The organism is Marinobacter guineae, assembly GCF_002744735.1.
Classification (GTDB): Bacteria; Pseudomonadota; Gammaproteobacteria; order Pseudomonadales; family Oleiphilaceae; genus Marinobacter; species Marinobacter guineae.
In genome coordinates, this window is the sequence record NZ_KZ319339.1 from 1,668,984 (window position 1) to 1,720,445 (window position 51,462).

The following is a 51,462-nucleotide window of genomic DNA, read 5'->3' on the forward strand; positions in this document are numbered from 1 at the left end:
CCCACCCCCGTTTTCAACAGTGACGGACAGTTCGTTTTAGTTCGTACCCTGGGTTCCTGAGTTGCGGGCCTCAACCTCTTCGAAAATTGTCTCGATCAGGACCCGACTCCTGGATTGCAGGAAAAGGGATTCGCGGTCAGCACTGGGCTTGTAGTTCAACACCAGCGTCAGGTCTCCCGCCGTACGGTACGGGAAATACCAGTGCTCTTCTGAATCGACGGATAGGTTCTCGACCGTTATGACGATATCGTCAGAGGTCTGCATCTGCCCGTTCATTTCATAGAGCGGAACCGTCTTGAAGGTGGTGGTTGCGCTATCGGTATGGTTCAGCGCAGAAAGCACCAGATCCCCTGTGTTGAGTTCCTCCTCAGCACCACTCACGGTATATGCCTGGTCACCGGTCACAGTGAATTCCGATTGCATCAGGAAGTAATCAATGCTTCCGAAATCCGGATTGTCGTCCCTGAAAGAATAGGTGATGACGTCTTCTTCAACTCTGTAATCACCCGCATCCTTCAGCTCCGGATTGTTGTCTACCCAGAACAACTCACCGTTATCGGCGACCATTAGAAACATCGAATACCCGCCTTCGCTAAACCGGTGCAGCATAGTCAATTCGCGGGTGGCTGGGTTTCCGCTGTCATCCGTGAAATTCCAGACAAGGTTGCCATCAGAGTTGACATCAAAAGTGGTGTCAGAGCTGCAGGCTGAAGTGGGCGCCTCGATACCTACAGTTTTGCCCTGGAAGCCGAATGTCTCGTTATCAAGACAGAACGCGTCGGGGTTATTCGCAGAGCCAAAGCGGATGAAGTAGTGCTCATTATCTCCCACATCATCGAAACGAAACATTGACCAATTTGTGTCTTGCAGCGTGGTTTTTTCAAACTCGAGGGCTGTTGGGGGCACGTCGTCGCTGATCGAACCATCTTCCTGCAACTCGAGTTCGACCAGGTCGGGGTCAGCCCCCGCCTCAACTTCTGCCTCTACAGTCGCTTTTGCAGCAACCAGATTGCTGCTAACCAGGCTCTCAGTGGAGCCTTTTTTGGTCTCGCTCACAACGAATCGGGCAAGAGCATGGGCGATGCTTGCTTTTGCGGCCGCATCTACATCGCTGCTTGCCTTTTGGGCAATATAGTCACCAGCAATTACGGACTCATCCAGCCCCAGGTCTTCGGCGAGTTGGCCAACCGTCACTCCGGTGGTTTGGGCGATGTGAGTGAACGGCGTGATAAAAGCTGACCCCTTCGGTGCACCAAGCACATAGGTTTTATCGACAACGCCACTGTCAGAGTCAATTGTTTTGCCCGCTACGGCACGGACCACGAGATTGCCGTTGAAGTTAATGCCAGCCACACTGATCTTGCCCGAAGCATTCGTTGATCCGACCGGACCAAGCCCTTGCTCGGACACCTCAAGCCTGCCATTTGCATTGGCGTCGATGTAAACCTCAGCGTTTTGCAGGTAGCCGTCGATTGCCGTGATGGTTTGTGGTCCATTCGAGGGTGGTATCGATCCCGACTCCGATCCTGAACCTCCGCAACCGGTTAGAAGAGTGCTACCAGCAACGGCCAATGCCAGGATCGAGATTTTTTTGTCTTTCATTCATTGCTCCACATAATCGAGTTTGCCGGGTCAAACCTACCCTGACTATTTACCACCCCATCGAGTGGCCAGTACAGACTATCCCACCGCCAAATTTAATTATGTTAAATATTGAAAAATTAACTTATTTTTCAATATTTAAGATTGTATCTTGCAATCATGTTGTTTGTTTTTCGCAATTAAAACTTCGGCACAAAGCCTTCCGGCCGGGCCTTGTGAATGGCGTTGTGGCAGGGTCTGATCACCCACAGGGTTCGGGTGATCAGACCGCCTCTGGCAGATCAATCAATGCATGAGGGTATAGAGCTTACGCCGATAGGTCCGCACATCCGGGTTGTTGTTACCCAGCTTGTCGAACAGCTCGATCAGCGTGGTCTTGGCCACCTCGTCCTTGTATTTGCTGTCCACCTGCATCAGGCGAATCAGAAGATCCATGGCTTCGGCGTTGTTTTCCTGTAATACGTGGTGAAGCGCCAACTGGTGCAATGCGTTCGGGTCTTTCGGGTCCTGCTCCAGTGCCATCTCCAGATCCTTGATCGGCGGCAGCTCCGCTGACTGCTTCAGGAACTTCACGCGGGCCGCCAGCTGTTTGGCCTGATGCTGCATTTTCTCTTCCGGTGGCAGGCTCTCGAGTACTTGCTCGGCAGTCTCGAGATCGCCCATTTCCGCCTTTAGCTGGGCCAGATCAATCAGCACCTTCAGGTTTTCGGGGTCTTTCTGGTTCATTTCCGAGAGGATGGCCAGAGCACCTTCCACGTCCCCCTCTTCCCAGATCCGATGGGCCTTGTCGTAAGGGTCTTCCTTTGGGGCCTCAACGTGCTTGTCCAGTACCTTTCGGATCTCGCTTTCGGGTAAGGCGCCGTTGAAACCATCCACGGCCTGGCCATCCTTCACCAGTATTATCGTTGGCAAGCTGCGCACACCCAGGCTGGCGGTAAGCTGCTCCTGCTCATCGGCGTTGACCTTGGCCAGCATGAAGCCACCTTCGTAATCATTGGCCAGTTTCTCGAGCACAGGCGTCAGTTGCTTGCAGGGGGCACACCACTCGGCCCAGACATCCACCAGGACGGGCGTGGTGGCCGAGGCTTCCATGACCTTCTGCTGAAAGTTTTCCATGGTGGCTTCAAAGATGTAGGGAGAGTTGCTCATGCAGGGCACCTGAAAAAGTCGAATGAATCGTTAGGAACTGTCAGAGGACATGGGGCCGGGTGCCGGAAAATCAAGCGTGATCCGATAAAAGCCAACTCCTTGAAATAACCATATCTGCCGTTACATAAGCTATTACGCAACGCGTTGGGGAGAGGCTTTAATAATGTACCCCGGCGACTCACAACCTTTCCGGATGGATACTTCACGGCATGAATGACGACTCGCGCAAAGATTCACTCGAGGAATTCGAAGAGGACGTGACTGAGTACATCGGCAAGGATGAACACAGCAAGAGCCTTGCCCTGCCTCAGCAAATGATGCCCCGGCGAATGTATGTGCTGCCGGTTTCAAATCGCCCGTTCTTCCCTGCCCAGGTGCAGCCTGTTGTGGTGAACCAGAACCCGTGGCAGGAAACCCTGAAGCGGGTCGGCGAGACCGACCACAAGGTGTTGGGTATCTGTTTTGTGGAGGAGCAGGACGGGGAAGACGGCATACCCGCCAGTGAACAGCTGGAAACCATGGGCTGCGCCGTTCGCGTGCACCAGGCCCAGAGCGAAGGGGGCAAGTTACAGTTCATCGCCCAGGGTCTGCAGCGGTTCCGGATTGTTCAGTGGTTGCGCCGCAAGCCGCCGTACCTGGTGGAGGTGGAATACCCTTCCGAACCGGAAGAAGAGGCCGATGAACTCAAAGCCTACACCCTGGCCATTATCAGCTCGATCAAGGAATTGCTGCGCACCAACCCGTTATATGGTGAGGATGTAAAGCAGTATCTGTCCCGGTTCGGGCCTGATGATAGCTCGCCTCTGGCCGATTTCGGGGCCTCCATGACCAGCGCTCCGGGCCGCGAGCTGCAGGACGTACTGGACACCGTCCCCTTGCTTCACCGCATGGAACGGGTGTTACTGCTGATGCGCAAGGAACAGGAGGTGGCCCGCCTGCAGTCGGAAATCAGCGAAGAGGTCAATGCCAAGGTTCAGAGGCACCAGCGGGAGTTCTTCCTGAAAGAACAACTGAAGGTCATCCAGCGCGAGCTGGGCATGGCCAAGGACGACAAGACCGCAGATGTGGAGCGGTTCAAGGAACGGATGGCGGAACTGAATCCGCCCGAGGCCGTTCGCGAGCGCTTCAACGATGAAGTCCAGAAACTGCAGGTGCTGGAACAGGGCTCGCCGGAATACGGCGTTACCCGCAATTACCTCGACTGGCTGACCCAGGTGCCCTGGGGTGTGCATTCCGAGGATCATTTCGATCTGAACGAAGCGCGCCGGATTCTGGACCGGGACCACGATGGCCTGGACGACGTGAAAGACCGCATCATCGAGTTTCTGGCGGAAGGCACGTTCAAGGGCGAAGTCAGCGGCTCCATCTTGTTGCTGGTGGGCCCGCCGGGTGTGGGCAAGACTTCCATCGGTCATTCGGTGGCGGACGCCCTCGGCCGGAAGTTCTATCGCTTCAGCGTCGGTGGCATGCGTGATGAGGCCGAGATCAAGGGGCACCGCCGCACCTACATCGGCGCCATGCCGGGCAAGTTTGTCCAGGCGCTGAAGGATTCGAAAGTGGCGAACCCGGTGATCATGCTCGATGAAATCGACAAGATCGGTGCTTCCTACCAGGGCGACCCGGCCTCGGCGCTGCTGGAAACCCTGGATCCGGAACAGAACCGCGAGTTTCTCGACCACTACCTGGATGTCCGCATGGACCTGTCCAAGGTGTTGTTCATCTGCACCGCCAACCAGCTGGACACCATCCCTCGGCCCTTGCTGGACCGCATGGATGTCATTCGCCTGTCCGGTTACATTGGAGAAGAAAAACTGGCCATCGCCAAGCATCATTTACTGCCAAGATTGCTCAAGCGGGCCGGTCTGCTCAAAAAGCAGCTCAATATCACTGACGCCGCCATCAAACAGGTGATCGAAGGCTACGCCCGTGAAGCCGGCGTGCGAAATCTCGAAAAGCTGCTGCACAAGATCCTGCGCAAAGGCATTGTGAAATTGCTGGAAAATCCGGAGCAGCCTGTGAAGGTCGGTGTCGCGGACCTGCAAACGTACCTCGGCCAGCCGTCGTTCCGGAAGGAGAAATCCCTCAAGGGCACCGGCGTTGTCACCGGGCTGGCCTGGACCGCCATGGGCGGTGCCACCCTGAGCATTGAAGCATCCCGGATTCACAGCACCCAACGCGGCTTCAAACTGACCGGCCAGCTCGGAGACGTGATGAAGGAGTCCGCAGAAATCGCCTACAGCTACGTATCCTCAAACCTCAAACGCTTCAGGGGCGACCCGACCTTCTTCGACAAATCCTTCGTGCACCTGCACGTGCCGGAAGGTGCAACGCCAAAGGATGGCCCCAGCGCTGGCGTCACCATGGCCACCGCGCTACTGTCCATCGCCCGCAAAGAGGCCCCGCAGCAGAATCTCGCCATGACCGGGGAGCTGACGCTGACCGGGCAGGTGCTACCAGTGGGCGGTATCCGCGAGAAAGTGATCGCCGCGCGCCGGCAAAAAATTAATAACCTGATCCTGCCCGAGGCAAACCGCGGGGATTACGAGGAGCTACCGGATTATCTTAAAGAAGGCCTGACGGTGAATTTTGCCCGACACTACAATGATGTATTTCAGGTGTGCTTCGCCAACAAACCCCGGAGAGGATCCAGCGTCCATTGAAATAACTGGTCTAACCAGTGAGCAATTACATTGACGCTTTCCGGACCGTTGTCTTTACTCGATTTGACTTTGATCAAAAAGTAAACGATCGGTAGCCCCAAGGCTACCGGCATCCTACTCGTTGATAAAGAGAGTGGTAAAACAATGAAAAAGAAAGCCTCAATTCTCTGCGTGGCCGCTGGCCTCGCTATCGTTCCTTACGCTCATAGCCAATCCGACGACACCCTGAAAAAACTGGGCAATTTCCAGACCACCGGAAAAGCCGAGTTCACCGTCATCGACCAGAAAAGCGACAGCGCTGACGCCATCCGGAAAACGCTGGAAAAAATCCAGCTTCCCGATGGCTTTGAAATCAGCCTTTACGCCCTGGTCCCGGATGCCCGCCATATGGCGGTCGGTCCCCAGGGGGTGGTCACTTTTGTCGGTACCCGTAAAACCGAAGTCTGGGCGGTTACTGACCGCGACAAGGACCGGGTGGCCGACGAGGTCAAGAACTTCGCACCTTCCCTGGCCAAAGCCGTGCCCAATGGCCCCTGCTTCTCGCCCGACGGCGTGCTCTACATTGCTGAGCAGAACCGGGTACTGGCCTACCCTGCGGCTGAATTTTTCTACGAGGGCGGCGATGTGGTCGCATCGGAAGTTGTGCCCCAGGGCGAGCTGATTCCCGAGCAGTTTGTGAGCTACAACCACACCGCACGGGTCTGCGATATCGGTCCGGACGGCAAGCTCTATATCTCGCTGGGGCAGCCCTATAATGTGGCGCCCCGCGAGCATCTGGACACATTCAGCGAATGGGGTATCGGTGGCATGATCCGGATGAACCAGGATGGCACCGAGCGCGAAGTTTATACCCGCGGAATCCGCAATTCAGTCGGCCATGATTTCCACCCGACTACGGGAGAGCTCTGGTTCACCGACAACCAGGTGGACGGCATGGGGGATGACATCCCCCCGGGTGAAATCAATCGGCAAACAGCAATGGGCCAGCACTTCGGCCATCCGTGGTATGGCGGCGGAGATGTCCGTACCAATGAATATAAGGGCGAGGAAGTTCCCGAAGAGGTAGTCTTCCCGGTTTCCGAGACGGTGGCTCACGCAGCAGATCTGGGGATGGCTTTCTATACAGGCAGAATGTTCCCGAAAAAATACCAGGGCGGGATTTTCTCCGCGCAACACGGTTCCTGGAACCGGACCACGCCGATCGGTGCACGGGTGATGTTCACGCCCGTGGATGCGGAAGGCAACATTGCCGGGGAAACCGTGCCATTCGCGGAAGGCTGGCTGGATGAAAACGGCGAGTATCTGGGACGGCCAGTAGACGTCGCCCAGCTGAAAGATGGCTCACTACTGGTCTCCGACGACCTGGCAGGTGCTGTTTACCGGATCGCCTACACCGGTTCCGGCTCCTGAACCTGAATCAACATCCCTTTCAGTGCCGGGGAGTGACACTCTCCCCGGCGAACCGGAGACCCTGCATGCTGAGAAAGAGCAAGACCAGCGTAGCCGCTGCGATACTCCTCACATCTGCGCTGACACTGACTGCCTCGGCCTTTGCCGCAGACCCCGCCGAGGGTCGTAAACTGGCTTCCCAATGCAAGATCTGTCACGGTCTGGACGGGATAGCCAAAATCCCGATCGCGCCTAACCTTGCCGGCGAGAGCCAGATCTACATCCAGAATCAGTTGAAAGCCTTTCGCAGTGGCAAGCGGCAGCATGAAATGATGTCTGTAGTGGCCAAGAACCTGACCGATCAGCAAATAGCAGACCTGGCGGCCTGGTACCAATCCATTGAGATCACCGCCAGAATGCCCGAATAGGGCGGGTCAGATGAAGGCTTGCATCTGACCCCTTTCTCAGGCCTTTTCCTTCCAGCCATCGTCCTTCAACACCGAGCCAACCGTCAGAACCGGCGAAGCGTCAATATCGTCGGCATCCATCATATTGGCCACCCGCTGGAGTGAGGCGAGAATCATCGTCTGTTCCCACTCCGCCAGGTTCTGGAATTTCTGGATGAAATCCTCCTGCAGAGGATTCGGTGCCCGGGCAAGGAGCCCGGCACCTTCGTCCGTCAGGTGGGCGTGCACCTTGCGCTTGTCCTGGGTACTGCGCACCCGGTAAACCAGCTTGCGGTGCTCCAGGCGATCCAGAATCGTTGTCACCGTCGCCTGGCTGAGGCTCACCTTGTCGGCAATGGTTCCGATGGTGACTTCCCCGAGGTCCCGAATCGATCTCATGATCAGTAGCTGCGGGCCCGTAAGCCCGGCATGCTTGCTGAGGCGCTTGGAATGAAGATCCGTCGCCCGGATCACACGCCTCAGTGCCACCAGTACATCTTCATAACTGCTCACAGCATAACTCCGATTCGGAATTGAGAATTTATTTATACCACTAACTATTAGAGGTCTTTGCACTGCAAAATGCAAGCTGAGGCGGCTTGCCTGCATTTTTTCCGCCAGCCACTATGCTAAGGTCACCATCCCGATTCATTTCCGAGAGACGGACGGAGCCCGATGATCAAGTATTTGCTGCCTTTCCTTTTGATGATGGCATTCACCGGCACCCTCTACGGCCAGGATAATCTGGGCCCGGAGGAAGAGCTCACCGAAGAAGACCTTGAGGAGAGCATCAAAACTCTTGAAGAGCCTATGTACACCCCGTTCGTGGAGCTCTATCTGCTGGAGGAAACCAAGGCTTTGCGCAAGGAGATGATGAACACCCGCGCGGAACTGATCGAAAAGGTGGTAGACAAGGAGCTGTCCGTTGCCGACAAGACCATGTCTTACGCGACCGACACCGTGACCTACTTCTTTTACCTGATCGCTGGTGCGACTTCAATTCTGGTGGTTATCGGGTGGAACTCGATCAGGGACATGCGCAACCAGCTCACCACCCTGGCTGAAAAAAGGGTGAACGAACTGGTGGTGGAGTACGAGAATCGCCTGGAATTTATTGAGGATCAGCTCCGGCAGAAATCCGACATCATCCAGCAGAATCAGGCGGAGATTGAACGCACCAATGAAGTGCACTCCCTGTGGCTGAAAGCCAGCCAGGAAACCTCACAGCAGAACAAGATTTCCGCCTACGATACCATTCTGGATCTTCGCCCGGACGACGTGGAAGCCCTCAGCTACAAAGCCGATGCCGTTCTGGAAATGCAGGAGCCCCTGTGGGCCATCAGCCTGTGTCAACGGGCCCTGAAACTTGCACCGGATAATGGCCACGCGCACTATCAGCTGGCATGCGCCTACGCCGAAATCGGGCGCTGGGAGGACGCTGTCAGCACCCTGCAAAAAGCGATTGTTATTTCCGAGGCATACCGGGACGATGCCTCCGTGGACGTCAGTTTCCAACAGTTGCGCGATCACGAAAGCTTCCGCACACTGGTATACCCGGATCAGGACGACGGCGCGGAGACTTGACAACCAGCGATGTGTGGTGTTTGTTTAACTCGCTGAGAACACAAGAATAACCCTGAACAAAACAGGACGGACTCAATGAGAACTTCAGTAAAAAAACTCGTAACAGCTGTAAGCACTTCCGTAGCCCTGATGGGCGCAGGCCACGCCGCCGCTGAAATCCAGATCGGTATCGCCGGACCCATGACTGGCCCCGTCGCCCAATACGGTGACATGCAGTTTTCCGGTGCCCGCATGGCGATCGAACAGATCAACGCCAATGGTGGCGTGATGGGCGAGGAACTGGTCGCCGTTGAATATGATGACGTCTGCGACCCGAAGCAGGCAGTCAGCGTGGCCAACAGCCTGGTCAACGATGGCGTTCGATTTGTCGTCGGCCACCTGTGCTCCAGCTCCACCCAGCCCGCCTCGGACATCTACGAGGACGAAGGCATTCTGATGGTCACACCAGCCTCCACCAGCCCGGAAATTACCGAGCGTGGTTATGAGTTGGTGTTCCGTACCATCGGTCTGGACAGCATGCAGGGCCCCGTCGCCGGCAACTACCTCGCCAGCCTGAACCCCGAGCGCGTCGCCGTCATCCACGACAAACAGCAGTATGGTGAAGGCATTGCCACCGCCGTACGTGACACCCTCAAAGACAAGGGCGTGGAAATCGCCATGTTTGAAGGTATCACCGCTGGCAGTAAAGACTTTTCTTCCCTGGTGACCAAGCTGAAGCAGGCCGATGTGGATTACGTCTATTACGGCGGCTACCACCCTGAGCTGGGTCTGATTCTGCGCCAGGCTGACCAGGCTGGACTGGATACCATCTTCATGGGCCCGGAAGGCGTTGGCAACAAGGACATCAACACCATTGCCGGCGAAGCTGCCGAAGGCCTGCTGGTCACCCTGCCACCGGCCTTTGACCAGAAAGCTGCGAACCAGGAACTGGTCAAGGCCTTCGAAGCCAAGGGTGAGGACCCCTCCGGTCCGTTTGTGCTGACCTCCTACACCGCCGTACAGCTGATTGCCGATGGCATCGAGAAGGCGGAATCCACGGATCCGTTCGAAGTGGCTGAAGCCCTGCGAAGCGGCTCTTTCGAGACCCCAATCGGTACGGTTGAGTACGATAAAGCCGGCGATATGGAGTCATTCGAGTTTGTTGTCTACGAATGGCATTCAGATGGCAGTAAAACTCCGGTAAACTAAGCCAAATCGTTAAAAAACGGTAACACTGAGAGCACCTTCTCACCGAGATCCGGGGGAAGGTGTTTTTCTAGGCTCCTGTTGAACCTCCCCCGCCCGCGGCTCGGACATCCCTGGCCAGTGGTGTGGTAGCGGAGGGAGCAGGCTTTCGGAGTTCAAAAACAATGCAAGACCTCCTGTATTTTTCCCAGCAGCTCATCAATGGGCTGACGATCGGGAGCGCCTACGCCCTGATCGCCATCGGCTACACGATGGTTTACGGCATCATCGGCATGATCAACTTTGCCCATGGTGAAATCTATATGATCGGTGCCTATACGGCTCTGATCGCCATTACTGGACTTGCCACCCTTGGTATCGCCTGGCTTCCGGTGATCCTTATTGTTGCACTCGTTTGCGCCATGATTGTCTCAAGCGCGATGGGCTGGGCGGTAGAGCGGGTCGCCTATCGGCCGGTTCGCGGGCGTCACCGCCTGATTCCGCTCATCTCCGCCATTGGCATGTCGATCTTCCTCCAGAACTATGTCCACCTCGCCCAGGGTTCCCGCAACATCGGATTTCCCGCCCTGATTGAGGGCAGCTTCCAGTTCGGCTCGGAGGGCGCATTCGCGATGTCGCTTTCCTACATGCAGATCACGATCTTCGTCACCACTCTGATCTGTATGACCGCACTGTCCCTGTTTATCTCGCGGTCTCGTACCGGTCGCGCATGCCGGGCAGTTTCCCAGGATCTGGGCATGGCCAACCTGCTTGGCATCGACACCAACCGGATCATCTCTGCGACCTTCGTAATCGGTGCAGCCCTGGCTGCAGTTGCGGGTCTTCTCCTGGGCATGTACTACGGTTCTATTGATCCTCTGTTTGGATTTATCGCTGGGCTCAAGGCGTTCACCGCCGCTGTCCTTGGCGGTATCGGCAGCATTCCCGGCGCCATGCTGGGGGGGCTAATCCTGGGCGTATCCGAAAGCATGACCTCCGGCTACCTCAGCGGTGAATACAAGGACGTGGTCTCTTTTGGCCTGCTGATCCTCATTCTGCTGTTCAAACCCACCGGCCTGCTTGGCAAACCGGAGGTTGAAAAGATCTGATGGCTGCTCAAAACCTGAAACACGCGCTTTTCTGCGCCGTTATCACCCTGATTATTTCCTACCCGATTCTCGGCTTTAACCTGGAAGCAGAGGGCATCAATATCATCCTTAACGGGGCCGAGACCTCGACCATCGTGATGGTTTTCCTGGCTGCAGTGGTCGTTTTCCTTTTCCAGCTGTTCCGTGAAAACATCATGGCGACACTGAAAAGCATTCCAACACCACTGCCACAGGCCAATAAGGAGCCTATGGCTGAAAACAAGCGGGCAAGAATTGAATCCTGGGTACTCACCGCAATTGTTGTGTTAGCCCTGTTCTGGCCCTTCTTTGTATCCCGCGGCTCTGTGGATCTGGCGACTCTGGTGCTCATTTACATCATGCTGGCCCTCGGCCTGAACGTAGTGGTCGGCCTGGCAGGTCTGCTGGACCTGGGCTACGTCGCATTTTATGCCGTAGGTGCGTACACCTTTGCCCTGCTTTCCGAGTATTTCGGCATTTCCTTCTGGATGTCGTTGCCGCTCGGGGCGCTTCTCGCCGCCCTGTTCGGGCTGGTACTGGGTTTCCCGGTATTGCGGCTCCGAGGGGATTATCTGGCGATCGTCACTCTCGGTTTCGGCGAGATTATCCGCATTCTTCTCAACAACTGGACCAGCCTGACCGGTGGCCCCAACGGTATCGGCGGCATTCCCGAACCGACCCTCTTTGGCATGGAGTTCGGCCGGCGCGTCAAGGAAGAGGGCAACACCTCTTTCCACGAAACCTTCGGTATCGCCTATAGCGGTGAAGACAAGGTCATCTTCCTATACCTGATTTCCCTGGTGCTAGCCGTTTTCACTGCACTGGTTATTCGACGGTTCATGCGCATGCCGGTGGGCCGCGCCTGGGAAGCCCTGCGGGAGGATGAAATCGCGGCCCGGTCCCTCGGCCTCAATCGCACCGCAGTCAAGCTGACCGCTTTCACCATTGGCGCCTTCTTCGCCGGATTTGCCGGTACCGTGTTTGCGTCCAAACAGGGCTTTATCAGCCCGGAATCGTTCGTCTTCCTGGAATCGGCCATCATCCTGGCAATCGTTGTACTCGGGGGCATGGGCTCCCAGCTCGGTGTGATTCTGGCGGCGATTGCCGTCACCATCCTGCCCGAACTGGCCCGTGAATTTTCCGAATACCGCATGCTGATCTTCGGTGCCGCCATGGTACTGATGATGGTCTGGCGTCCGCAGGGCCTCATGCCCATGCGCCGAATCCATATTGAACTGAAAAAGCAGGAGTGACGGACGATGCTTGAAGTACAGAATCTGTCCATGCGCTTTGGCGGCCTGCTGGCGGTAGACCAGGTGTCTCTGGACGTTCAGGAACACGAAATTGTATCCATCATCGGCCCGAACGGGGCTGGAAAGACCACGGTATTCAACTGCATGAGCGGCTTCTACAAGCCGACCGGCGGCAAGATCCTGTTTGAGGGGGGAGAGGTCCAGGGAAAACCCGACCACAAGATTTCACGGCTGGGTATGGTTCGCACCTTCCAACACGTCCGCCTGTTCAGCCAGATGACGGTGGTTGAAAACCTGCTGGTGGCACAGCACCGGCACCTGAACACTAACCTGATTGCCGGCCTGCTGAAGACCCCGGATTACCGGAAAAGGGAACAGAAATCCCTGGATCGGGCCGCTTACTGGCTGGAGCGCGTGGGCCTGTTGGACCTGGCAAACCGGGAAGCCGGAAATCTGGCCTATGGCCAGCAGCGGCGCCTGGAAATCGCCCGATGCATGGTGACCGAGCCCAAGTTGCTGATGCTCGACGAGCCGGCGGCAGGCCTCAACCCGGCGGAAACCAAAGAACTCAACCGGCTGATTGTCAGCCTGAAAGAGGACTACAACGTTTCCGTAGTGCTGATTGAGCACGACATGAGCCTGGTTATGGATATTTCCGACCGTATCAATGTCATCAACCAGGGTAGACCCCTGGCTTGTGGTACGCCGGATGAAATCCGCCAGAACGACGACGTGATCAAAGCCTATCTGGGCGAGGCCTGAGGGAAAACCATGCTAGTACTAGAAGATGTCCATACCCACTACGGCAAAATCGAGGCACTGCACGGGGTTTCTGTCGAGGTCAAAAAGGGGGAGATTGTTTCTCTTATCGGCGCCAACGGCGCTGGCAAGACAACGCTACTGATGACGGTGTGCGGCCACCCCCAGGCCAGCTCGGGGCGGGTTATCCTGAACGACCGGGATATCACTCGCAAGCCGACGGCGCAGATCATGCGCTCCGGCATTGCCATTGTCCCAGAAGGCCGGCGAGTCTTCTCGGGCCTGACTGTCGAGGAAAACCTCCATATGGGCGGGTTCTTCAACACCAAGGCCGAAATCCGCAAAAGCCAGGACCATGTCTACGAGCTCTTCCCCCGGCTCAAGGAGCGTGAGCACCAGCGCGCCGGCACCATGTCTGGCGGTGAGCAGCAGATGCTCGCCATCGGCCGGGCGCTGATGAGCAGGCCGAACATGATCATCCTGGATGAGCCGTCGCTTGGCCTGGCTCCGCTGGTGATCAAACAAATCTTCGAGATCATCGGCCACCTGCGCGAAGAAGGCATTACGGTTTTCCTGGTTGAGCAAAATGCTCACCAGGCACTCAACCTGGCCGACCGTGGTTACGTGCTCGAAACCGGCAGGATTCGTTTGCACGATACCGGCAAGAATCTGCTGGCCAACCCGGATGTTCAGAACGCCTATCTGGGTGGGTGAAGGAGCCCTGACGTGAAAGCCAAAAACCGGAGCGTGACGTCACGCTCCGGTTTTTTTTGGGCCAAATCAAATACTCACCAATCTGTAAACTTGCGTTGGCAGGAATTGAACTATACTCAAGCCAACGGTCATCCTGTCTCCACAAGACCAGTCAGGGCCGTTTTCACAATGCTGCCCTCCGTCAGGGGCAGCATTGTGTATTGCGACGAGAGCTTAAAACCACATAAAGGAGTGGATAATGAAAAAACTGATCGCAGGTGCAATTCTTCTGGGCGCCTCCTCCATGGCCTTTGCGCAACCGGGCTGTGGTGTGGGTGCCATGATCTGGAAAGGACAGTCCGGTATTGCCCCCCACGTATTGGCTGCAACCACCAACGGGACGTTTGGTAACCAGACCTTTGGTATGACCACGGGCACACTCGGCTGCCAGACCAACGAGGCTGTTCAGTCCATGGCAATGTACATGGACAGCAATATCGACAAGGTGGCCCGGGACATGTCCCGCGGCGCTGGCGAAAACCTGGATACCCTGGCAGTCCTGCTGGGTGTAGACCAAGCTGATCGTGACACCTTCCGTAAGGTGTTGCAGGACAACTTCGCAACCATTTTCCCAAACTCTGAAACCACCTCCGGCGAAGCTGTCGATGCCATCGTCGCCTTGCTGGAAAAGAACGAGTCGCTCAGCAAGTACGTAGCGGCTTGATCCTGATTACTTGAAAGGACGTTCGTGCGCCAGGGACGGCGCACTGCTCCACCTTCTACCCTGTTCAACCCCGGATACAGCAAAACCCATGGGCAACATGCTTCGCATTGGGCCAGCTTTGATCTGGCTCGCAGTCAGCCTGCCAACCAAGGCGGAAATGCCCGCCGGCCAGCCCAACCTCCATCGCGATCCGGCCTGGCTCACTCTGGTTCACTACCAATCCGACGCATTCGGGGACGGTTACACCAGCCAGGCAGACGACCCGGCGTTTTTCCTCAGCGATAACGGCAAGCACTCGCCCCGGGCCGAACTGGCAGCAACCCTCGACGCCATCCGGCAGCCCGGGGAAGGCGATAACCATGCCCGCTGTCAGTTCCCGGCGCGGACAGCCTGGCTTCAGCAAAAGCTTGACCTATCGCTGCCGGACATTGATTGCCCCGGTTACCAGCAATGGTCCGAAACCCTGAATACCGAAACCGTCACCTTGGTGTTCGCCGCCTCCTACCTGAACAGTCCGTCCTCCATGTTCGGTCATACTTTCCTGCGGCTGGATCCGCCACAGGAGGACGAAGAGACCAACCTGCTGCTGGCCAACACCATTTCCTACGCTGCCGATGCCGCCGCCCATGACAGTGAGATTTCCTTTGCCTACAAGGGCATCTTCGGCGGCTATCCCGGAATTACCACGATTCAGCCCTACTATGAAAAAATCCGGCTGTACTCGGACATCGAACATCGCGACCTGTGGGAATACCGATTGAACCTCACCCAGGACGAAGTGGACATGATGATCGCCCATGCCTGGGAAATCCGGGACCGAAATTTCGATTACTATTTCTTTGATGAGAACTGTGCCTACCGTCTGCTGGCGCTAATAGACATCGCCCGCCCCGGCACCGACCTTCTGGGGGAAGTAAGCACTCACGCAATTCCCTCAGACACCGTTCGCTGGGTCGTGGACAAGGGTCTGGTCAACGAGGTGTATTACCGGCCTTCCGCAGCCACTTCCGTAGCATACAGCCTTTCGACGCTGCCCGACGACCACCAGACCCTCGCTGCAGCTATTGCCAACGGCTACCTTGCCGCCGATGCAGAGGAAGTCAGCAGCCTTCCAGCGGAACAGCGGGCCCACGTTCTGGACGCCACCTACGATTATGTCCGTTACAAGAGTGAAGCTGACGGCTGGCCCCGGGACATCGCTGCGCCTCTGTCCCACGACCTTTTAAGAGAACGAAGCGGTATCGACGAGGTGCCGCCTCCACCGACTCCCCCTGAGCCCATCGTAAGAGACGACCAGGGGCATGATACCTTTCGCATTAGCCTGGGTGCCGGCCAACAGGCGCACCGGGAGTTCACCCAACTGACGCTGAGGCCCGCGTACCATGATGTCCTGGATCCGCCCGCCGGCTATCGTTCCGGCGCGCAACTGCAGTTCCTGAGACTGGACGCACGCTTCTATACCGACAACAACGAGCTCCAACTGGAGCAGCTCACCGGCGTTGAAATCCGCTCACTGAGCCCCCGGAACGCGTTTTTCTCGCCACTGTCCTGGCAGGTAGGTTTTGGTGGCCGCCGAACTGAGACAGGTAACGACCGGGTTATGACACCGTACCTTGAGGGCGGCGCAGGTGGAAGCTGGCGCCTCGGCGACCAGACCCAGGCGTTTGCCATCGCCACTGCCGACCTGGAAATCGACGACGACCTGCGTCGCGGTTACGACGCCGCCCCAGGCGCCGACATCGGCCTGCTGCATCAGAACAACCGTTTCAGCCTGCTTGCGGGCGCAAAAACCAAAGCCTGGATCGTCAGCAGCCAGCACCGGCAGGACCAGCTGTACGCCAAAGCCAACTGGCACATTGGCCGTGAATTCAGCCTGTTTGCCGAGTTCACCCGTAAGGACCACTTCGACAGGTACCAGAGCACATGGCAAGCCGGACTCCACACCTACTTCTGAAAGCGGGCGCAGCCCGCCTGGCCGGTCTTGCGCTCATCCTCCTGCAGCTTTCGGGTTGCAGCGGCCTGTTCTTCTATCCGGACCGGGTCACCTACATCACCCCGGACCGCCTGAACCTCAGCTACGAAGACATCTATATCGACACCGCCGACGGAGAAACCCTCCACGGCTGGTGGCTGCCCGCAGAAGCGCCCGAGAATGACGCCAGGGGCACCGTCTACTTTCTCCATGGCAACGCCCAGAACATCAGCAGCCACATCCTCAACGTCGCCTGGCTGCCTGAGAAAGGCTATAACGTCTTCACCATCGACTACCGGGGCTACGGCAAATCCACCGGCGATCCGGATATCGAAGGTGCCCTGCACGACGTGGAAACCGGCCTGCGCTGGCTGGTGGCCAAGCCAGATGTGAACGATCAGCCACTCTACATTCTCGGGCAAAGCCTTGGGGGCGGCCTTGGCATTGCATTGGCGAGTGAGTGGACCCAACGGAAAGAGCAACCTCGTTTGGATGGCGTCATTCTGGACAGCACCTTTTCCGGATTCCGTAGAATCGCCCGGGAAAAACTTGATTCTTTCTGGTTAACCTGGCCATTCCAGATTGCGCTGAGCTGGACCATTCCTGAGGATTACGAAGGCGTGGATCATATTCCCGAAATCAGCCCGGTTCCCGTGATGGTCATTCATAGCGTTCGGGATGGAATTATCCCGTTTCATCATGGCGAGGCGCTGTTTGAGGCAGCACAGGAGCCCAAGGAGTTTTTGCAAACGGATACGCCTCATGGGGCGACGTTTGTTATTCCGGGGTATCGGAGGGAGGTGATTCGTTTTCTGGAGACTTCGAGATAGCTATGGGTGGCTGTTGGGCTTCCCTTTTCAAAAGTGTTGAGGGCCATGGACGGCCCGAAACAAGCGCACATGGATGTGCTCGTAGCGTCTTTTGAAAAGGGAAGCCCAACAGCCGCTTGCACCCAAGCCAAACAAAAAAACCCGCCAATCCAAAGGATAGGCGGGTTTTTATTAAGCCCGAAAACGATCAGGCAGAGAAATCGGTCGGCTGGTCGCCTTCCTTGATTTCCTTCATGGACAGCTTGACGCGACCACGGTTGTCGACATCCAGAACCTTCACCAGAACTTCCTGACCTTCGCTCAGCTCGTCAGTCACATTCTCGATGCGGCGATCAGAGATCTGGGAAATGTGCACCAGACCATCCTTGCCAGGCAGGATGTTAACGAAGGCACCGAAGTCCACGATGCGCTCAACGCGACCCTTGTAGATGGCACCCACTTCGATCTCCGCGGTGATTTCCTTAACCCGGTTCACTGCCGCCTGGGCCGCTTCCTGGTTATCGGCGTAGATCTTCACGTTACCATCGTCATCCAGATCAATGGATGCACCGGTCTCGTCACAGATCGAGCGAATCATGGAGCCGCCCTTACCGATAACGTCACGGATCTTCTCCGGATTGATCTTGATGGTGGTGATGCTCGGCGCACGGGAAGACAGCTCGGCACGGGGTGCAGAGATAACCTTGTTCATCTCGCCCAGAATGTGCAGGCGCGCTGCGTGGGCCTGCTCAAGGGCAAGTTCCATGATCTCGTCGGTGATGCCGTTGATCTTGATATCCATCTGCAGGGCGGTTACGCCCTCCTGGGTACCGGCAACCTTGAAGTCCATGTCGCCCAGGTGATCTTCGTCACCCAGGATGTCGGTCAGAATCGCAAACTTGTCGCCTTCCTTGACCAGACCCATGGCTATACCGGCAACCGGTGCCTTGATCGGCACACCCGCATCCATCAGCGCCAGGCTGGAACCACAGACAGATGCCATGGAGCTGGAACCGTTGGATTCAGTAATCTCGGAAACCGCACGGATTGCATACGGGAACTCTTCCAGAGTCGGCATAACCGCCAGAACACCACGCTTGGCCAGACGACCATGGCCAACCTCACGGCGGCCCGGCGTACCCACTCGGCCAGCTTCACCAACCGAATACGGAGGGAAGTTGTAGTGGAACAGGAACGGGTCCTTGCGCTCGCCTTCCAGGGCATCAATGATCTGCACGTCGCGGGAGGTACCCAGCGTAGTGGTCACGATGGCCTGGGTCTCGCCACGGGTGAACAGGGCGGAACCGTGAACGCTGGGCAGAACACCCACTTCGATTGCGATCGGACGGACGGTCTTGTTGTCACGGCCATCAATACGGGGTTTGCCCTCGATAACCTGATGGCGAACGATGGCTTTCTCCACCTTGCCGAAATACTTTTTGACTTCATCGGCGGAAGGCTGACCTTCCTCTTCACCGGCCAGTTTTTCCACCAGTGCGGTCTTGATTTCGCCCAGACGTGAATAACGTTCCATCTTGTCGCGAATACCGTAGGCTTCCTCGATCGCCTCAGAGGCCTCGGCCTTGACGGCGTTCAGAAGGTCGGTGTTCTCTGCCGCAGGCTGCCAGTCCCAGCGCGGCTTGCCGGTTTCAGCGGCAAATTCCTTGATCGCGGCCACGGCTACCTGCATTTCCTGATGGGCGTACAGAACACCACCCAGCATCTGGTCTTCAGTCAGGCCCTTGGCTTCGGACTCAACCATCAGAACCGCGTCTTCGGTACCGGCAACGACCATGTCCAGCAGGGAGGTTTGCAGTTCTTCGAACGTCGGGTTCAGGAAGTAGCCACGCTCGTTGGTGTAACCAACACGGGAGGCACCAATGGGGCCGTCAAACGGGATGCCTGAAATAGACAGCGCAGCAGAGGCGGCCAGCATCGCGGCAATGTCCGGATCCTGGTTCTTGCTGGAGGACATCACGGTAAGGATAACCTGAACTTCGTTCATGAAGCCGTTCGGGAACAGCGGACGAATCGGACGGTCGATCAGACGTGAAGTCAGGGTTTCTTTCTCGGAAGGACGACCTTCACGCTTGAAGAAACCGCCGGGGATTTTACCAACGGCGTAAGTCTTCTCGAAGTAGTTCACGGTCAGCGGGAAGAACGGCTGGCCCGGCTTTGCTTCCTTGGCGCCGACAACAGTACCGAGAACGGAGATGTCATCGACGGTTACCAGCACGGAACCGGTGGCCTGGCGGGCAATACGGCCGGTTTCCAGAGTGACGGTCTTGCCGCCAAGCTCAAATGTTTTCTTTACAGGTTTCAGATCCACAAAAAACTCCTGGTCTATCTTTTCCAGATTGATTCATCCTGCACGCCCCTGCGCGCAAGATCGACTATCTGCAGATGTTGTTCTGTGATCCGAAAGGCAACCCGTCTGAAAGCTAACAGGCTGTTGCAAAACCCCGGTCAGTCGGGCGGCAATTCCATAGGCCGCCGGGCCCGGGTTTTTCAACAACCTGCTATCAATTTCAGCTTTCCATTACGACAAGGAATCCTTCGGTGCCACAGACAGTACAACTGCAGTTAGAGACAAGCACAACCAGCAGGCCCCGCAAAGAACCTGCTGGTTGACGACTGCCACCGGAGTTACCGGGGCAGTCCTCAGGTCGTAAAGACCCGGATCAGCGACGCAGACCCAGACGCTGGATGAGCTCCAGGTAACGGTCAGCGTTCTTGCGCTTGAGGTAGTCCAGCAGCTTACGACGCTGGTTAACCATCCGGATCAGGCCACGGCGGGAATGGTGATCCTGCTTGTTGACCTTGAAGTGATCCTGCAGTTTGTTGATGTTGGCGCTGAGCAGTGCAACCTGAACTTCAGGAGAACCGGTATCGCCATCACCTTGCTGAAAATCATTAACGATCTGTGCTTTCTCATTGGCAGAAAGTGCCATAACTCACCTCATTGTTGCGATGCTTTCAGATCCGGCCGAACCGCGCATCTCTACAGCCCGGCTAAACAGCGGTGCGCCTATGGCTTCCCGCTGCTCTTCACCAGTCGGCGGGGGACCAGATTGGTCTCCTCACCTTCCGGGAATGCTTCTGCCAGCCCGACAAAACCTTCGTTGCGACTCTCTTTTGCATAGATACGCACGAAGCCTTCATGGGCTCTACCCGGTATTCTAACCGGTTGTCCGTTCAATATCGATACCAGCGCCGGCCCCGCCAGATGGTGCTCCGGGAACATGGACAGCGCGGCATCCGGGGCGACCAGCAGGCCGTCAAGGCTTTCGCCACGCTCTCGCATGTCTTCCAGGTCTTTAACCACATGGGCATTGGCCAGGGTGAACCCCGAAGCCATGGTACGGCGCAGGGCCGTCACATGGGCACCACAACCGAGGGCTTCGCCAATATCCTCAACCAGTGAGCGAATGTACGTACCCTTGGTGCAACTGACTGCGATATCCAGCTCATTCTCACGAATGTCCAGAAGTGTCAGTTCGTAGATGGTGACTGGCCGGGCCGGTCGCTCCACTTCGATGCCTTCCCGGGCGTATTCGTAGAGCGGGCGCCCCTTGTGCTTGAGCGCCGAGTACATGGAGGGGACCTGCTGGATATCGCCCCGGAACCTGTCCAGAATCGGCTCCAGCACGTCTGAGCAAAGACCGGCCGGTACCGGCTTCTCGGTAACGATGGCGCCTTCACTGTCACCGGTTTCGGTACTGATCCCGAGCCGCGCGGTGGCAATGTAGGCTTTGTCGCTGTCCAACATCATCTGGGAGAACTTGGTGGCCTCGCCGAAACACAGCGGTAACACACCAGTGGCCAACGGATCCAGCGCGCCGGTGTGACCAGCCTTGGCCGCACCGAACAGACGCTTGACCTGTTGCAGGATGCCATTGGAGGTGACACCGAGCGGCTTGTCGATCACCAGAATGCCATTGACGTCACGGCCCTTGCGTCTGCGACTCAAGCGTTGCGCTCCGGATCGTCCTGACCTTCACCCTCATCACGGTCCACGGCGGGCTTGTCGCCAACCGCTTCGCGAATGAGGCTATCCATCTTGCGGCTATAACCCTGCAAGGCGTCAAAATGGAACCGGAGCTGCGGAATAACCCGTAGCTTCATGGCACGCCCCACCTGCCCACGAAGAAAGCCCGACGCCTTGTTAAGAACAGCGATAGACTCTTTGACTTCCGGAGACTCCTCCGTCAGCTCCTCGGTGGAAAGCAGAGACACATAGATATCGGCATAGCCAAGGTCACGACTAACCTTGACTGCATTCACCGAAACCATCCCCACCCGCGGGTCTTTGACTTCCCGCTGGATGAGCTGGGCCAACTCCCGTTGCATCTGATCGCCAATGCGATCAATCCGACTGAACTCTCTAGGCATCAGGCCCCCGTGGACTCAAGCTTGCGCTCGACCCGGACGCGATCGAATACTTCGATCTGGTCACCAACTTTCACGTCGTAACCCTTAACGCCGATACCACATTCCATGCCATTACGGACTTCAGGTACGTCATCCTTGAAGCGGCGCAGGGATTCCAGCTCGCCTTCAAAGATAACCACGTTGTCGCGCAGAACACGGATAGGCTTGTTACGGTAAACCGTACCTTCGATCACCATACAGCCGGCCACCTGACCAAACTTCGGCGAACGGAAAACATCACGAACATCCGCAATGCCAACGATGTCTTCGCGGAATTCCGGTGCCAGCATGCCGGTCAGTGCTGCTTTCACATCATCAATCAGGTTGTAGATGATGCTGTAGTAGCGCAGATCCAGACCTTCCTGCTCAACCAGGCGCTTGGACGCTGTGTCGGCACGAACGTTGAAGCCGAAGATAACCGCATTGGTCGCCATCGCCAGGCTGACGTCGGTCTCGGCAATACCGCCTACACCGGACGACACGATCTTCACCTGAACTTCCTCGTTGCCAAGATCCTGCAGCGCCTTGGTTATGGCTTCCAGAGAACCGCGAACGTCGGTCTTGAGGACAACGTTGAGGGTTTTGACCTCATCCTTGCCCATATTCTCGAACAGGTTCTCAAGCTTCGCAGCCTGCTGGCGCTGGAGACGCTGCTCCCGCTCGCGGGTCTGGCGGAACTCGGCCAGTTCCTTGGCCTTCTTCTCGTCGGCAACCGCGAAGAACTCGTCACCGGCGTCCGGCGTACCGTTCAGGCCGAGGATTTCGACCGGAATAGACGGACCTGCTTCCTTCACCTGTTTGCCCGCTTCATCGGTCATGGCCCGGACCTTACCGAAGTAGGAACCGGCCACAACCATGTCGCCCTGACGCAAGGTACCGTTCTGAACCAGTACGGTCGCAACGGAACCACGGCCACGCTCAAGACTGGACTCGACCACCACACCCTTGGCCGGGGCGTCTGTTACCGCCTCCAGTTCCAGGACTTCGGCCTGCAGCAGCAAGGCTTCAAGTAAATCGTCGATGCCCTCACCGCTATGAGCAGAGACCGGCACAAACTGGACGTCACCGCCCCAGTCTTCCGGAATCACTTCCATACCGGCCAGCTCAGTCTTGATGCGGTCGGGGTCGGCTTCTTCCTTGTCCATCTTGTTCATCGCAACCACGATGGGCACACCGGCTGAGCGGGCGTGCTGGACCGCTTCCCTGGTCTGGGGCATAACACCGTCATCGGCGGCAACCACCAGAACCACGATATCGGTACACTGGGCACCACGGGCACGCATCGCAGTAAATGCAGCGTGGCCCGGTGTATCCAGGAAGGACACCATGCCGTGGTCGGTTTCCACGTGGTAGGCACCAATGTGCTGGGTAATACCACCGGATTCGCCGGAGGCCACCTTGGTACGGCGGATGTAGTCCAGCAGTGAGGTTTTGCCGTGGTCAACGTGGCCCATCACACTCACAACCGGAGCGCGCTTGGTCTTTTCACCGCCTTCGAAGGAGAATTCACTCAGAACCTCTTCTTCGAACGCATCGTCGCTGACTGTCTTGGCCTTGTGACCCAGCTCTTCAGTCACCAGAACGGCAGTTTCCTGGTCCAGTGCCTGGTTGATGGTGGCCATAACGCCCATTCCCATCAGGGTCTTGATTACGTCAGCCGACTTGACCGCCATACGCTGGGCAAGGTCACCAACACTAATCGTTTCCGGAATCTCTACTTCTCTGACCATTGGTTTGGTCGGCCTCTCGAAGCCATGACGCTTCTCTTTGGGTTTCTTTTTCGCACGCAGCGGCTTACGCAGCGTGGTCTCTTCCTCGTCTTCGGAGATAACCAGCGGCTCTTCCACCGGACGAGCGCGAGGACCGCGATGGCCAGCCTGCTTCTTCTTCGGCTTGCCTTCTTCGATCTCGTCGCCGCGCTCGCGAACTTTTTCTTTCTTCTTCTTCGGTTTGCGATCCTTGCCCTCGCCTTCAGGCGGTGGCATCGGGATATCTTCCGGAGCTGGAACCGGTGCTGGCTCTGCCGCTTTCTTCGGCTCAGCCTGTTCCTGCTGTGCTGCCTCTTCCGACGTCGCTGCCTCAGCCGAAGACGACTTTTCAGCCTCAGCCTGCTCGGCTGCCACCTTCGGCGCTTCTTCCACCGGCGGCTGCTCTTGCGCTTGCTCCGCTACCAGCTCTTCCGGTTTCGACGCTTCAGCTTCAGGCTGCACTTCGGCCCGCTTGATGTACGTGCGGCGCTTGCGAACCTCAACATTGACGGTTTTTGCCTTGCCCGCCTTGAGCGTCGTGGTGGTCTTGCGCTTCAGGGTAATCTTGCGTGGCTCGGCATCGGCCTCACCGTGGGTCTTTCTCAAATAGGCCAGCAACTGCTGCTTCTCATCGCTGGAGACAGAGTCACTCTCGGAGCGCGCCTTCAGGCCGGCCTCCACAATCTGCTTCAGCAAACGATCCACGGGAGCGCCTACATCCTCGGCCAGTTGTTTTACCGTTACTTCAGCCATACTGGTCCTCCTCCCGAATTAAGCCTGGTCTTCAAACCAGGGGGCACGTGCGGTCATGATAAGCTGACCGGCACGCTCTTCATCCATACCATCGATATCGAGCAGATCGTCAACCGACTGCTCTGCCAGATCTTCCATGGTGCGCACACCCATGCCCGCCAGCTTGAAGGCCAGGCTACGGTCCATACCGTCCATACCGAGAAGATCTTCTGCCGGCTCGGCACCCTCAAGTGCCTCCTCGCTTGCCAGGGCCTGGTTCAACAGGACATCCTTGGCACGGCGGCGCAGTTCAGTGACGGTCTCTTCGTCGAAACCTTCGATCGCCAGCATCTCTTCCATCGGCACGTAGGCCACCTCTTCGATCGAGGTAAACCCTTCCTCAATCAGCACACCGGCGAACTCTTCATCAATGTCCAGGTTGCCAGTGAAATGCTCTACAAGCCGATTATACTCCTGCTCCTGACGTTCACCGGCTTCTTCTTCGGTCATCACGTTCAGGGTCCAGCCGGTCAGTTCCGTAGCCAGACGGACATTCTGGCCGTTCCGGCCAATAGCCTGGGCCAGATTGTCTTCCGCCACAGCCACTTCCATGGTGTGCCGGTCTTCGTCCATTACGATGGAGGCAACCTCCGCCGGGGCCATGGCATTGATCACCAGCTGGGCAGGGTTATCGTCCCAAAGCACGATATCAACACGCTCACCACCCAGTTCGTTGGAAACAGCCTGAACGCGGGAACCGCGCATACCCACACAGGCACCAACCGGGTCGATACGGCGATCGTTGGTTTTGACTGCAATCTTCGCCCGGGAGCCGGGGTCTCTTGCAGCACCGCGGATCTCAATCAGTTCTTCCGCGATTTCCGGAACCTCGATGCGGAATAGCTCGATCAGCATCTGCGATGCGGTGCGGCTCAGGATCAGCTGGGGGCCGCGATGATCGGTACGGATCTCCAGAAGCAGGGACCGCACCCGGTCGCCCATTCGGAAGGTTTCCCGGGGAATCAGGTGTTCCCGGGGCAAAAGCGCCTCGGCGTTACTGCCAAGATCAACAATAACATTGTCACGAGTCACTTTTTTGACCGTACCAGACACCAGCTCACCAACACGGTCACGATAGCTGTCGACAATTTTCATGCGCTCAGCTTCCCGGACCTTCTGGAAGATGATCTGCTTGGCAGCCTGGGCCCCGATCCGACCGAATGCCTCGGACTCAATTTTCTCTTCGTGAATATCGCCCGGCTTCAGCGCCGTGTCGATTTCCTCGGCTTCCTGCAGAGTCAGTTCCGTACCAAGCGCAGGAACCGCATCGTTGTCCACAACCAGCCAACGGCGGAAGGTCTCATATTCTCCGGTTTTCCGGTCGATCGAAACCCGGATATCCGCCTCTTCGTCATCAAAGCGTTTTTTGGCAGCGGTGGCCAGTGCCAGCTCGATCGCTTCAAAAATCACATCCTTCTCGACACCTTTCTCGTTCGAGACGGATTCAACCACCAGCAAGATCTCTTTACTCATTGGATTGCCCTGCCTTCAACATAAACTGTGCGTCCACTGACTTTTTAATATCGTTCATTCGAATACCGGTACGATGTGGGCCTTTTCGATACTGTCGAAAGGCAAAAGATATTCGTGGTCATCAACGACCACCACCACATCATCACCTTCGACGCCTTTAATCAGCCCCTGGAACTTCCGGCGCCCTTCAAATGCCATCCGGAGACGAATCTGCACCTGGTGGCCGGCAAAGGCTTCGTATTGTTCCAGACGAAACAGCGGGCGATCCATCCCCGGGGATGAAACCTCCAGTGTGTACTCGGTCTGGATGGGATCTTCCACATCCATCACACCGCTGATCTGGCGACTGACTTTTTCGCAGTCCTCGATACCGATGCCGTTCTCGGCATCGTCAATAAATACTCGCAGCAGGGAATGATGGCCCTGTGAGCGGAATTCAATGCCCCAGAACTCATACCCCAGCCCCTCAATTACAGGCCGGAGAATGTCTTCCAGTTGTTTAATCTTGGCTGACAAGTTACGCCTTCTCCGTTATCAGATTTACCGGCCCCAAAAACAAAAAAAGGGCTGTTTTATCAGCCCTTTTTATGCACCAGGGCCCTTTGCGCCAGGCCCCTTAATCAAAAAGCCCCGAACAATGGGGCCTTTTGTTGCAAGAACTCGCAGGAAGCAAACCGATGTACCGCTTCCTGCTGACAGACACCTGGCCTGCCAGAAACCCGCCAGCACCACGCGGCAGGTCCCAATATCCGCCGGAGTATAGAGACGCCGGGCGGAGTGGTCAAGGACTGACCAAAAAAAACGGCCTGGAGAGTCCAAGCCGTTTTTCTTCAATATGGTGCCCGGGGCCGGACTCGAACCGGCACAGCTTTCGCCACTACCCCCTCAAGATAGCGTGTCTACCAGTTTCACCACCCGGGCAACATTCTTACTCGAGTTCAGGGAGACCAGACTCCCCGCCCCCGGCTTCGCTGGAGGAAGCTTTACCATTTTCAGCAGCACTGTCAGTCGGTGCGGGGGCAGCGGATTCCTCAACGACAGGAATGCCTGCTTCTCCGGCCAGCTCGGCGCGCTGCTTGGCAAAGATTGCCAGCGAGAAACTTGTTACAAAAAATACGATGGCGAGCAGGGTCGTGAAGCGGGTCAGAAAACTGCCGCTACCCTGACTGCCGAATACTGTCTGAGAGGCACCACCACCAAAGGCAGCGCCTGCGTCAGCACCCTTGCCCTGCTGGATCAGCACCAGACCCACCAGCGCCACCGCAATCACGACGTGCACAACGACTACCAGTGTCTCTAACCAATCCATAACGACTCTCGCGAACCTTTAACTTTAGGCACCTGCCGGAACAGCCCGGCAAATACTTACAAATTCTTCTGCTACCAGCGACGCTCCGCCGATCAACCCGCCGTCAATATCCGGCCCGGCAAAAAGCGCGGCTGCATTATCCGCTTTTACACTGCCCCCGTAAAGCAGGGATATCTCTTCCGCGGGGGCTCCCAACTCTGCCAGCACCTTTCTGATCGATGCGTGCATGGCCTGGGCATCTTGTGCCGTGGCGGTTTTTCCGGTGCCAATGGCCCAAACAGGCTCATAAGCGACAACAACATGCGACCACTGATTCGGAGCCACCGCTGCCAGACCTTTCCGGACCTGACCCGCAACAACCGACTCCGCCTCGCCAGCTTCACGCTGCTCAAGCGTTTCACCGACACAGACGATGGCACCCAGACCACTACCAACAAGGCGCTCGACTTTCGCGGCCACTTCGTCGTCGGTTTCACCAAAGATCTGACGACGCTCAGAGTGCCCGACCAAAGCGTAACGGCAACCCTGATCCTTTGCCATCTCAGCGGAAATCTCACCGGTATAGGCTCCGGACCCCCACCGCCCGACGTTCTGAACACCCAATGCCAATGCATCACCGGCCTGAGCGGCCGCATCTCCGATATAAATTGCGGGAGGAATAATAACAACCTCAACGCCATTATCAAGAGACTCGACCTGGGATCGCACATAGCCTACCAGGGTTTGGGCCAGGTCTTTTGACCCGTTCATTTTCCAGTTTCCGGCTACGATCTTACGACGCATAACAGTTCCCGAACGTGAGGGAGGGCGAACTATACAGCACTCCCTCCCAGCAGACAACCGCCTGAAAACACAAAATTATGCGGTAGAATTCTCCACCACTTTCGCCAGTTCCTCAACAACCCGCAGGATATCCTCTGCGTCCTGTCCTTCGGCCATAACCCGGATTAGCGGTTCGGTTCCAGAGGCTCTGAGCAGGATTCGCCCGGAGCTGCCCAGGTCGGATTCGGCCTTTTTCACTGCGGCCACGATGTCACCCCGGCTAAACGGGTCAAAACGCTGGCTCACACGCACGTTTATCATCTTCTGGGGCAGCTTGCTCATACCCTGACGGATATCAGAAAGTGTCTTCCCCGATTGCCTGATCGCCAGCAGAGTCTGCAGCGCCGAGACAATCCCATCTCCGGTACTCGTGCAGTCACGAATAACCATATGGCCCGAGCCTTCACCGCCGAGCACCCAGTTGTTGGCCACCAGGCGCTCCATGACGTAGCGATCGCCGACTTTTGCGCGTTCGAATTCGATTCCGATCTCAGTCAGTGCCAACTCGACACCAAGATTGGTCATCAGGGTGCCGACCACCCCACCTTTCAGGCGACCCTCTGCAAAACGCTGGGAGGCAATCACGTAGAGAAGTTCATCGCCATCCACTTCGGAACCATCACGATCCACCATCAGGACCCGGTCACCGTCGCCGTCAAACGCGATGCCAAGGTCCGCCCTCTTTTCAACAACAGCCGCCTTCAGTGCTTCCAGATGGGTTGAGCCGACGTTCAGGTTGATATTCAGACCATCGGGATCGGCGCCAATCACCGATACCGTGGCACCAAGCTCACGAAACACTTTGGGGGCCACGTGGTAAGTAGCACCATGGGCGCAATCCAGCACGATTTTCATGCCATCCAGGGTGAATTCGTTTGGCACGGTGCTTTTACAGAATTCCACGTACCGGCCCGGAGCATCGTCCACCCGGGAGGCCTTACCAAGCTCCGTTGGCTCACACACCTGAATCGGCATGTCCAGCCAGCGCTCGATTTCCGCTTCCAGGGCGTCATCGAGCTTGGTGCCGTCAGCCGAGAAAAATTTGATGCCATTGTCGTGATGAGGGTTATGGGACGCGCTGATCACGATACCAGCCGATGCCCGGAATGTACGGGTGAGGTAGGCAATGGCCGGAGTTGGCATCGGGCCGAGCAGCTTTACATCGACACCGGCGGCTGAAAGCCCGGCCTCCAGGGCGGACTCAAACATGTAACCGGAGAGCCGGGTGTCCTTGCCTATCAGGACACTGTTGCGATGACCATCGCGTTTGAATGCCTGACCGGCGGCCCAGCCCAGCTTGAGCATGAATTCCGGGGTAATCGGAAACTCGCCGACACGGCCGCGAATACCGTCCGTGCCAAAATATTTTCTCTCGGACATTAACCTGCCTCCTTGACTGCCGCCACCACACGGACGGCGTCTACTGTTTCCCTGACATCGTGCACTCGAATAATACTGGCACCTTTCATGGCGGATATTGTCGCGGCCGCGAGACTCGCGGGCAACCTTTCATTCACATCGCGACCGGTGATATGGCCGAGCATGGATTTCCGGGAAACCCCGATCAATAGTGGATGCCCGAGGATGTGCATCTGCTCGAGGGAAGCCAGCAACTGCAGGTTGTGCTCGAGACTCTTGCCAAAACCGAAGCCCGGGTCGAGCAGAATATTCTCCGGACGAACGCCTGCCATTTCGGCTACACGCATTCGCTCTGAGAGAAACGAACTCACCTCCCGGCGGACATTCCGGTAGTCCGGATGATCCTGCATGGTGTCCGGTTCGCCCTGGATATGCATGATGCACACTGGTATACCCACCCGGGCAACCACCTCAGGCGCGCCTTCCCGCTGAAGCGCACGCACATCGTTGATCAGACCTGCCCCGAGCCGTGCTGTTTCGGCCATCACTTCCGGCGCACTGGTGTCCACCGAGACCACGGCATCCAGCTCCCGGGCAATCGCTTCTACCACCGGGCAGACCCGATCCAGCTCTTCCTGAACCGACACCGGCGTCGCGCCCGGGCGGGTCGACTCGCCACCGACATCGATAAATGCCGCGCCATCGGCCACCATTTGCCTTGCCCGCTGGAGAGCCACATCGGGCCGGTTAAACTTCCCACCATCGGAGAAGGAATCCGGCGTTACGTTCAAAATCCCCATTACGTGGCAGCGGGACATATCCAGCGCCCGCCCGGCAAATTTCATTTTCATGGCAAACCTTTTTCAGACTGGCAAAAACAAACGCCGCCCGGGGTCCGGGCGGCGCAGGGAACTACAAGGATTTTCTGACCGGAAAGCCGGTAGCGTCAGTGCTCTCCGGCAGGACGGCCGACACCGGGATGGCGGCCATCGTCGGAAGCCTTGGGCTCCGGCGCCACTTCAGGCTCGTCGGCTTTCACGCCACCTGCAGGACCGCTGTCTCCCCAGCCTTTTGGCGGACGAGGCGCCCGGCCTTCCATGATGTCGTCGATCTGATGACGATCAATGGTTTCGTACTTCATCAGCGCGTCGGCCATCAGGTCCAGCTTTTCACGGTTATCAATCAGGATCTGCTTGGCTTTCTCGTAGCAGGTGTCGATGATGTTCCGGACTTCTTCGTCAATCCGCTGGGCGGTTTCCGGCGAGTACACTGTCTGGGACTGGCCAGCGGAACGACCGAGGAACGGCTCTTCACTGTCGGTATCGTACTGCAGCGGCCCGAGCTTCTCGGACAGCCCCCAACGGGTCACCATGTTCCGGGCCAGACTGGTCGCCCGCTCGATGTCGTTGGACGCACCCGTGGTGACGCCATCAAATCCAAGAGTCAGCTCTTCGGCAATACGGCCACCGAATAGACTGCAGATCGAGCTGATCAGGAACCGCTTGCTGTGGCTGTACCTGTCCTCTTCAGGGAGGAACATGGTCACACCCAGCGCGCGGCCGCGAGGAATAATGCTGACCTTGTAAACCGGGTCGTGCTCGGGCATCAGCCGACCGACAATGGCATGGCCAGATTCATGGTAAGCGGTGTTCCGCTTTTCTTTCTCGCTCATCACCATGGACTTGCGCTCGGCGCCCATCATGATCTTGTCTTTGGCCAACTCGAACTCTTCCATGGAAACCAGGCGCTGGTTACGACGCGCCGCAAACAGCGCAGCTTCGTTAACCAGGTTGGCAAGATCCGCACCGGAGAACCCAGGCGTACCACGGGCAATCAAAGCGGGCTCTACGCTGTCGTCCAGGGGCACTTTCTTCATGTGCACCTTGAGAATCTGTTCACGGCCGATGATATCCGGCAGCCCAACGACCACCTGACGATCGAAACGGCCCGGGCGCAACAGCGCGGGGTCGAGAACATCCGGACGGTTGGTGGCTGCGATGACGATAACGCCTTCATTGCCTTCAAAGCCGTCCATCTCAACCAGCAACTGGTTCAGGGTCTGCTCGCGCTCGTCATGACCGCCACCCATACCGGCGCCACGATGGCGACCGACCGCATCAATCTCGTCGATAAAGATGATGCAGGGGCTCTGCTTCTTGGCCTGCTCGAACATATCTCGAACACGGGATGCGCCCACGCCCACGAACATTTCCACGAAGTCGGAGCCGGAGATGGAAAAGAACGGCACCTTGGCTTCACCAGCAATAGCTTTGGCGAGCAGGGTTTTACCAGTACCCGGCTGACCCACCATCAGAACGCCTTTGGGAATGCTGCCACCAAGACGCTGGAACTTGCTGGGATCCCGCAGGAAGTCCACAAGCTCCTTCACGTCTTCTTTGGCCTCATCAACCCCGGCCACGTCCCCGAAGGTCGTTTTGATCTGATCTTCACTCATCAGACGAGCCTTGCTCTTGCCAAAGGACATGGGGCCTTTGCCGCCGCCACCTCCCTGCATCTGACGCATGAAGAAAACGAACAGCGCGATGATGATGAGTATCGGAAACGCGGCCACCAGCAACTGTGTCCACAGGCTCTGACGCTCAGGCTGCTTACCGATTACCTCGACTTGATTTGCAAGAAGGTCGTCCATCAACTTGTTGTCAGACACCTGGGGACGGATTGTCTGGAACTGGGAACCGTCATCGCGGGTACCCTGCACCTCCAACCCATCAATTGTGACCTGACGGACCTGCCCTTGCTGGACCATCTCCACAAACTGGGAATAATTGACTTGTTGGCCGGTGGTGGTGGGAGAGAAGTTCTGAAACACCATCAGCAGCACGGCGGCTATAATTAGCCAGAGAACCAGATTTTTTGCCATATCGTTCAAGGATCGTCACCTGTGAATTGAAGGGTTAGACTTTCGAAAGCACCCTTTTTTGACACCTTACACCAATTGTACGCCTGTCCACCAGAAACGGCCCATCCGTATCGGCCACAGGCGCGCTGATCTTACTGACCAGCCTGAAGGCGTGAAGACGGAGTCAGATCAAAGCTTTCATCTGACTCCAATTTCAGCCTTTAAAGCCTTTGCAAACCTGATATATCTCCCGGGAACGAGCCCTTGAAGAATCCGGCTTGCGGCTGACAACCGTGTTAAAGCTGCCACGCATATCAGCCAGCAGCGCATCAAAACCTTCGCCCTGAAACACCTTGGCAACAAATACGCCACCCGGTCGCAACACCCGCTTCGCCATATCCAGGGCCAGCTCTACCAACCCCATGGCGTTCGGAATATCAACGGCGGCCATACCACTCATATTGGGCGCCATATCTGAAATTACAACGTCTGCACGACGATCTCCGAGTAACGCAAGCAATTCTTCGAACACCTCATCCTCGGTGAAATCGCCTTGCACAAAGTCCACGCCGGCAATCGGATCCATCGGCAAGATGTCGCTGGCGATGACCACACCTGTGTCGCCAACCTTTTCCGCGGCTACCTGGGACCAGCCACCCGGCGCCGCCCCGAGATCAACGACCAGCTGACCGGGACGGAACAGCTTGTCCTTGTCATTAAGCTCGATCAGCTTGTAGCTGGCTCGGGACCGATAGCCATCTTCCTGGGACTTTTTGACCCAGACATCATCGAAATGTTCCTTCAGCCAGCGATCACTGGATTTCGAACGGGCCAATTAAAACCTCCAAAACTGCGCTTAAACCTGCCAGTGGCCGTTCCGATACGTGTTAACGGCCATTTTTACGGCAAGGTGATCTGTTACAATCCGCAAATTATACGTTCAAGTCAGCGCATACGCCGCTGACCTTTTGTTAATTGCACCGATAAAGAGATTACATCATGAGTCTTTCACCGGAACAGCGCCGGGAATACCGGGCCATTGCCCACAATCTGAAGCCGGTCATCATCGTTGGCGACAAAGGCCTGTCCGAGGGGCTGCAGGAAGAACTGGAGCGCGCCCTGAATGATCACGAGCTGATCAAGATCAAGGTGGCAAACCAGGATCGCGAAGCGCGACAGGAAGCCATCGCGGCACTTTGCGAAAGTTCCGGCGCCGAGCTGATCCAGAGCATCGGCAAAATCGCCGTGATCCTGCGCCGCGCGAAGAAACCCAATCCGAAGCTGTCGAACCTGCTGCGCCACAAGCACTGATCCGGCGCAAAACCTGTTAAAACAAAAGCCGGCTGGGGCATCCCGAGCCGGCTTTTTTTCGCCTGAACATGGGGTCAGATGAAAGCTTTCATCTGACCCCATGTTCACCGCAACGCTTAATCAGACGTACTCCACTTCCTCAATCTCGTATTCCACGGTACCGGACGGCACGCGAATCGCGACCACGTCACCTTCACTCTTGCCAACAAGGGCCCTGGCGATGGGCGACGAAATCGACAACTTCCCTGCCTTGATGTCGGCTTCGTCCTCACCAACGATCTGGTAGATGACCTGCTCATCGGTGTCCATGTTCAGCAAATGGACCGTGGTGCCAAAAATCACCTTGCCGGTGTTCTCGATGGTAGTGACATCAATCACCTGAGCGCCGGACAGCTTGCCTTCAATTTCCTGGATACGGCCCTCAATAAAGCTTTGTTGCTCCCGGGCGGCATGGTATTCGGCGTTTTCTTTCAGGTCGCCGTGCTCTCGGGCGTCGGAAATTGCCGCAATCACCCGGGGACGATCTTCGGACTTCAGCTTCTGAAGTTCCTGGCGGAGGCGGCTTTCCCCCTCCTTTGTCATCGGTACTCTGTCAGCCATAGTTTCACTTTCCTGCGTGAAGATCCTGGAGGCGGCGTACAGTGCGCTCCGGGCCAAATTTGATGGCCCGGCAGAAGGCTTCGCCGCCCGCCAGTGTCGTTGTGTAGGTTACCTTGGTCTGCAATGCCGACTGGCGGATCTGGGCCGAGTCGGAAATCGCCTTGCGACCTTCGGTGGTATTGATGATCAGCTGGACCTGACCGTTCTTGATGGCATCCACGATGTGTGGACGGCCTTCACGGACCTTGTTCACCCGATCAACCTCAATTCCGGCCTCTTTCAGGGCCTTGGCGGTACCGGTAGTCGCAATCACCTTGAAACCGGCCTCAACCAGATCACGGGCAACTTTCGCGGCACCCGGTTTGTCCACGTCGCGCACCGACATGAACGCAGTTCCCTTGGTCGGCAAACGCTCACCGATCGCGAGGGCGGCCTTGGCAAAGGCCTCGTCAAAGCTGTCACCCAGGCCCATGACCTCACCGGTCGACTTCATTTCCGGCCCGAGGATCGGATCCACCGCCGGGAACTTGTTGAACGGGAACACAGACTCCTTCACCGCGTAGTAACGCGGGATGATTTCCTGGGTGAACTCCAGCTCCTTCAGGGTCTTGCCCGCCATCACCCGGGCCGCCACCTTGGCCAGGGACACACCAATGGCCTTGGACACGAACGGTACGGTCCGGGAGGCCCGTGGGTTCACCTCGATCACGTAGATCTCGCCGTCCTGCCAGGCCAGCTGCACGTTCATCAGGCCGATCACATCGAGTTCGATGGCCATTTTCCGGACTGCGTCGCGCATCTCGTCCTGCACCTGCTGGGACAGGGTGTACGGCGGCAGCGAGCAGGCGGAGTCACCGGAGTGTACGCCGGCCTGTTCGATGTGCTGCATGATGCCACCGATCACCACGTCGGTACCGTCGGAGATGGCGTCGATGTCCACCTCGATGGCAGCATTCAGGAAGTGATCCAGCAGTACCGGGCTATCGTTGGAGACCAGCACAGCGTTGCGCATATAGCGCACCAGCTCTTCCTCGTCATAGACGATTTCCATGGCCCGGCCACCCAGCACGTAGGACGGACGCACCACCAGCGGATAGCCGATTTCCCGGGCGGCCAGGATGCCTTCCTCGTGGCTGCGCACGGTGGCATTTTCCGGCTGTTTCAGGCCCAGACGGGTAATCATTTGCTGGAACCGCTCCCGGTCCTCGGCGCGGTCGATGGCGTCCGGGCTGGTACCAATGATCGGTACGCCGGCCGCTTCCAGGCCACGGGCCAGTTTCAGTGGGGTCTGGCCACCGTACTGGACGATCACACCCTTGGGTTTTTCAACGTGAATAATTTCGAGCACGTCTTCCAGGGTGATCGGCTCGAAATACAACCGATCGGAGGTGTCGAAATCGGTGGACACGGTCTCCGGGTTGCAGTTGATCATGATGGTTTCGTAGCCATCCTCGCGCATGGCCAGGGCCGCGTGCACGCAGCAGTAATCGAATTCGATGCCCTGGCCGATCCGGTTGGGGCCGCCACCGATGACGACGATTTTCTCGCGGTCGCTGGCATCCGCTTCGCATTCTTCTTCATAGGTGGAGTACATGTAGGCGGTGTCGGAGGCGAACTCGGCCGCGCAGGTGTCCACCCGCTTGTACACCGGGCGGATGTCCAGATCGTGGCGCAGCTTGCGCAGGCTCACTTCCGAGAGGCCCAGCAGTTTGGCCAGGCGGGCATCGGAGAAGCCCTTGCGCTTGAGGCGGAACAGGGTGGCCTGATCAATATCGGCCTTGCCAGCGGACTTGAGGGCCTGCTCTTCACGGATGAGGTCTTCGATCTGCACCAGGTACCAGGGGTCGACGTGGGTATTGTTGAAGACTTCCTCAACCGTCATGCCGGCACGGAACGCATCGCCGATGTACCACAGGCGCTCCGCCCCCGGCACATTCAGCTCCTGAGTCAGCGTTTCCTGGCCGTCCGTCGTTGCCAGATCCACTTTTTCTTCAAACCCGTCGGAGCCGACCTCCAGGCCGCGCATGGCTTTCTGCAGGGATTCCTGGAAGGTCCGACCAATGGCCATGACCTCACCCACGGATTTCATCTGGGTGGTCAGGCGGGCGTCGGCCTGGGGGAACTTCTCGAAGGTGAACCGGGGGATCTTGGTGACCACGTAGTCGATGCTGGGTTCGAACGAGGCCGGAGTGACGCCGCCGGTGATTTCGTTGCGCAGCTCATCCAGGGTGTAGCCTACTGCCAATTTGGCAGCGACCTTGGCGATCGGAAAGCCAGTGGCCTTGGAGGCCAGAGCGGAGGAACGGGACACCCGCGGGTTCATCTCGATCACCACCATGCGACCGGTATCGGGGTTGATGCCGAACTGGACGTTGGAGCCGCCGGTTTCCACACCGATCTCACGCAGGACCGCCAGGGAGGCGTTCCGCATGATCTGGTATTCCTTGTCGGTGAGGGTCTGGGCCGGGGCCACGGTGATGGAGTCACCGGTGTGCACACCCATGGCGTCGAAGTTCTCGATGGCACAGACGATGATGCAGTTGTCGTTCTTGTCGCGGACAACTTCCATCTCATACTCTTTCCAGCCGATCAGGGACTCGTCGATCAACAGTTCGTTGGTCGGGGACAGGTCCAGGCCACGGGTACAGATTTCTTCGAATTCATCCCGGTTGTAGGCGATACCGCCGCCAGAGCCGCCCATGGTGAAGGACGGGCGGATAATGCACGGAAAGCCGATGTCGTCTGCCACTTCCCAGGCTTCCGCCATGGTGTGAGCAATGGTGGCCCGCGGGCACTCGAGACCAATCCGCTTCATGGCCTTGTCGAATCGGTCGCGATCTTCGGCCTTGTCGATGGTATCTGCGTTGGCGCCGATCATCTCCACGCCGTGCTTTTCCAGTACGCCGTGCTTTTCCAGGTCCAGGGCGCAGTTCAGGGCGGTCTGACCACCCATGGTGGGCAGCAGCGCGTCCGGCTGTTCTTTCTCGATAATCTTTTCGACGGTTTTCCAGGTGATCGGCTCGATGTAGGTGGCATCGGCCATCACCGGATCGGTCATGATGGTCGCCGGATTGGAGTTAACCAGGATGACCCGGTAACCCTCTTCCCTCAAGGCCTTGCAGGCCTGGGCTCCGGAGTAATCAAACTCGCACGCCTGCCCGATCACAATGGGCCCGGCGCCCAGGATCAGGATGCTCTTTATGTCGGTACGTTTTGGCATTTCTAGGTAAACCTGTCAGCAACTTTTGAATTCTGGCAGCGCAACACGCGGCGCCCGTGAGCTTTCCCGGCGACCCCCCTCAGGCGGATCGCGCCTCCATCAGGCGGATAAACTCGTCAAACAGGGGGGCCACGTCATGGGGACCGGGGCTGGCTTCCGGGTGTCCCTGGAAGCTGTAGGCCGGCTTGTCGGTCCGGCGAATGCCCTGCAGCGTGCCATCGAACAGGGACTTGTGAGTCGCCTCGAGATTGGCCGGCAGCGTTGCCTCGTCGACAGCAAAGCCGTGATTCTGGCTGGTGATCATCACGGTTCCCCTCGCCAGATCCTGCACCGGATGGTTGGCACCGTGGTGGCCGTGGCCCATCTTCATGGTTTTGGCACCACTGGCCAGAGCCAGCAACTGATGGCCCAGACAGATGCCAAAGACCGGGATCTCGGTTTCCAGCACTTCTTTAATAGCTGTGATGGCGTAATCGCAGGGCTCGGGATCACCCGGGCCGTTGGACAGGAACACGCCGTCCGGATTCATGGCCAGCACTTCGGAGGCCGGGGTCTGGGCCGGCACTACGGTAATGTCGCAGCCGCGGGAGGCCAGCATGCGCAGGATGTTGAGCTTCACGCCGTAATCCCAGGCGACGACCTTGAAGCTGGCCTCGGTACGCTCACCATAACCCTCGCCCAGGGTCCACTCGGTTTCACTCCAGGACCAGATCTTGTCGGAGGTCACCTCTTTTGCCAGATCCATGCCCTTGAGGCCCGGGAAGGCTTTCGCCAGTTCCAGTGCACGCTCGGCGGTGGCATTTTCGCCGGCAACGATGGCACCGTTCTGGGAGCCCTTGTCCCGCAGGATCCGGGTCAGGCGGCGAGTATCAATGTCGGCGATTCCAACAATGTTGTTGCTTCGCAGGTAGTCGTCCAGGCTTCCCTTACTGCGCCAGCTGCTGGCCATCAGAGGCAGATCGCGGATAATCAGGCCGGCGGCCTGGATGCGGTCTGACTCGACGTCTTCTTCGTTCACACCGGTATTGCCGATGTGCGGGTATGTCAGGGTGACGATCTGGCGGGAGTAAGACGGATCGGTCAGGATCTCCTGATAGCCGGTCATGGCGGTGTTGAACACCACTTCACCGCTGGTTTCTCCGTCAGCGCCAATAGCGCTGCCGTAGAACAGGCTTCCGTCTGCGAGTGCAAGGATTGCTGGTGTGCTCAAGGCTTGTATCCTCATCGAGTGGCGTATCGGTTCGTCACGAACAGGAACGCAAGCGCAAATTCAGGTTGCAAAAAAGCGAGACGGAGTCTTGGCTCGGTCCCGCTTTCTTATAAACTTATTCAAAGGTACGCTTGGTGCAGTTAAACCGCCTTATTGTAAGAAATATGGCGCTTTTTGTCCACGGGAAATACCGTCGGTTCTGTGCATGACCGAAACATCGGCAAGGGGTTGGGATCTTTGCCATAGAGATGGCCTCTGGCTACCCCTCACTTCAAATCCAGGACATCCTGCATATCATAAAGCCCGGCCGGCTTGCCTTTCAGCCAAAGCGCAGCCCGCATGGCACCCTTGGCAAAGGTCATCCGGCTGCTGGCCTTATGGGTCACTTCGATGCGTTCACCCTCGGTAGCGAACAACACGGTGTGATCGCCCACCACATCACCGGCACGGATCGTTTCGAAACCAATTTCCTTGCGGGTGCGCTCGCCCGTGAAGCCTTCGCGGCCATACACGGCGCACTCTTTCAGATCGCGACCAAGGGCATCGGCAACAACTTCACCCATACGCAGGGCAGTCCCGGAGGGGGCGTCTTTCTTGTGGCGGTGATGGGCTTCGATGATTTCGACATCATAGTCGTCGCCCAAAGCTGCAGCGGCGGTGCGCAGCAGGTTGAGGACCACATTGACGCCTACGCTCATGTTGGGCGCGAACACCAGGGGAGTGGATTCTGCAGTTACAGCCAGCTGCTGCTTTTCGGCGTCGGACATGCCGGTGGTGCCAATAATGAGCATTTTGCCGTTGGCTTTGCAGAATTCGGCGTTTTCCAGGGTCAGGTCCGGAAAGGTGAAATCGATGAGGACATCGAAATCGTCCTTCACATCAGCCAGACTGCCGGCCATTTCCACGCCGGTTTTACCGACACCGGTCATTTCTCCGGCATCAGCACCGATCAGGCTGCTGCCCGGCTCGACAATGGCGGCACCGAGCTCGAGGCCATCAGTGCCGTCAACGGCTTCGATCAGTACTTTTCCCATGCGCCCGGCGGCGCCGATGATTGCTACCCTCATGCTCGCTTTCCCTTTTTTCACCCTTGTTGAACCCGTAAGAGCTCGGCCCGTCAGAATTTCATTTCGTCGAAAAAGCTCTTCACACCCTCAAACCAGGAGGTTTTCTTGGGGCCGTGATCGCTTCCGTTGCTGGCATCGAGGGTTTTCTGGAACTCATTCAGCAGTTCTTTCTGGCGCTTGGTCAGATTCACCGGTGTTTCTACAATTACCCTGCACAGCAAGTCGCCTGCGGGACCACCACGAACCGGGCTAACGCCTTTGTTACGCAGCCGAAAGAGCTTGCCGGTCTGGGTTTCGGGGGGAATCTTGAGCTTCACGCGGCCGTCCAGGGTCGGCACTTCCAGCTCACCGCCGAGGGTCGCATCCACGATGCTGATGGGCACTTCACAGTAGAGGTTGCGGCCATCACGGGTAAACAGGGAGTGCTCACGGACGGCGATCTGAACGTACAGGTCACCGGGAGGCCCGCCATCGACACCCATTTCGCCTTCACCAGACAGACGGATGCGGTCGCCGGTATCCACGCCGGGCGGCACTTTAACAGAGAGCGTCTTTTCTTCCTGGACCCGGCCCTGGCCATGGCAGGCCTGGCAGGGGTTCTTGATAATCTGGCCGGAACCTCGGCAGGTCGGGCACGCCTGCTGCACGGTAAAGAAGCCCTGCTGCATACGTACCTGCCCCATACCCTTACAGGTTCCGCAGGTTTCCGGGCGGGAGCCTTTTTCAGCACCGCTGCCGTCGCACACTTCACACTCGCGATGCCCAGGGATCTTGATCTGGACAGTTCTGCCTTTGACAGCTTCCTCCAGATCCAGCTCCAGGGTGTAACGCAGGTCGGCGCCACGGGTGTTGCGGCCACGCCCGCCGCCCCCGAAGATATCGCCGAATACGTCACCAAAGATGTCGGAGAAGCTGGCACCGCCGCCTCCGAATCCACCGCCGGCCTGGCCATCAACACCAGCGTGACCGAACTGGTCGTAAGCCGCTCGCTTGGACTGGTCCGCCAGTATTTCGTAGGCTTCGCTGGCCTCTTTGAACTTGTTCTCGGCTTCCGTGTCGTCCGGGTTACGGTCGGGGTGGTACTTCATCGCGAGCTTTCGATAGGCTCGTTTGACTTCCTTCTCGTCCGCGTCCCGGGAAATCCCGAGAATTTCGTAATAATCGCGCTTGGCCATGCTTTTAAAACCCTGTTTTTAAACGCGGAAAACGCGAGGATATCCCCCGCGTTTTCCAACTACCTGATGTACTTCAGATTTATCGCTTGTCGTCGTCTTTCACTTCTTCAAACTCGGCATCCACAGCGTCATCAGCCTGCTTGGCCTGGGCATCTTCCTGCCCGCCAGTCTGCTGCGCCTGCTCGGCCTGATCTGCGTACATCTTCTGGGCCAGTTCGGAAGAGACTTCGGTCAGCTTCTGGGTCTTGGCCTCGATGTCTTCCTTATCGGAACCTTTCAGAGCTTCTTCCAACTCTTTGACGGAGGCTTCGATAGACTCCTTCTCGCTGTCGCTGACCTTGTCGCCTGCGTCTTTCAAGGTCTTGCGAACGGCGTGCACCATCGCGTCACCCTGGTTGCGGGCCTGGACCAGCTCTTCAAACTTACGATCCTCTTCAGCGTTGGCTTCGGCGTCACGAACCATCTTCTCGATTTCGTCCTCGTTCAGGCCAGAAGAAGCCTTGATCACGATGGACTGCTCCTTACCAGTCGCCTTATCCTTCGCGGACACATTCAGGATACCGTTGGCATCAATGTCAAAGGTGACTTCGATTTGTGGAACACCGCGCTGGGCCGGCGGAATGTCGGCCAGGTCAAAACGACCCAGAGACTTGTTCTGGGCAGCCTGCTTGCGCTCGCCCTGAACCACGTGAATGGTTACTGCAGTCTGGTTGTCATCCGCTGTGGAGAACGTCTGCGACTTCTTGGTCGGAATAGTCGTGTTCTTCTCGATCAGCGGAGTTGCCACGCCACCCATGGTTTCGATACCGAGGGTCAGCGGGGTCACGTCCAGCAGCAGAACGTCTTTCACGTCACCGGAAAGCACGGCCGCCTGGATAGCAGCACCCATGGCTACGGCTTCGTCCGGATTGACGTCTTTACGCGCTTCCTTACCGAAGAAGTTCTTAACCTTCTCCTGAACCATCGGCATACGGGTCTGACCGCCGACCAGGATCACTTCGTCAATTTCACCGATCTTGGCACCGGAATCTTCCAGCGCGGTGCGACAAGGTGCGAGACTGCGTTCGACCAGCTCTTCAACCAGTGACTCCAGCTTGGCGCGGGTCACTTTCACATTCATGTGCTTGGGACCGCTGGCGTCCGCCGTTACGTATGGCAGGTTAACGTCGGTCTGCTGGCTGCTGGACAGCTCGATCTTGGCCTTCTCGGCAGCTTCTTTCAGTCGCTGCATGGCCAGTGAATCGCCGCGCAGGTCAATACCGCTGTCTTTCTTGAACTGATCGGCGAGATACTCAATCAGCTTCATGTCGAAGTCTTCACCACCCAGGAATGTGTCGCCGTTGGTAGCCAGCACTTCGAACTGGTGCTCGCCATCCACATCGGCAATCTCGATGATGGAGATATCAAAGGTACCACCGCCCAGGTCATAAACAGCTACCGTGCGGTCACCGCTTTTCTTGTCGAGGCCATAGGCCAGGGCAGCCGCGGTCGGCTCGTTGATGATGCGCTTGACTTCCAGACCGGCGATCTTGCCCGCATCCTTCGTAGCCTGGCGCTGGCTGTCGTTGAAGTAGGCCGGCACGGTGATTACCGCTTCGGTCACTTTCTCGCCCAGATAGTCTTCGGCGGTCTTCTTCATCTTCTTGATAATTTCCGCAGAAATCTGCGGGGGCGCCATCTTCTCACCCTTGACTTCCACCCATGCATCGCCGTTGTCTGCCTTGGCGATCTTGTAGGGCACCATCTTGATGTCCTTCTGGACCACGTCGTCTTCGAAACGACGACCGATCAGACGCTTGATGGCGTACAGGGTGTTGTTCGGGTTGGTAACCGCCTGACGCTTGGCGGACTGCCCTACCAGCGTTTCACCATCTTCGGTGTACGCGACAATGGACGGCGTGGTGCGATCACCTTCGGCGTTTTCAATAACCTTGACCTTGTCACCATCCATGATGGCCACACAGGAGTTAGTCGTTCCCAGATCGATACCGATAATCTTGCTCATTGAGTCACTCCAGTTCTTCTGAATGCTTTCCCGGAGGTTTTCCCTCCGCTTTCGCTGTTTAATGGCTATATTGGCGCTTTAACCAGATTTTCAAGCCTGCTCATCAATTTTTGGTGCGTTTTCGGACTTGGCAACCACGACCATGGCAGGGCGAACCACGCGACCATTCAGCAGATATCCTTTCTGCACCACCGCAACCACACTATTGGGTTCAGCATCCGGGGCCGGCACCATGGACATAGCCTCGTGTTGCTGGGGGTCGAAGGGTTCGCCCACCGGATTGGTCTGCTCAACATTGAATTTTTTCAGACTGGACATGAACAGGCTCAGCGTCATTTCCACGCCTTCACGAATTGAAGCTACCAGCTCGCCGGAATCTTCCTGGCCCTCGGTGCTCTCAACCGCCTTTTCCAGACTGTCTGCAACCGGCAACAGCTCCTTGACGAACTTCTCCAAGGCAAACTTGTGGGCTTTTTCCACATCAATCTCGGCACGACGACGCACATTCTGCATCTCGGCCTGGGAGCGCAGCATCTGTTCCTGGAACTCCTGCACCTGGGCCTTCAGCGTCTCTACCTCAGAGTTTTCGCCCTCGCCAGCATCCCGGCTCGCGGACTGAGCCTCTTCTTTGGCAGCCTCCAGGGCCTCGTTCAGTTCCTCGTGATCGTTGCGGTTTTCGTCAGTGCTCATGGCTACTCCTGCTTGGTCTTCAGCGGCCCGCTTGTCAGTGGCCGGTTGAACATGGGCTCCGGCCGCAGCGCGCCGGAAAAATGTCATTGCGAACGGATATGGGGTCCCACTTTCAGGTTTCAACCGCTGGCGCGTGCATTCCTGAAGAAAATCACACCACCAGGTTTGCAAACAGGAAAAACCCTGTATATATTCACAGTCACTGTATGTATTAACAGTATTGGGCAGTAACCAGACTGCCCAACTGCTTTTCAGGACGTCTGGTTTTCAGAAAGTCGCGGAGGTTATCTGCATGCTTACCCAGCTCACGGTTTCCAATTACGCCATCGCCGAACGGGTGGAACTCCAGTTCAGCAAAGGCATGACTGCACTTACCGGCGAGACCGGCGCCGGCAAATCCATCGTGCTGGACGCCCTGGGCCTGGCCATGGGCGGCCGTGCAGATGCCGGCGCGGTTCGACACGGAGCCAAGCGCGCGGACATTACGGCCACGTTTGATGTATCCACCATCCCAGAGGCGACCGAGTGGCTCGCCGAGCATGAGCTGGACGATGAGAATGACTGCATACTCCGCCGCGTTATCAGCAAGGACGGCCGTTCCCGCGCTTATATTAATGGCCAGCCCTGCCCGCTGAACCACCTCAAGGAACTCGGTGGCGTGCTGATGGATATCCACAGCCAGCACCAGCACCAGTCCCTGCTGCGCAAGGAAACCCACCGAAAGCTGGTGGATGAGTTTGCTGGCGTCGAGGCGCTGGCCACTGACACCCGCGAGGCATGGAAGACCTGGAACCAGATCCGCCAGCGACTGATCGAGCGGCAGCAAAACGCCGACGAAGCGGAAGCCAAGCTTCAGTTGCTGCGTTATCAGGTGGAAGAGCTGGACCGCCTGGCCCTGGAAAGTGGCGAACAGGAGCAGCTGGAGCAGGAACAGGCACAGCTGAGCCAGGCAGACGCAGTTCTGCACAACAGCCATCAGGCTGCCCTGCTGTGCACTGAAGACGAGACCAGCGCCGCCGATCTGGTCCGCCAGGCCCTGCAGCAGCTGGAACAGCTTCCAGTAGACGTGCCAGCACTGGCCGATACCCTTCAGATGCTGAAGGAAGCCCAGATCCAGATCAGCGAAGCCGGCGACAACCTGCGCCACTTTGTCGAAGATTACGAGGCTGATCCTGCCAGACTGTCAGAAGTGGAAGAACGACTGAGCGCCATCTACCAGATGGCCCGGAAGCACCGAATCACCCCGGAAGAGCTGCCGGAGTTGCACCAGCGCCTGAGCGCCGAGCTGGCTGAGCTGGATGGTGGCGAAGGCAGTCTGGAACAGCTGGAAGCAGAGCTTGAAAGCCAGCGCAGCCGGTTCGATGAACTGGCTGGCCAACTGTCGGATTCACGAGCCAAGGCTGCCGCCGAGCTTGACCAGCGCGTTGCTGCAGAGCTTACCCAGCTGAGCATGCCCAACATGCAGTTCATCACACACCTGAACCGCAACTCTGGCGAAGAGCCTGCGGCCCACGGCCTGGAAGAGGTTGAATTTCTGGTCAGCGCCAACCCCGGGCAACCGGCACGGCCACTGGCCAAGGTTGCCTCCGGTGGCGAACTGTCACGAATCAGTCTCGCGATTCAGGTGGTGGTTGCTCAGACCTCAACCACGCCTACGCTGGTCTTCGACGAAGTGGATGTGGGTATCGGCGGCGGTACTGCTGAAGTGGTTGGCCGGCTGCTGCGCACACTGGGGAGCAATGGTCAGGTACTTTGTGTTACCCACCTGCCACAGGTAGCAGCTCAATGCCACCAGCACCTTTTTGTCAGCAAATTTACGGAACAGGATGCCACTTTCTCGAAAATCGAGGCACTGGACGACCAGGGCAGAATTAGTGAAGTGGCACGGATGCTGGGTGGTGTGGACATGACCGACCACACTATCGCTCACGCCAGAGAAATGTTTACAAAGGGGCAGGCAACTCACCACTGACCCGAAGGAAAGAACCCTCTACCCCTCTCGATCCTGAGAGCTGTTGGGGCGGGCTTAATCACCCGCCCCCTTTTTTGCCGTTTCTTTATGTCGATTTGTCAGGTCCGAATCAGGATTTGATCGGTTTGACGTAGAGAATCAGACTGTGGTCCACGATTTCGTAACCGCGCTCTTCCGCGATTTTCTTCTGGCGCTCTTCAATCACTTCATCGAAGAACTCGATAACCTCACCGGTCTGCGTACAAACCATATGATCGTGGTGATCATCACCGGCCATTTCAAAAACGGCATGGCCGCCCTCAAAGTTGTGGCGCAATACCAGTCCTGCCGCTTCAAACTGCGTCAGCACCCGGTAGACCGTCGCCAGCCCCACGTCATCGCCTTGCTCCAGAAGCTTCTTGTATACATCTTCGGCACTGAGATGATGTTCCTCGGCCGTCTCCAATATATTGAAGATTTTCACTCTCGGCAGAGTAACTTTCAGACCGACTTTTCGTAATTCGGCGTTTTCAGACGACATGTTACTATTCACTCTTTGGTGTGCCTCACGGCTTCCGGTATGATGAAGCCGCCTTTGAACGGTTAACCCGTGTCACACCTGCCCCTGGCAGGCGATTTCAAGATAGAGGATTTCCCCCGGCGATGCAAAAGCTCACAGCTCTCATTCTCACTCTCGTTCTATCCGGTTGCGTTTTCCCGGGCGTATACAAAATCAACGTCCAGCAGGGAAACATCGTTACCGATGAGGAGCTGACGCAACTGTCCGAGGGCATGTCCCGTAGCCAGGTGCATGCAGTGATGGGAACACCACTCATGCTGAACCCGGTTGATCTCTCCCGGGAATACTACGTTTATACGTTTCAAAGGGAGGGTGGCGATATCAAGGAGCAGCGAATCATCGTCTATTACGAAGGCGATCAGTACGCCCACTACGAAGCACAGCTGCTCGAAGAAACCCCGGCGTACTGAGTTCAGGCTTTCTTCTTCGCCCGATTCAGACGCGCCTGTTTCGGGTCGATCCTGAGCTGTCGGTAGAGCTCCACCCGGTCTCCCTCGCGGAGTTCATGAGCTGCAGGATCCTTGATGACCTTTCCGAACACACCCATGTCGGTGGCGTCCACGTCAATTTCCGGGAAAATATCGGCAATACCCGAGAGTTTCGCTGCCTCCAGCGCAGTAGTCCCCTCGGGAACCTGCACCGGAATAATTTCCTGTTTGTCCGGTCGGGCGTAGGCCACTTCCACCTGAATCATGCACCCTCCTTCCGGTAGAGTTCATCCGCACGACGGCAAAACGCATCCACCATGGTATTGGCGGCCTGGCTGAACACCGGGCCAAAGGTGATTCGCGACAGGGATCCGGAAAACTCAAACTCAAGAGAAAGAATCACCTTGCAGGCGTTGTCGTCCAGCGACTTGAAGTGCCAGCGACCGGTCAGATTCTGAAACGGACCATCCACCAGATTCATCTCTATTGCATCAGGCAGTAACAGCTGATTTCGTGTAGTCAGCGTGTGCCGTATGCCGCCCTTGGCAATTTCCAGGGAAGCGGTAATCTGCTCCGGATTCTGATCATGAATCTCGGCGCCTGCACACCAGGGAAGGAATTCGGGGTAACGGGCGATGTCGTTTACGAGGTGGAACATGCGCTCGGCCGAGTGCATTACCAAAGCTGTTTTGTCGATCTGATGGGGCATTGGAACCGGTTGTCCTGCTTGCAAACACGCTGTGAAAAGATTGCGGACTTCTGAGAAGAAAGACAGTCTCAATCACACGCTATGATAAAGGATATCGTCCTCTTGTGGGGCTTTTTCCCCCGAGTTTCCTTTACTGCCATTTTCCGTTGACGGCGACTGTTCAGCGGCAGGCACGGTTTCATTGCCTGCGGATTCGTCCCCTGATGGCCCCGCCGACGGCGGAGCATCCGCAGGCTCCTCCAAAGGATCTGGCCTGTCACCAGAAAGCAGCGTGACAGGCTGCTCGCACCACACGGCCGTGCTGCCGCTGTCACACAGGTTCGACAGTGAAAACACCGTGTATTGAACACCAATCCAGGCAACCACAAGTGGCAACACCAACCGCATCACCCAGAACCAGATGCCGGCGAACAACCCCGGAGCCGCACCCAGCATTGTCCTGGCAAGGTGCCGGGTCAGGCACCAGCCGGTAAACAGCGCGACCAGAATGGCGACCAGTGGAATCAATAAACCACCGGTGACCAACTCCAGCCACCGGAACATGGTGGCGCCGCCCACACGTTCCTGCGCCCACAGATTGAACGACAGTAGCGATGCCAGCCCAGCGAGCCATACCGCCAGGCCAATTAGCACCACGGACAGCTCCCGCGGCGCCCCTGTCCATTCTCGAAACCAGCCAACGACAGGTTCAAGCAGGTTGAGGGATGTGGTCCAGACAATCAGCACCACCATCAGAAATACGGTGGCAATCACGAACTGGCTTGCCGGAAGCTGGGCCAGAGTCACAGGCATGGAAACGAACAACAGGCTAAACCCTCGCTCGCCATCAAAGCTGTTGCCGTCTGTTGCCATGGCAAAGATCATCAGACCCGCAAGGATCGCCACCAGGGTATCCATCAGGACAACGGCCAGAATCGAACGTTTGAGCCGGGTATGGGGCGTGGTGTAGGAACCGAGAATGGCCCAGACTCCCATGCCAAGCCCCAGAGTGAAGAACGCGTGGAACAATGCCGCTTTCAGACTTCCCCAACTGAGGTCTTCCGGGTGCATGGCCAGAATCTGGCTGACAGCACCATCAATCCGTCCGTACCAGACCGCCAGAGCGAATAACACCAGCATCAGCACCAGAGTTCCCGGCACCACCACGCGCAGCGCCCGCTCGAGGCCTTTTACTACCCCCTGCGCCGATACCCAGACCACCAGCAGCAGGAAAAAGAGATGCCAGCCCATGAACATCCGGTATTCTCGCGGGTCCGAAACCAGCCCGGCCAGGATTGCCGTCGCCTCAGAGTCTCCCGCCCCCGAGAACCGCCCCAGTGCGCCAAAAAATACATAGGCCAGAGCGATGGAGCCGAACACCGCCGTAAAAGACAGCACCAGAAAGGCCGCAAGAATGCTGAGCCGACCTGCCGCCATCCAGAGCCGCGAACGTTTGGCACTGCGAATCAGGCCGTCCATCGCCAACACAATACCGTGGCGGGCGTAACGGCCAAGAGCGGCCTCTGTAACCATAAGCGGCAGAGTGACCAGCAGCAGGCAAGCCAGATAGAGCAGTATGAACAGACCACCACCGTGCAGGCTGGCCAGATAGGGGAACTGCCACAGGTTCGCAAGACCGACGGTGGCACCCACCGCAGCCCAGAAGAAGGTTGATTTTCGGGTAAAGGACCCGACATGTGTCTGATACGGCGTAGGCATTCGAGCCCCTGAGCCCCCTGAATAAGTCTGGCCCCGTATTGTAGCCGATGGATCCGGCCGCGCACGAGCGGACAGACGGCCTGTCGCTGATTTCGTGACCGGTCCGGCACTCCTGGGCTACAATGCGCCTTTTTCCGGCTACACGAACGCCGGCCCGTTCATTCGTCCGACCCCGGATTTATTGATTCATGAGCAAGAAAAAGCCCGGAACGCCGAGCAGTACCATCGCGCTGAACAAAAAGGCGAAGCACGAGTATCACATTGAGGACCGCTTCGAGGCAGGTCTCGCCCTGCTGGGCTGGGAAGTGAAATCCCTGCGCGCCGGCAAGGCCCAACTGGTGGACGCCTATGTACTACTCAAGGACGGCGAAGCCTGGTTGCTCGGCTCTCACATCACCCCACTGATCGCAGCGTCCACCCATGTCATTGCAGATCCGACCCGGACGCGCAAACTCCTGCTGCACGCCAAGGAAATTGCCAAGATCGTCGGCAAGGTAAACCAGGCCGGTTACACTTGCATTCCGCTGGCACTCTACTGGAAAAACAACAGGGTGAAGTGCGAGATCGCCCTGGTAAAAGGCAAGAAACAGTTCGACAAGCGCGCCACCGAGAAAGAGCGGGACTGGAACCGCCAGAAGCAGCGAATCCTGCGCGATACCAACATCTGATGACGGCTCCGCACAAATTTTAGAATATCTGACGCCGGTCATGGGCAGAACCGGCAGGTGTGTCGCATACTCATTCTCTTTGTTCAGATTTCCAACAGGCCTATACTCGGGAGTCCCGGTGCATGGCAAAGGGAGAGCTTATGTCACCAAAACAGATACCCATGTCCGCTGTTGATCGTGCGTGGCTGCGCATGGACACCCCACAAAATCCCATGATGATCTGCGGTGTATGGACTCTGGAACACCCCATCTCCATGAACCGTCTCAGGCACACAATTGAAACCCGATTCCTGTGTTTCAGCCGGTTCCGCCAGCGAGTTGTGGACACAGGAGACCGTGCTTACTGGCAGGATGACCCCCTGTTTGATCTGGACAACCACCTCCACCAGATCGCCCTGCCGGGCAAGGCCGACAAAGCGGAGCTCCAGAAACTGGTCAGCGACATGAACAGTACCTCACTGGATTTCCGGCAACCGCTCTGGCAAATGCACTACATAGACAATTACGAGGGCGGCGGCGCATTGCTGATTCGCATCCATCACTGCATTGCCGATGGCATATCGCTGGTGCGGGTGATGCTTTCACTCACCGACAAGACTCCAGAGCCGAAACTCAAACGGGTTGCCACCAAGCCCCAGGCCGGACACAAACCAACTTCCACCATTCAGCGCACACTGAACCGACTGGTCGATAGCGCCCATGTGGCAACGGACCAGGCCAGGCTTTTCATTCAGTCCGTCCGTGAAGAACCCAACTACCCCCTCAAACTAGCGTCAACAGCCAGTAGCGTGGCCATGGACCTCGTGAAACTCGGCCTGGCCCCATTTGAGCCCAAAACCGGCTTGAAACAGCCACTCTCCGGGCGCAAACAAGTGGCCTGGGCAGAGCCACTGGACCTTGCCGACGTGAAAGCCTGTGCCAAGGCTCTTGGTGGCACCATAAACGATGCACTGCTCTGTACGGTCACCGGGGCTCTGCAGCGTCACTTTGCCGCACACAAGGAAACCATCCCCGATTGCGGAATCCGCGTGGCCGTGCCATTTAACCTCCGGCCTCTTGACCAGCCCATCGAAACCCTCGGCAACAAGTTCGGCCTTGTTCTGGTTACCCTGCCGGTGGAAGTCCAGGACCCCCTTATGTGCTTCCGGCAGGTACAGGAGAACATGAACCGGCTCAAACGCTCCTATCAGGCCCAGGTCACTTACAGCCTTCTTGATATATTCGGTCGAGGCCCGGATGTTATTGAACGCCGGGCTCTGGACCTTCTCAGTAGTAAGGCCTCCGCCGTACTGACCAACGTACCAGGGCCGAAAGACGCCCTGTACCTTGCGGGTAGCAAACTCACCCAGCCCATGTTCTGGGTGCCCCAGAGCGGCAATATCGGTATCGGCATGAGTATTCTCAGTTATGCTGGCACCGTTCAGTTCGGAATTACCGTCGACAAGGCCATCCACGCCGACCCGGATGCGGTGATGGACTATTTCCGGCAAAGCTTCGAGGCCCTGAGCCACGCAGCCCTGGCCGGCCGTCCAGGCGCCCATAAACGCAAAGCCAGCTAGGCCCGTAGGTACATCTACCGGCCCTGCGGCACAAATCTTCAACAAACAAACCTTGAAGTCCGGCAAACCGGACACATATACTGTGAGTAAGGGGACGACATGGCTTCGACGCTGGTGGCGATCCCTTGAGTGCATGTCGAGATGGCAGCGAATCTCGTTAATCCAAAGCTGCAACGCAATAGTCGCAAACGACGAAAACTACGCACTAGCAGCGTAAGCTGCTAGTCGTCCTGACCGGGTCGCCCGTAGCCCGGAGCTACATCTCAGGACGTCATCGCTTACGGGATGCTCCGTTATCCAGAGTTCACTGGCTAGCGGCTAAGATCTAAAGAACTCGGTTCTTGCACCCTGGCTCTCGGGTCGCTTGAACTTAAATTAATAGAGAGACGCTAAACATGTAGACCTCAAGGCTGAGTGCTGGCGGACGCGGGTTCAATTCCCGCCGTCTCCACCAAACAACCGCAAG

At 57.3% G+C, this 51,462-nt stretch carries 44 protein-coding genes, 1 tRNA gene and 1 other RNA gene; 18 read left to right on the forward strand and 28 right to left on the reverse strand.

Features of this window, described 5'->3' with window-relative positions:
- Nucleotides 1-36 precede the first annotated feature (36 nt).
- Together CLH62_RS07805 and trxA are read right to left on the reverse strand one after the other, a co-directional pair.
- A complete protein-coding gene (locus CLH62_RS07805; RefSeq protein ID WP_099617522.1) occupies nt 37-1,602 on the reverse strand; it encodes a hypothetical protein in 1,566 nt (521 codons plus the stop codon).
- Between the two features lie 285 nt (nt 1,603-1,887).
- Nucleotides 1,888-2,751: a thioredoxin gene (trxA, locus tag CLH62_RS07810; RefSeq protein ID WP_099617523.1), complete on the reverse strand. Its 864-nt coding sequence runs from the start codon at nt 2,749-2,751 to the stop codon at nt 1,888-1,890.
- A 209-nt stretch (nt 2,752-2,960) separates the two neighbouring features.
- Between trxA and lon the strand changes: the two genes are divergently transcribed.
- From lon to CLH62_RS07825, 3 genes are all read left to right on the forward strand, one after another.
- The gene (gene lon / locus CLH62_RS07815; protein ID WP_099617524.1) at nt 2,961-5,411 is read left to right on the forward strand and encodes an endopeptidase La; all 2,451 of its coding nucleotides are present in this window, start codon (nt 2,961-2,963) and stop codon (nt 5,409-5,411) included.
- A 144-nt stretch (nt 5,412-5,555) separates the two neighbouring features.
- The gene (locus CLH62_RS07820) at nt 5,556-6,821 is read left to right on the forward strand and encodes a PQQ-dependent sugar dehydrogenase (RefSeq protein WP_099617525.1); all 1,266 of its coding nucleotides are present in this window, start codon (nt 5,556-5,558) and stop codon (nt 6,819-6,821) included.
- Between the two features lie 65 nt (nt 6,822-6,886).
- Nucleotides 6,887-7,228, forward strand: coding sequence for a c-type cytochrome (locus tag CLH62_RS07825; RefSeq protein ID WP_099617526.1), 342 nt, complete (start codon nt 6,887-6,889; stop codon nt 7,226-7,228).
- A 36-nt stretch (nt 7,229-7,264) separates the two neighbouring features.
- Here the strand turns inward: CLH62_RS07825 and CLH62_RS07830 are convergent, their stop codons facing one another.
- On the reverse strand, nt 7,265-7,759 hold the full coding sequence (locus CLH62_RS07830) for a MarR family winged helix-turn-helix transcriptional regulator (protein ID WP_099617527.1): 495 nt from the start codon (nt 7,757-7,759) through the stop codon (nt 7,265-7,267).
- A 162-nt stretch (nt 7,760-7,921) separates the two neighbouring features.
- Between CLH62_RS07830 and CLH62_RS07835 the strand changes: the two genes are divergently transcribed.
- The 9 genes from CLH62_RS07835 (at nt 7,922) to CLH62_RS07875 (ending at nt 17,352) form a co-directional block, all read left to right on the forward strand.
- Nucleotides 7,922-8,830 carry a tetratricopeptide repeat protein gene (locus CLH62_RS07835; RefSeq protein ID WP_099617528.1) on the forward strand — a complete coding sequence of 303 codons (909 nt, stop codon included), beginning with the start codon at nt 7,922-7,924 and terminating at the stop codon, nt 8,828-8,830.
- A gap of 75 nt (nt 8,831-8,905) precedes the next feature.
- On the forward strand, nt 8,906-10,018 hold the full coding sequence (locus CLH62_RS07840) for a branched-chain amino acid ABC transporter substrate-binding protein (RefSeq protein WP_099617529.1): 1,113 nt from the start codon (nt 8,906-8,908) through the stop codon (nt 10,016-10,018).
- Nucleotides 10,019-10,179: 161 nt separating this feature from the next.
- Nucleotides 10,180-11,103, forward strand: coding sequence for a high-affinity branched-chain amino acid ABC transporter permease LivH (gene livH, locus CLH62_RS07845; RefSeq protein WP_099617530.1), 924 nt, complete (start codon nt 10,180-10,182; stop codon nt 11,101-11,103).
- The gene (locus CLH62_RS07850; RefSeq protein WP_099617531.1) at nt 11,103-12,374 is read left to right on the forward strand and encodes a high-affinity branched-chain amino acid ABC transporter permease LivM; all 1,272 of its coding nucleotides are present in this window, start codon (nt 11,103-11,105) and stop codon (nt 12,372-12,374) included. Before livH ends, CLH62_RS07850 begins: the two co-directional genes overlap by 1 nt.
- A gap of 6 nt (nt 12,375-12,380) precedes the next feature.
- Nucleotides 12,381-13,136 (forward strand): high-affinity branched-chain amino acid ABC transporter ATP-binding protein LivG, encoded by a 756-nt coding sequence (gene livG / locus CLH62_RS07855; RefSeq protein ID WP_099617532.1) that lies wholly within the window; start codon nt 12,381-12,383, stop codon nt 13,134-13,136.
- 9 nt (nt 13,137-13,145) lie between these two features.
- Nucleotides 13,146-13,847, forward strand: coding sequence for an ABC transporter ATP-binding protein (locus tag CLH62_RS07860; RefSeq protein WP_099617533.1), 702 nt, complete (start codon nt 13,146-13,148; stop codon nt 13,845-13,847).
- A gap of 238 nt (nt 13,848-14,085) precedes the next feature.
- Nucleotides 14,086-14,550, forward strand: a complete 465-nt coding sequence (locus tag CLH62_RS07865) for a DUF3015 domain-containing protein (RefSeq protein ID WP_099617534.1) — start codon at nt 14,086-14,088, stop codon at nt 14,548-14,550.
- Nucleotides 14,551-14,638: 88 nt separating this feature from the next.
- Nucleotides 14,639-16,504, forward strand: a complete 1,866-nt coding sequence (locus CLH62_RS07870; protein ID WP_099617535.1) for an Lnb N-terminal periplasmic domain-containing protein — start codon at nt 14,639-14,641, stop codon at nt 16,502-16,504.
- On the forward strand, nt 16,474-17,352 hold the full coding sequence (locus CLH62_RS07875; RefSeq protein WP_099617536.1) for an alpha/beta hydrolase: 879 nt from the start codon (nt 16,474-16,476) through the stop codon (nt 17,350-17,352). Before CLH62_RS07870 ends, CLH62_RS07875 begins: the two co-directional genes overlap by 31 nt.
- Nucleotides 17,353-17,539: 187 nt before the next feature.
- Here the strand turns inward: CLH62_RS07875 and pnp are convergent, their stop codons facing one another.
- The 14 genes from pnp to rlmE form a co-directional block, all read right to left on the reverse strand.
- Nucleotides 17,540-19,654, reverse strand: a complete 2,115-nt coding sequence (gene pnp, locus CLH62_RS07880; protein ID WP_228152806.1) for a polyribonucleotide nucleotidyltransferase — start codon at nt 19,652-19,654, stop codon at nt 17,540-17,542.
- A gap of 358 nt (nt 19,655-20,012) precedes the next feature.
- Nucleotides 20,013-20,282, reverse strand: coding sequence for a 30S ribosomal protein S15 (gene rpsO / locus CLH62_RS07885; RefSeq protein ID WP_099617538.1), 270 nt, complete (start codon nt 20,280-20,282; stop codon nt 20,013-20,015).
- A 77-nt stretch (nt 20,283-20,359) separates the two neighbouring features.
- Nucleotides 20,360-21,301 carry a tRNA pseudouridine(55) synthase TruB gene (gene truB / locus CLH62_RS07890; RefSeq protein ID WP_099617539.1) on the reverse strand — a complete coding sequence of 314 codons (942 nt, stop codon included), beginning with the start codon at nt 21,299-21,301 and terminating at the stop codon, nt 20,360-20,362.
- Entirely contained in the window at nt 21,298-21,723 is a 426-nt protein-coding gene (gene rbfA / locus CLH62_RS07895) for a 30S ribosome-binding factor RbfA (RefSeq protein ID WP_099617540.1), read from the reverse strand. The genes truB and rbfA overlap by 4 nt, the downstream gene beginning before the upstream one ends.
- Nucleotides 21,723-24,263 carry a translation initiation factor IF-2 gene (gene infB / locus CLH62_RS07900; RefSeq protein ID WP_099617541.1) on the reverse strand — a complete coding sequence of 847 codons (2,541 nt, stop codon included), beginning with the start codon at nt 24,261-24,263 and terminating at the stop codon, nt 21,723-21,725. Before infB ends, rbfA begins: the two co-directional genes overlap by 1 nt.
- An 18-nt stretch (nt 24,264-24,281) precedes the next feature.
- Complete coding sequence (nusA, locus tag CLH62_RS07905; protein WP_099617542.1) at nt 24,282-25,775, reverse strand: transcription termination factor NusA; 1,494 nt, start codon at nt 25,773-25,775, stop codon at nt 24,282-24,284.
- 54 nt (nt 25,776-25,829) lie between these two features.
- Nucleotides 25,830-26,291, reverse strand: a complete 462-nt coding sequence (gene rimP, locus CLH62_RS07910; protein ID WP_099617543.1) for a ribosome maturation factor RimP — start codon at nt 26,289-26,291, stop codon at nt 25,830-25,832.
- 320 nt (nt 26,292-26,611) lie between these two features.
- Nucleotides 26,612-26,696 (reverse strand) — tRNA-Leu (locus CLH62_RS07915).
- Nucleotides 26,697-26,703: 7 nt separating this feature from the next.
- Complete coding sequence (gene secG / locus CLH62_RS07920; RefSeq protein ID WP_099617544.1) at nt 26,704-27,084, reverse strand: preprotein translocase subunit SecG; 381 nt, start codon at nt 27,082-27,084, stop codon at nt 26,704-26,706.
- 24 nt (nt 27,085-27,108) lie between these two features.
- On the reverse strand, nt 27,109-27,867 hold the full coding sequence (gene tpiA / locus CLH62_RS07925; protein WP_099617545.1) for a triose-phosphate isomerase: 759 nt from the start codon (nt 27,865-27,867) through the stop codon (nt 27,109-27,111).
- 75 nt (nt 27,868-27,942) lie between these two features.
- Nucleotides 27,943-29,286 (reverse strand): phosphoglucosamine mutase, encoded by a 1,344-nt coding sequence (glmM, locus tag CLH62_RS07930; RefSeq protein ID WP_099617546.1) that lies wholly within the window; start codon nt 29,284-29,286, stop codon nt 27,943-27,945.
- A complete protein-coding gene (folP, locus tag CLH62_RS07935; RefSeq protein WP_099617547.1) occupies nt 29,286-30,116 on the reverse strand; it encodes a dihydropteroate synthase in 831 nt (276 codons plus the stop codon). The genes glmM and folP overlap by 1 nt, the downstream gene beginning before the upstream one ends.
- A gap of 95 nt (nt 30,117-30,211) precedes the next feature.
- Complete coding sequence (gene ftsH, locus CLH62_RS07940; protein WP_228152788.1) at nt 30,212-32,155, reverse strand: ATP-dependent zinc metalloprotease FtsH; 1,944 nt, start codon at nt 32,153-32,155, stop codon at nt 30,212-30,214.
- A gap of 184 nt (nt 32,156-32,339) precedes the next feature.
- Nucleotides 32,340-32,960, reverse strand: a complete 621-nt coding sequence (gene rlmE / locus CLH62_RS07945) for a 23S rRNA (uridine(2552)-2'-O)-methyltransferase RlmE (RefSeq protein WP_099617548.1) — start codon at nt 32,958-32,960, stop codon at nt 32,340-32,342.
- 164 nt (nt 32,961-33,124) lie between these two features.
- Between rlmE and yhbY the strand changes: the two genes are divergently transcribed.
- Nucleotides 33,125-33,436: a ribosome assembly RNA-binding protein YhbY gene (gene yhbY, locus CLH62_RS07950; RefSeq protein WP_099617549.1), complete on the forward strand. Its 312-nt coding sequence runs from the start codon at nt 33,125-33,127 to the stop codon at nt 33,434-33,436.
- 120 nt (nt 33,437-33,556) lie between these two features.
- Here yhbY and greA read toward each other — a convergent pair whose 3' ends face one another.
- The 7 genes from greA to grpE form a co-directional block, all read right to left on the reverse strand.
- Complete coding sequence (gene greA, locus CLH62_RS07955; protein WP_099617550.1) at nt 33,557-34,036, reverse strand: transcription elongation factor GreA; 480 nt, start codon at nt 34,034-34,036, stop codon at nt 33,557-33,559.
- Nucleotides 34,037-34,040: 4 nt separating this feature from the next.
- Entirely contained in the window at nt 34,041-37,256 is a 3,216-nt protein-coding gene (carB, locus tag CLH62_RS07960; protein WP_099617551.1) for a carbamoyl-phosphate synthase large subunit, read from the reverse strand.
- A 79-nt stretch (nt 37,257-37,335) separates the two neighbouring features.
- Nucleotides 37,336-38,466, reverse strand: coding sequence for a glutamine-hydrolyzing carbamoyl-phosphate synthase small subunit (gene carA, locus CLH62_RS07965; protein WP_211285669.1), 1,131 nt, complete (start codon nt 38,464-38,466; stop codon nt 37,336-37,338).
- 266 nt (nt 38,467-38,732) lie between these two features.
- A complete protein-coding gene (dapB, locus tag CLH62_RS07970) occupies nt 38,733-39,533 on the reverse strand; it encodes a 4-hydroxy-tetrahydrodipicolinate reductase (RefSeq protein ID WP_099617553.1) in 801 nt (266 codons plus the stop codon).
- Nucleotides 39,534-39,583: 50 nt separating this feature from the next.
- Nucleotides 39,584-40,708 carry a molecular chaperone DnaJ gene (dnaJ, locus tag CLH62_RS07975; RefSeq protein ID WP_099617554.1) on the reverse strand — a complete coding sequence of 375 codons (1,125 nt, stop codon included), beginning with the start codon at nt 40,706-40,708 and terminating at the stop codon, nt 39,584-39,586.
- Between the two features lie 79 nt (nt 40,709-40,787).
- Nucleotides 40,788-42,713 carry a molecular chaperone DnaK gene (gene dnaK / locus CLH62_RS07980; protein ID WP_099617555.1) on the reverse strand — a complete coding sequence of 642 codons (1,926 nt, stop codon included), beginning with the start codon at nt 42,711-42,713 and terminating at the stop codon, nt 40,788-40,790.
- A 90-nt stretch (nt 42,714-42,803) separates the two neighbouring features.
- Nucleotides 42,804-43,403 (reverse strand): nucleotide exchange factor GrpE, encoded by a 600-nt coding sequence (gene grpE, locus CLH62_RS07985; RefSeq protein ID WP_099617556.1) that lies wholly within the window; start codon nt 43,401-43,403, stop codon nt 42,804-42,806.
- Nucleotides 43,404-43,695: 292 nt separating this feature from the next.
- On the opposite strand from grpE, the gene recN reads away from it, so the two are divergent.
- Nucleotides 43,696-45,375 (forward strand): DNA repair protein RecN, encoded by a 1,680-nt coding sequence (gene recN / locus CLH62_RS07990; protein ID WP_099617557.1) that lies wholly within the window; start codon nt 43,696-43,698, stop codon nt 45,373-45,375.
- Between the two features lie 109 nt (nt 45,376-45,484).
- On the opposite strand, the gene fur is transcribed toward recN, so the two are convergent.
- The gene (gene fur / locus CLH62_RS07995; protein ID WP_099617558.1) at nt 45,485-45,895 is read right to left on the reverse strand and encodes a ferric iron uptake transcriptional regulator; all 411 of its coding nucleotides are present in this window, start codon (nt 45,893-45,895) and stop codon (nt 45,485-45,487) included.
- Nucleotides 45,896-46,017: 122 nt separating this feature from the next.
- On the opposite strand from fur, the gene CLH62_RS08000 reads away from it, so the two are divergent.
- Entirely contained in the window at nt 46,018-46,344 is a 327-nt protein-coding gene (locus CLH62_RS08000; protein ID WP_099617559.1) for an outer membrane protein assembly factor BamE, read from the forward strand.
- A gap of 2 nt (nt 46,345-46,346) precedes the next feature.
- On the opposite strand, the gene CLH62_RS08005 is transcribed toward CLH62_RS08000, so the two are convergent.
- The 3 genes from CLH62_RS08005 to CLH62_RS08015 form a co-directional block, all read right to left on the reverse strand.
- Complete coding sequence (locus CLH62_RS08005) at nt 46,347-46,628, reverse strand: RnfH family protein (protein ID WP_170005768.1); 282 nt, start codon at nt 46,626-46,628, stop codon at nt 46,347-46,349.
- Nucleotides 46,625-47,071 carry a type II toxin-antitoxin system RatA family toxin gene (locus tag CLH62_RS08010; protein WP_099617560.1) on the reverse strand — a complete coding sequence of 149 codons (447 nt, stop codon included), beginning with the start codon at nt 47,069-47,071 and terminating at the stop codon, nt 46,625-46,627. The genes CLH62_RS08005 and CLH62_RS08010 overlap by 4 nt, the downstream gene beginning before the upstream one ends.
- A 72-nt stretch (nt 47,072-47,143) precedes the next feature.
- On the reverse strand, nt 47,144-48,769 hold the full coding sequence (locus CLH62_RS08015) for a sodium-dependent transporter (RefSeq protein ID WP_099617561.1): 1,626 nt from the start codon (nt 48,767-48,769) through the stop codon (nt 47,144-47,146).
- A 188-nt stretch (nt 48,770-48,957) separates the two neighbouring features.
- Here CLH62_RS08015 and smpB point away from each other — a divergent pair, with 188 nt between their 5' ends.
- The 3 genes from smpB to ssrA all read left to right on the forward strand — a co-directional run bounded on the left by smpB (nt 48,958) and on the right by ssrA (nt 51,450).
- Nucleotides 48,958-49,437, forward strand: coding sequence for an SsrA-binding protein SmpB (gene smpB / locus CLH62_RS08020; protein ID WP_099617562.1), 480 nt, complete (start codon nt 48,958-48,960; stop codon nt 49,435-49,437).
- Nucleotides 49,438-49,577: 140 nt separating this feature from the next.
- Nucleotides 49,578-50,996 carry a WS/DGAT/MGAT family O-acyltransferase gene (locus tag CLH62_RS08025; protein WP_099617563.1) on the forward strand — a complete coding sequence of 473 codons (1,419 nt, stop codon included), beginning with the start codon at nt 49,578-49,580 and terminating at the stop codon, nt 50,994-50,996.
- Nucleotides 50,997-51,086: 90 nt separating this feature from the next.
- Nucleotides 51,087-51,450, forward strand: a transfer-messenger RNA (tmRNA) gene (gene ssrA, locus CLH62_RS08030).
- The last annotated feature ends 12 nt before the right edge of the window (nt 51,451-51,462 follow it).

Bases quoted from the DNA above. Each gene is read 5' to 3' on its own strand.
- tpiA (WP_099617545.1), bottom strand. From the start codon at position 27,867: ATGCGTCGTAAGATCGTAGCCGGAAACTGGAAAATGAACGGGTCAAAA.
- carB (WP_099617551.1), bottom strand. From the start codon at position 37,256: ATGCCAAAACGTACCGACATAAAGAGCATCCTGATCCTGGGCGCCGGG.
- CLH62_RS07875 (WP_099617536.1), top strand. From the start codon at position 16,474: ATGGCAAGCCGGACTCCACACCTACTTCTGAAAGCGGGCGCAGCCCGC.
- folP (WP_099617547.1), bottom strand. From the start codon at position 30,116: ATGAAAATGAAATTTGCCGGGCGGGCGCTGGATATGTCCCGCTGCCAC.
- CLH62_RS07850 (WP_099617531.1), top strand. From the start codon at position 11,103: ATGGCTGCTCAAAACCTGAAACACGCGCTTTTCTGCGCCGTTATCACC.
- CLH62_RS07840 (WP_099617529.1), top strand. From the start codon at position 8,906: ATGAGAACTTCAGTAAAAAAACTCGTAACAGCTGTAAGCACTTCCGTA.
- trxA (WP_099617523.1), bottom strand. From the start codon at position 2,751: ATGAGCAACTCTCCCTACATCTTTGAAGCCACCATGGAAAACTTTCAG.
- CLH62_RS08010 (WP_099617560.1), bottom strand. From the start codon at position 47,071: ATGCCCCATCAGATCGACAAAACAGCTTTGGTAATGCACTCGGCCGAG.
- nusA (WP_099617542.1), bottom strand. From the start codon at position 25,775: ATGAGTAAAGAGATCTTGCTGGTGGTTGAATCCGTCTCGAACGAGAAA.
- CLH62_RS08005 (WP_170005768.1), bottom strand. From the start codon at position 46,628: ATGATTCAGGTGGAAGTGGCCTACGCCCGACCGGACAAACAGGAAATT.
- livH (WP_099617530.1), top strand. From the start codon at position 10,180: ATGCAAGACCTCCTGTATTTTTCCCAGCAGCTCATCAATGGGCTGACG.
- smpB (WP_099617562.1), top strand. From the start codon at position 48,958: ATGAGCAAGAAAAAGCCCGGAACGCCGAGCAGTACCATCGCGCTGAAC.
- recN (WP_099617557.1), top strand. From the start codon at position 43,696: ATGCTTACCCAGCTCACGGTTTCCAATTACGCCATCGCCGAACGGGTG.
- dnaJ (WP_099617554.1), bottom strand. From the start codon at position 40,708: ATGGCCAAGCGCGATTATTACGAAATTCTCGGGATTTCCCGGGACGCG.
- rpsO (WP_099617538.1), bottom strand. From the start codon at position 20,282: ATGGCACTTTCTGCCAATGAGAAAGCACAGATCGTTAATGATTTTCAG.
- CLH62_RS08025 (WP_099617563.1), top strand. From the start codon at position 49,578: ATGTCACCAAAACAGATACCCATGTCCGCTGTTGATCGTGCGTGGCTG.
- CLH62_RS07805 (WP_099617522.1), bottom strand. From the start codon at position 1,602: ATGAAAGACAAAAAAATCTCGATCCTGGCATTGGCCGTTGCTGGTAGC.
- infB (WP_099617541.1), bottom strand. From the start codon at position 24,263: ATGGCTGAAGTAACGGTAAAACAACTGGCCGAGGATGTAGGCGCTCCC.
- CLH62_RS07825 (WP_099617526.1), top strand. From the start codon at position 6,887: ATGCTGAGAAAGAGCAAGACCAGCGTAGCCGCTGCGATACTCCTCACA.
- livG (WP_099617532.1), top strand. From the start codon at position 12,381: ATGCTTGAAGTACAGAATCTGTCCATGCGCTTTGGCGGCCTGCTGGCG.
- CLH62_RS07870 (WP_099617535.1), top strand. From the start codon at position 14,639: ATGGGCAACATGCTTCGCATTGGGCCAGCTTTGATCTGGCTCGCAGTC.
- lon (WP_099617524.1), top strand. From the start codon at position 2,961: ATGAATGACGACTCGCGCAAAGATTCACTCGAGGAATTCGAAGAGGAC.
- greA (WP_099617550.1), bottom strand. From the start codon at position 34,036: ATGGCTGACAGAGTACCGATGACAAAGGAGGGGGAAAGCCGCCTCCGC.
- CLH62_RS07820 (WP_099617525.1), top strand. From the start codon at position 5,556: ATGAAAAAGAAAGCCTCAATTCTCTGCGTGGCCGCTGGCCTCGCTATC.
- CLH62_RS07835 (WP_099617528.1), top strand. From the start codon at position 7,922: ATGATCAAGTATTTGCTGCCTTTCCTTTTGATGATGGCATTCACCGGC.
- CLH62_RS08015 (WP_099617561.1), bottom strand. From the start codon at position 48,769: ATGCCTACGCCGTATCAGACACATGTCGGGTCCTTTACCCGAAAATCA.
- CLH62_RS08000 (WP_099617559.1), top strand. From the start codon at position 46,018: ATGCAAAAGCTCACAGCTCTCATTCTCACTCTCGTTCTATCCGGTTGC.
- yhbY (WP_099617549.1), top strand. From the start codon at position 33,125: ATGAGTCTTTCACCGGAACAGCGCCGGGAATACCGGGCCATTGCCCAC.
- dnaK (WP_099617555.1), bottom strand. From the start codon at position 42,713: ATGAGCAAGATTATCGGTATCGATCTGGGAACGACTAACTCCTGTGTG.
- rbfA (WP_099617540.1), bottom strand. From the start codon at position 21,723: ATGCCTAGAGAGTTCAGTCGGATTGATCGCATTGGCGATCAGATGCAA.
- grpE (WP_099617556.1), bottom strand. From the start codon at position 43,403: ATGAGCACTGACGAAAACCGCAACGATCACGAGGAACTGAACGAGGCC.
- dapB (WP_099617553.1), bottom strand. From the start codon at position 39,533: ATGAGGGTAGCAATCATCGGCGCCGCCGGGCGCATGGGAAAAGTACTG.
- secG (WP_099617544.1), bottom strand. From the start codon at position 27,084: ATGGATTGGTTAGAGACACTGGTAGTCGTTGTGCACGTCGTGATTGCG.
- glmM (WP_099617546.1), bottom strand. From the start codon at position 29,286: ATGTCCGAGAGAAAATATTTTGGCACGGACGGTATTCGCGGCCGTGTC.
- fur (WP_099617558.1), bottom strand. From the start codon at position 45,895: ATGTCGTCTGAAAACGCCGAATTACGAAAAGTCGGTCTGAAAGTTACT.
- CLH62_RS07865 (WP_099617534.1), top strand. From the start codon at position 14,086: ATGAAAAAACTGATCGCAGGTGCAATTCTTCTGGGCGCCTCCTCCATG.
- CLH62_RS07860 (WP_099617533.1), top strand. From the start codon at position 13,146: ATGCTAGTACTAGAAGATGTCCATACCCACTACGGCAAAATCGAGGCA.